Raw genomic sequence first — 57,671 nt, forward strand, 5'->3', positions numbered from 1 at the left:
ACTCGCTGACTTACACACTGTTCTTCCCGGTTCCGTTAAATGACATCGTTGGGCGGTGCGATTAGGACCGGGACAAACGTGATCTAAGCGCTCTCCTGACCAGCGTCATGCTGACGTCGAAATGCTAATCAGCATGCAAAAATGCCGGGGGTCGGGCAAAGATCAGTTCAATCATAAGGGGAGCCTCGACTGTCGTGCATGAACAGAAGATTACCATTTGATCATTAATGCATTTGCGATGGCCTGCAACGCCTGGATAGCGGTCAAGCCATCGCAGCTGCAGGGCTTTCGGTCTCTGCAGGCAGGCGCCGATAGGCTTGCGGATGCTGATGCGCTTGATCCGCGCTGTGTGGTCGCAAGGCCGCTAGTTGCGCGTGTCCACGACCACTTCACTGAGCTGCAATATCGGAGCCAGGTCGGTATAGTTCGGGATGTCACCCAGAATCTCGGCGGCGTGCGGCCCGAATCCAGCCTGAAAGTCTTCAGCCGTGTCACAGAAAATATGACACATGCCGATATAGGTTGGGGGATCATCCGGCGTGCCGCCGGCGAGGCCCCGCTCTATCGTGTAAAACCGGCAACGGTCGCCCATGCGCTCCTTGACCAGGGGCAAATGCTTGTCACGGTAGTAATCGTGGTCAAAGCGCGCCCCGGGGGCGTTGGGATACATCACACTGACTTTAATCATTACAGCGTCTCCTCTGTTGATGGATTAATTATTTTTTGTATCTTAGCGCATAACGCCAGGCATTTTGGGGATTGTAAGAGCCCAGATGGCTTTGTTGTTTGATGCGGATCAAGGCAACAAACGCTGGTCATGCGCGTTAATGCAGGCCGACAAACTGTTCTGCTGCTTGTTGTGTCAGCTTGCGCAGCAGTCGTTCTGCCTGTTGTTCTGTGGCGCCTTCATGTCGCAGATTCCGGATGAAAACGGACAGCGAGGCATCGACCAGTTTGAGTCGTTCATGGGCGTCGGGCGCGAACTCCAGCCCGGACAGATGTTGAACGTTACCATTATCAAGACGCCGCCATCCGTTGGCTGCAAATTTGGGCAGAGTACTCATGAGCGGCTTCCTTGTATATGAAGAGGGGCACGCCTCTGTGACAGGCGGCAGACAGTTCATTGTACCCAGTTAACCGGATTGGGACAGGCGGCAGACATAAAAGAAAGCAACAAGACGCCAACAGCCGAACGTGACCAGACACTGGCAGATTTATGGTGATCATCATAAATTATGATTAGACCTGATCTGCCAATGCTTATATTGTTACGAATTCATGACAACACATAATATCAAGGAGACAATCATGAAATTGCGACAGGGCAGTCTGCTGGCCGTTTTGATGGCCGCGTCGGTTACGACATATGCCGGGACGGTTACCGTCATTACTTCGTTTCCGAAGGAGCTGACACAAGCGTATAAATCCGCATTCGAAAAAGCAAATCCTGACATCAAGCTTGAGATTCTCAATAAAAATACCGTTTCAGGGATCGCCTATGTTCGTGAAACAGCCGAGGGCCGGCGTCCCGAGGTGTTCTGGGCCAGCGCCCCGGATGCGTTTGAAGTGCTTGGCGCGGCAGGGTTGCTGGAAAAAGCATCGGACGTTGCCAATCCCGAGATCCCGGACAAAATAGGCAGCTTTCCCATCAATGATCCCAGCGGATTGTTCTATGGTCAGGCGTTGGCTGGTTACGGCATTATGTACAACACCCGGTTGTTGAAAGTCAAGAAGCTGACCCCGCCGGCGAGTTGGGATGATCTGCTCAAGCCCGAGTGGTTTGGCAATGTCGGCATGACATCGCCATCGCGTTCCGGCACCCAGCACCTGACTGTGGAAACCATTCTTCAGGGCGAGGGATGGGATAAAGGCTGGAATACGATCCTCAGGATGGCCGGCAATAGCAAAACACTGACTGACCGGTCCTTTGGCGTGCCTGATGGCGTGAACAACGGGCAGTTTGGCGCCGGGCCGGTGATTGACTTCTTTGGTCTTTCAAGCAAATTTTCGAAATTTCCGGTGGAGTTTGTCTATCCTGACGAGACGGCCATTGTGCCGGCCAATATTGCGCTGATCAAAGCGGCGAAAAATACCGAAGAAGGAAAAAAATTCATTCGTTTTGCACTCTCGGAAGAAGGACAGGCTCTGCTATTGAAACCGGAAATCTCCCGTTTACCCGTATTGCCCTATGCCAAGATGAGTGATATTCCAGACGGCTATCCCGATCCACAGGTACTGGCCGAAAAAAGTAAGGTCCATTTTGATACCGAGCTCTCCCAGCAGCGGTACTTTGTCGTGCAGTCTTTGTTCGATCAAACCATCACGTTCCGACATAAGGAACTGCAGAATGCGACCAAGGCGATTCTGGATGCGCAGAGCAAGTTGGCAGATAAACCCAGCGACAAGGGACAGGCCTTGCTGGATGAAGCCAAAAAACTGGCGTGGGCTCCTTTGATCAGCGATAAGCAGGCCGTGTCCGATTCAGTACAGAAAATCTTCCAGGGTGACAAGAAAGATTCCAGTGTGAGCCAGGCTTTATCCAAACTGCAGGGTCAGTGGAACAGTGAAGCCGAAGCCAACTATCGCAAGGCGACAGAGCTGGCCAGGCAGGCTGCCTCATCGTAAGACGCATGCTGGATTTGAACAATGAGCCATCCGGAATGCTTTCGGATGGCTGGCGGACGATGGATTTATGTCGACACATAATATGAAATTTCCCCCGGGTCTGACGCTGGTGGCGCTGGGCGTGCTCGGGTTCCTGTTGCTGTTTCTGGCCGTTCCGGTAGGAAATGTCTTTTATACGGCATTCTCCAATGCCGATGGCAGCTTCACAATGGGTCATTTTGGCTCATTCTTTCAGCAGCCTTTATTGAAAGAATCCTTCTTCAATAGTCTGTATGTTTCGGTTATGTCAGTGGTTTTTGCTTCGCTGATTGCTATTCCATTGGCGTATCTGACCGTACGCTTTCGGTTTCGTGGGGCATTGATCATCCAGACATTGGGTGTGTTGCCACTTATCATGCCGCCGTTTGTCGGTGCGGTAGCGCTGCAACTTCTGTTTGGAACGTCGGGTACCGTCAATTTGCTGTTGCAGGACTGGTTTGACGTCTCAATCCCCATCATGGATGGGCTCAATGGCGTGATTTTCGTTGAGTCCCTGCATTACTTCCCCTTCATTCTTCTGAATCTGACCGTGGCGATGCGCAATATCGACGGCGCCATGGAAGAGGCTGCGCTCAATCTGGGTTCTCGTGGCTGGCGACTGTTCCGGCGGATTATTTTCCCGCTGGCATTGCCCGGCTATGTGGCTGGCGCCTCGCTGGTATTTGTCAAGGTTTTTGACGATCTGGGCACGCCGCTGGTGCTCGGTATTACCAATATGCTGGCGCCACAGGCATATCTGCGCATCACCCAGGTGGGTATTGACGATCCGCTGGGATACGTGATCAGCGTCCTGATGATTGTTTTTTCCATCCTCGCCTTGTGGTTGTCGGCTGGTGTCCTGCGCAATAAAGATTATTCCACCCTTCAAAAGGGCGGCAGCTCGATCCAGCAGCGCAAACTGGGACGTTGGGAAAGTGTGCTGGCCTATGCCTGGATTGCACTTGTGCTATTGCTGGTGCTGTCGCCGCACATTGGTGTCCTGTTGCTTTCGTTTGCCACGGTATGGAGTTATGCGCCTTTACCTGACGGCTACACGCTGAGTCACTACGCAGAGGTCTTCAGCAATTCGAATGACATGATGGTCAATACCCTGCTGTACTGCGGCCTGGCGGCGGGGATTGATGTCATTCTCGGAACCGCGATTGCTTATCTGATTTTCAGAACACGCATCCCAGCCCGGCGCTGGCTGGACTGGCTGGCATCCGCTGCGCTCGCCGTTCCTGGCATTGTGCTGGCCATTGGTTATTTGCGCACCTTTCGTGGCGTGGAGCTTCCTGGCACCGATACGGTACTGACATCGACCTGGATTGTCATTATGCTGGCCTATTCGGTACGACGGTTGCCATATGCGCTGCGGGCCTGCGTGGCTGCCTTGCAGCAGATCAACGTGTCACTTGAAGAAGCTGCCGCGTCGGTCGGCGCAAGGCGGCACCGCATCATTCGTCGGGTCGTGGTGCCGCTGATGGCCGGAGGAATGCTGGCGGGCTTTGTGACCAGTTTTATTACTGCGGCGGTAGAATTGTCGGCAACCATCATGCTGGTCAGTCGCGATAGCGATGCGCCAATGAGCTATGGCATTTATCTGTTTATGCAGAGTGCATCCGGCAGAGGCCCCGGCGCAGCGCTGGGTGTACTTGCCATCGTGGTTGTCGCCATAGGCACCTATGCCTCGCATTTAATTGTAGAGCGTGCCTCGCGGCGTACGCGTTCGCTACATGCAATCGAACAGGAATGAAAAGATGAAGAAAGTCAGTGTTGAATGCCGGGATATCCGCTTGTCCTATGGCAATACGGAAGTACTCAAAAATATCAACATATTGATCGAACCTGGTGAGTTCTTCGCCTTGCTCGGACCTTCAGGCTCGGGCAAATCAACTTTGCTCAGGCTGATCGCCGGGTTCAATCAGCACAATGCCGGCCAGCTTCTGGTTGACGGAAAGGACATTAGTACGATTCCTCCGCACAGGCGCAATATCGGCATGGTGTTCCAGAGCTATGCGCTATGGCCGCACATGACGGTGTGGGATAACGTCGCTTTCGGTCTGGTTGAGCGTAAACTGCCAAAAGCCGAAATCCGCGAACGGGTTGAAGCTGCGCTGGCGCTGGTAAGCCTGTCCACGTTTGCAAGACGCAGGCCCAATGAATTGTCCGGGGGGCAACAGCAGCGAGTAGCCCTGGCGCGGACTATTGTGATTGAGCCACAGGTGTTGCTTCTGGACGAACCGTTGTCCAATCTGGATAAGAAACTGCGGGTACAAATGCGGCGCGAGTTGCTCTCCCTGCAGCGACGGTTGGGTATTACCACAATTTTTGTGACACATGACCAGGAGGAGGCCATGACAACCGCCGACAGAATGGCGGTGCTGGACAAAGGGGTTGTTCAACAGACAGGTAGTCCGGCGACACTGTTCGATTTTCCGGCTAACCGGTTTGTTGCCAACTTCGTGGGAACGATGAATGTGCTCGAAGGGGCCGTGCGGGCGCGCAATTACTCCGGTGTGACCCTGAGTGTCGAAGGGGTTGGCGACCTGGCGATTCCTGTCCATGACGATATCCCGGAAGGAGATCGCCTTGCTGCCAGCTTCCGGCCGCATTCAGTGCGGATTGATGCCGCCGGCGGCAATGCCGATGCACATTATCTCTGGCTGCCAGGCGTTGTTGAGGAGCGCGAGTTTCTGGGGGAGTTTGTCCGCTATGCCGTGCGGGTAGGAGAGCAGCGCGTGACCGCTGACCAGTCGCATTTTGCCGGACTAAGCCAGTTTCAGATCGGCACACCCGTAGCGCTAGGGCTGGAACCGTCCCAGATTCGTCTGCTGTCAGCCTGAGAACAATGGAGATATATCAGATTCGCGCGTTTGTGACGGTTGCCCGCCTGGGCAACCTGACCCGTGCGGCCGAGGCATTGTTCCTGACGCAGCCTGCGGTTTCCGGTCAGATCAAGGCGCTGGAGCAGGATTTGGGCGTGGCGTTGTTTGAACGCACGTCCGGCAAGCTGGTGCTTTCCAAGGCCGGGAGCCGTTTGTTTCCGACCGCTGAGCAATTGCTCAATACCAGCGTGCAACTCAAATCCCAGGCGCAACAGTTCCAGGGAGAGCTGCAAGGCGAAATGGTACTGGGCATTCCCGGAGAGCAGGCACAGTTTCTCAGGCTTGGTGAATTGGTGTCTGCGGTTGTGGGTTCGCTGCCGCTGATTGAACTCAAAACGGTCATTCAACCATCGGAAGAACTGATAGAGCAAATCCGGTCAGGCAAGCTGATGATGGCGATGGTCATCGCGACGCACCCCTTGCCGGATCTTTTCTGGATGGCGCTCAGGACGGTACGCTATCGTATTGTGATGCCCAATGAGATGGCCGAGGATCTCAGGCATGCGGGATGGAAAGAGTTGGCCCAGTTGCCTTGGCTGGATGGCAGTCCCGGCTCGCATACCCATCTGATGTTGCGTGCGCTGTTTGAGCGATATGGCCTGGCGCCCAGGATTGTGATGCAGAACGCGGACATGGCCAATGCAGACGTATTGGTGCGTGCCGGTGCGGGCTGCGCGTTGATCCGGGAGGATATTGCCATCGCCGGAGCGGGGCGCCGCGAATTTACCGTCTGGGGGCACACCCAGCTTGATGCCACGCTTGGATTTGTTGCATCACAGAACAATATTGTCGATCCGATTGTTGTAGCGCTGATTTCACTGATCCGGACTGTATGGACCGGAACGTCAGGGATGCAACCCGCCGCAGCCAAGGAGTAACCCCATGGCAATCAAGTCGGCGTTCCTGCTGGTACGGGCTTGATTTCCGTATCCGGCAACAGTGCGGCGACAATACCCAGTAGTGGCAGATAGGCGCAAACGCTATACACATAGGAAATGCTTGTGGTGTCGGCCAGATGTCCCAACGCTGCTGCACCGACGCCGCCCATGCCAAACGCGAAGCCGAAGAACAGACCGGCAATCATGCCGGTTTTACCGGGCACCAGTTCCTGGGCATAGACGACAATGGCGGAAAACGCCGATGCCAGGATCAGACCGATAACGACAATGAGGATGCCGGTCCAGAACAGATTGGCGTGCGGCAGCAACAGGGTAAAGGGGGCGACACCCAGAATGGACGCCCAAATGACCCGCTTGCGGCCGATGCGATCGCCGATCGGCCCACCTGCGATGGTGCCGACAGCGACGGCAGCAAGAAAAATGAATAAATAAAGCTGGGACGTACGTATCGACAGGGAAAATTTCTCCATCAGATAAAACGTCAGGTAGCTGCTCATGGAAGCCATGTAGAAATATTTTGAGAAAATCAGCACGCCCAGGACAGCCAGAGCCGCGATGATTTTATTGCGCGGCAGTACAATCGCGTTAGCCGAGCGTTTGGTGCGCAGGACAAGCAGACCCCGGTTGCGCTCATACCAGCGTCCGATCTGCAGCAGCACCACCATGGCCAATAGGGCGGCCAGTGAAAACCAGGCAACACTACCCTGACCACGAGGCAGGATGATCAGCGCAGCAAACAGGGGCCCCAGGGCGGAGCCAACATTACCGCCTACCTGAAACAAAGATTGCGCCAGTCCATGTTGCCCGCCCGAGGCCATGCGGGCAATGCGCGAGGATTCCGGATGAAATATCGATGATCCGGTTCCCACCAGAACGGCGGCCAGCAGCAGAAACGGAAAGGAAGGAGCGACCGACAACAGTAACAGGCCCAGCAGTGTTGAGCCCATGCCTATCGTCAGCGAATAGGGCTGCGGGTGTTTATCGGTGTAATGGCCGATAAGCGGCTGCAATAGTGACGCCGTGATCTGATAGACCAGCGTGATCAGGCCGATTTGAGCAAAACTGAGGCTGAAGTCGTCCTTGAGCATCGGATAAATGGCCAGCAGGATCGACTGGATCATGTCGTTCATCATATGGGCGACACTGATCGCGCCAAGCACCTTGAAGGCAGTGCTGTTTTCTGGCTGGGAGGGGCGTATGGCGGTGGATTCTATCGACATTGCATTCAACATATATATGACATTCGCAATCGATAAGTGTAGCCGTGCTAGAATTATTGAAAGTGCCAATTTTCGTCGAGAAAGTGACAGTGAGCGCCCAACTTCGCAGAAGTATCAACGCAGAAGATTACCAGGACATTGCCCCTGCAGTGGCAGCCATGTCCAAGGAGTTTGCCCTTGGCACGAGAACGGCCGTTCATTCGCATCGGCGTGCGCAATTGCTTTTTGCCTCGCGTGGGGTGATCCGCGTAAGCACCGACAAAGGTTACTGGCTGCTCCCGCCGCTGCGTGCCTTGTGGGTCCCGCCCAATGTCCCGCACACCACTATGGCTGTGTCCCATGTGGATATGCGTACCCTTTATGTTGACGCGAACGCCGCACGTGCGTTGTGGGCCGATTGCCAGGTCATCGAGGTCAGCAATCTTATGCGCGAGTTGATTCTGAGCCTGACCGCGGAGCCGGTCATTTATTCGCAGAACGAACGGGGCGGCCGAATTGCCGCGCTGATTCTGTCGGAACTGCCGTCAGCGCAAACGGTGGCTACCCGGATTCCGTGGCCCAGGGACCGTCGGCTGATATCGATCTGTACCGCTATCATGGATCAGCCCGGGCTGAATCGCCCGCTTGGGGCATGGGCTGATGCGGTCGGCGCCAGCGAGCGTACGCTGATACGATTATTTCAGTCGGAATTGGGAATGAATTACCGCCAGTGGCTGCAGCAGGTCAGGCTGGCCGACGCCGTATGCAGGCTATCGATGGGGCAGTCTATTGCGACAATTGCACGGGAGCTGGGCTATCACAGTCCAAGCGCGTTCAGTGCCATGTTCCGTCGGGCGCTTGGCATCCCGCCCAATATCTATCTGCAAACCGCCCGGGCGTAACTGGTGCGGTCGTCCGCTATCACAGTCGTTATTGCGGGGGAGTGGGGCAGCGTTGTGATTCCAGTTCATCCAGCGATTGTTCGCGCAGCGTCTGTGGAAATGCCTCGGTCATGGTTTGCAGAGCGCTGAAAATGCGCTCCCAGCCTTCTTCCGTTCTTATAGGGACGCCCAGGAAGCGGCTTTCGGTCTTGGCGCGTAGCATCAAATAAAGCACACCGGCAAGCATGATGCTCACGGTCGCAGGCATATCAATTTGCGGCGCTAGGCCATCGACGCGATCGATGAAAGCACGGGCCGCCTTTTCCCGTCGCTGGGCAAGCTTTGACGTGACCTCATTGAGTTCCACCAGTTCCCAGCGGCGAACTTCGCGCAAGGTGTCGTTGCCGGCCAGCGCATCCACCTGGGCCCGCAACATGGACAGCACAAGCTGTTGAGGCGTCTGGGCACTGGATTCGTCGTTTCCCAGCATGCCGCTATGGCCGGTCCAGAAATCCTGCTCCTGCATCCATGTCAAGAGCAGTCCGTCCAGGCCGTTGAAGTAGCGATAAATCAGTTCTTTGCTCACACCTGCGCGGCGCGCGATGGCGTTGACCCCAATGCCTCCCATGCCGGCTTCGCGGATTTGCGCTTCCAGAGCCTGGAGAATCTGCTGTTCTGTTTGCTGACGACGGGACATAAAAATCCAGAGTGTATGAAAACTGCATCAGTGATGCCGATAACCCATTCTACAAGAGAAAAACAGTACCGGCCGGCAGTTTGATTGGGCTATACTAAAAAGTGACTTTATGGTCACATTTTGCATGTTCTCATGCGGCCCATCCGGCCCCATCCGAAAAATCCCGAACAACCTATTTCATGGCCCGGATAGGGTTGATATCCCTGTTTTTATATTTGTCCCAACTGAAATTGAAAGAGTACACCTGTTATGGAAAATAATCGTTTCGTCTCTACCGACGAAATCCGCACCCGATTTTCAACGGCCATGTCCGATATGTACGGCCTGGAAGTGCCGCTTTATCGCGATCTGCTTGAGCTGGTCGCCGACGTGAATGCGCAGACGCTTGGGGCCGATCCGCAATTGCAGACGCAATTGAATGAGTCGGGTGAAATCCAGCGCCTGAACCTGGAGCGACATGGCGCGATTCGTCTGGGCACGGCCGCCGAGCTGGCTGGCATTCGACGGGTTTTTTCCGTCATGGGGCTGTACCCCGTTGGTTATTACGATCTGTCGGTGGCCGGAGTGCCGGTTCATGCGACAGCTTTTCGGCCTCTGAGTGACGCGTCGCTGGCTGCCAATCCATTTCGTGTATTCACGTCTTTGCTGCGCCTGGAGTTGATTGATGATGAAGCCCTGCGCGCCAAGGCCGCCGAGATTTTACAGAAGCGTTCCATTTTTGGTCCTCGTGTGCTGCAGCTTACAGAACAGTTTGAAACTGAAGGTGGGTTAAACACGACTGACGCTGACGAGTTCGTAAGAGAAGCGACTGATATCTTCCGCTGGCACAGCGAGGCAACGGTCAGTATTGAAACCTACAATCAGCTGTTGGCCGCTCACCGGTTGATTGCAGATGTGGTTTGCTTCAAGGGTCCGCATATCAATCACCTGACGCCACGCACGCTGGAGATTGACGCGGCTCAAAAGGAAATGGTCCGTCGTAATATTCCGGCCAAAGAATCGATAGAGGGGCCGCCAGGCCGTCGTCACCCGATCCTGTTGCGCCAGACCAGCTTTAAGGCGCTGCAGGAAAATGTGACGTTTGGTTCCGGGGCGCAGAAGGCGGTTGGCGCCCATACGGCGCGCTTTGGCGAAATTGAACAGCGAGGACTGGCGCTGACGCCTAAGGGACGCGAGCTGTATGACCAGTTGCTGTTGCGTGCTCGGCAGTCAGGGCAGCAGGGAGGCGACACGTATGAGCAGCGGCTGGAAAGCGCGTTCAGCGAGTTTCCTGATGACCTGCCGACGATCCGCAAAAACGGTCTGGGCTATTTCCGCTACAGTCTGACACAAAAAGGACTTACCGCCGCACAAGCCCTGGCGGGCACCACCGGTGATATCAATGCCTTGATCGACGGTGGCCTTGTGCATGCCGAACCCATTATTTACGAAGATTTTCTGCCCGTCAGTGCCGCCGGTATTTTCCAGTCCAATCTGGGCGGCGATGATCAGAAGAGCTACAAGGCCAGTGCGGCCCGTGCGGCATTTGAAGAAGCGCTGGGTGCCGCAGTCAACGATGAATTTGCCTTGTACGAACAAGCCCAGCAGCGGTCGCTGGATGCCATTGCGCGGCACTTGCAAAAATAAGCGGGACAGTTCGCCGGTCATGATGTTCTGACCGCCCGCCCGGCCAGGCAGCGCTGCGTGACCGTTGCCTGGCCGGGCTGCGAGACATCCGGCGGCTTCAACCCGGCGGCCCCGTGCTGATATGGTTCCCCTCGATGGACCTCGCTTGTACGCAATTGACAATAAAATAAGGATGAACAAGAATACATCTTATTAGCAGTTATGCTACAATTTTCTGTTGTCAAATCAATCATTTCGTTACCATCGGGCAGCCTGCCCTGGGCGCCGCTGACGTACTCGTGTCAGTTGCAGCATTAATGCAGGTAGCGCGTACCCTGCTGGCGCGGGTTTTATACGGTATATCTGTGCCGTGTTGCAGCACCGCCATGCGCTGTTGGGATTAACCTTTTACAGTTAGAAGCTGAAGCGGAGTCATTTTTCATGCAATTTTGGAAGTCTCAAGTTCGTCGCGGGTTGTTAGGAGGCGTCATGGCGCTGGCTGCCGTTGTGTCGTCACAGTCGCACGCTTTTCCGTTAACCGTTGATCATGCGAGCGGGAAAACCGCCATTGAAGCCGAGCCAAAGAAAACCGTCGTCTTTGATCTGGCGTCGCTCGATACCATGCATGCGCTGGGTGTGGAGGCTTCTGCCGTGCCAGAGGCCAAGTATGTCAATCAGCTGGCTGCCTATGCAGAAAAATCGGTGCCCAAGGTCGGCTCGCTGTTTGAGCCCAATTACGAAGCCGTCAATGCCCTGACTCCAGACCTCATTATCGTCGGTGGACGTTCGGCCCCCAAGTACGCCGACCTGAGCAAACTGGCGCCGACCATTGATATGACCGTGGACACCAAAGATCTGCTGGGCAGCGTCAAAAAGAACACGTTGAAACTGGCCGAGGTATTCAATAAACAGGACATGGCGACCGAACAGCTTGCCAAACTGGACAAGTCCATTGCGGCGCTTAAAGAAAAGGCCGGTAAGGCCGGTTCGGGACTGATTATTCTGACCACAGGCGGCAAAATCAGTGCCTACGGTCCGGGTTCCCGCTTTGGCATTCTGCATGACGCCTTCGGCTTTGCCGCTGCGGCCCCGAATCTGTCTACCTCCAATCACGGACAGGCGGTGTCCTTTGAATTCATTCATAAGACCGATCCACAGTGGCTTTTTGTGATTGACCGGGATGGCGCGATCGGCCGTGAAGGCGTAGCCGCCAGCAAGTTGCTCGATAACGAGCTGATTCATAAAACCACCGCATGGAAAAAGAAGCAGATCGTATATCTGAACGCCATGGATTGGTACTTGCTGGGTAGCGCCGGCCTGACTGCCATGCAACAGAATGTGGACCAACTGTCTAAAGCGCTGGACGGCCAGCAGTAGCATGGGACAGTCGCAGGCGGCCGCGTCATTGATCGTTGACGCCATTGTGGGTCTTTTATGAGCGGTTACGCCCAGGAGCGCAGAAGCGACAGGCGGGTCGGGCCGGTATTGACCGGCATACTGCTATTGCTTTTGTGCTCTTTGTTTCTGCTCAGCCTGTTTCTGGGCGCGGGCGACATGTCGGTTACCGCATTGCTGCGCTTCGATAGCGAAGCCTGGCAATTGCTGCTGATCAGCCGCTTGCCGCGCGCGATCGCATTGGTGCTGGCTGGCACATCACTGGCCGTCGCAGGCCTGATCATGCAAATGCTGGTGCGCAACCGGTTTGTTGAACCGTCCACAGCCGGGACCGTTGAGTCTGCCACAATGGGCATTCTGGCGGTCACCTTGCTGGCGCCAGGTATACCTGTATTGGGCAAAATGCTGGTGGCATCGCTGTTTGCGCTGGCGGGCACCTGCCTGTTTTTGCTGATCCTGCGACGCATCCCCCTGCGTTCGGCCTTTCTGGTCCCGGTCGTGGGGCTGGTCCTGGGCGGGGTCATACAGTCCGTCACCACGTTCTTTGCTTATCAGCATGATCTGCTGCAGGCGCTGCATACGTGGACAATGGGCGATTTTTCCGGCGTTCTGCGCGGTCGATATGAACTGTTATGGGTGGCTTTCGCGCTCTCCTGCACAGCCTATTTTGCTGCCGATCGCTTTACGGTGCTGGGCATGGGCGATCAGTTCACGACCAATCTCGGGCTCAATTATAAGCGCCTGATGTTCGTGGGCATGGTGATCGTTTCTGCCATCAGTGCTGTCGTCGTGGTAACGGCAGGCGGTATTCCATTCCTGGGCCTGCTGGTCCCCAATGTGGTCAGTCTGCTATTTGGCGACAATATGCGTCGCTCGCTGCCCTGGGTGGCCTTTCTGGGCGCCTTGTTCGTGCTGGCCTGCGATATTGTCGGCCGCCTGATTATTTATCCGCATGAAATTCCTATCGGTACTGTGGTGGGCGTGGTCGGCAGTGGTTTGTTCCTGTATCTTCTTCTGAACCGGCGGTCGCGTTTTGGTTAAGCTGACACCTGCTTCCCGACTTTATATCCTTGGCTTTCTGGCGCTGCTGTCGGTGCTTGCCTTCATGACCCTGGGGGCCAACGGACACTGGGATTTCGTGCTGTCGTTTCGCGCCGGAAAGCTGGCCGCGATGTTACTGGTGGCGTTTGCCGTTGCAGTATCGTCCGTGCTGTTTCAGACGATCACGCATAACCGTATCCTGACGCCTTCCATCATGGGATTCGATGCCCTGTACACCCTGATCCAGGCTATCGTGATTTTCTGGTTCGGCCTGACCACGGGCAGCCAGTGGGGCATGACGGGCAAGTTCGTGTTCGAAGTTTGCGTCATGACTGTCTTTGCATGCCTGCTGTTCCAGTGGATTTTCTCTGGGGCATCGCATAGCCTGCATCTGCTCCTGCTGGTGGGGATCGTATTCGGATTGCTATTTCGCAGCCTGTCGGGACTGATGGTCAGGATGATTGATCCTAACGAGTTTCTGTTCCTGCAGGACAAAATGTTCGCCAGCTTCAATTCTATCCGCACCAATCTGTTGCTGGCATCGACCGTTATGGTAGGGCTGGCCGCAGTGATCGGCTGGCGATTGCGCCAGGCCTATGATGTGCTTTCGCTCGGACGCGAGGTGGCGATCAACCTGGGGATCCATTACCGCAAAACGCTTTGGCTCACGCTTGTGCTGATCGCCGTCATGGTGTCGGTATCAACGGCGCTGGTGGGCCCCGTGACGTTCTTCGGATTGTTGGTCAGCAATCTGGCATACATGATTATGCAGACCGACAGGCATAAATATACGGTACCGGCTGCGGTGCTGCTGGGAATTATTGCATTGGTAGGCGGCCAGACCGTGCTGGAGCATGGCCTGGCCTTAAATACCACCGTCAGCGTGGTGATTGAGTTTGCCGGAGGACTGATGTTTATCGCGCTGATCGTGCGCAAGGGACAACGATGATAAAGGTCAATGGTGTCACCAAAGACTACGCAACGCTGCGCGTGGTCGATGATGTTTCAATTGAAATTGCGCAAGGGGGCGTCACTTCCATTGTCGGTCCCAATGGCGCAGGTAAATCCACATTGCTGGGAATGATCAGTCGTCTTCTGCCGATGTCTGCCGGTACCGTTCAGGTGGGCGGGCTGGATATCACGCGAACCGATACGGCCGAACTGGCCCGGCATCTGTCCATTCTGCGCCAGGACAATCATCTTCCCTTGCGGCTGACCGTACAGGATGTGGTGGCGTTTGGCAGATATCCGCATACGCATGGACGTCTGACGGTACAGGATCGCAGTCACATTGAACGGGCTATTGCTTATCTGAATCTTCAGGGACTGGAGCAACGCTTTCTTGACGAGCTCTCCGGCGGGCAGCGTCAGCGCGCCTTTATTGCAATGGTGTTATGCCAGGATACTGAATACGTATTGCTGGATGAGCCGTTGAACAGTCTGGACATGAAAAACGCCGTGGATATCATGAAGGTGGTGCGGCGAGCTGCCGACGAACTGCGCAAGACGGTCGTTCTGGTGCTGCACGATATCAACTTTGCGTCCTGCTATTCAGATATGATTATCGGCATGCGCAACGGCAGGGTGCTGCACCAGGGACCACCGCAAGCGTTTATCCAGCCGCCGGTACTGAAGGACTTGTACGGGCTGGATGTGGTGGTGCATGAGTGGCAGAACAACCGGATCTGCGTGCATTACACCTGATACCGCGCCCGGCTGCGCAAGCCTGCGCGCCAAGGCCGTAGCGGGGCCACAAAAAAGCGATTCGCGGCCCGCGTCGTCACGGCAGTCAAAGATAGCCGCTATCGGCTCAAGAGACCGAATCAGGACGTGGCAGGTCCTCTGCAGCGTTACTCTCCTCTTCGTCCGGTACGCGTTGCTCCAGCTCATTGCCCAGTACATCTTCAGAGCCGCCACGGCGCGGCGCCAGCGGGCGCGGCGTATGCCCGGCCGCCGGTGCCTTGCCTTTCGGCGGTGTTTCGCGGTCGGCCTGACGCCCCAGATCGACTTTCGCCGGGGGCGCGTTGCCATCCTTGTCCTGACCAAAATAAATCACGGTATGCGGATAAGGCAGCTCGATATTGGCCGCATTGAAGTGTTTTTTGACTAGGCGGTTATAACCGCGTTGCACTGCCCATTGCATGCCAGGCGTGGTTTTGATCAACACCCGGATGGTGACGCCGCGCTCATTAATCGCAGTCACACCAGGAATCGTGATTTCTTCCAGAATTTCGGGCGACAGGATTTCATCGTGCATCAATTCGGCAAAGGCGGCGCGCAGATGCTCGATGGCGTCGTCCACATTTTCCCTGTGTGCGACGGTGTATTCGCCCATGTGATAGGAGAAATCACGCATGTGGTTAGCTACAACGTCGACCGACGAGAACGGAATCAGGTGATAGCCGCCGTCCATGGTACGGATGCCTACTGAGCGGATGGTCATTTTCTCCACGGTGCCGAAAACGCCTCCGGCCTCGACCACGTCATTAACGTTCATGCCGTTTTCCAGCTGAATGAAAATGCCCGTGATAATGTCCTGCACCAGCTTTTGCGCGCCAAACCCAATCGCCAGGCCGACCACACCAGCGCCAGCAATCAGCGGGCCGATATTAATGCCGATTTGCGAGAGCAGTATCAGGATCGTCATCGTGACGATCACAATCAGGGCCGCATTGCGAAACAGCGACAGCAGCGTTTTTTCGCGCGCGCTTGGCGCCCGGTTGCCGGTGCCGCTGAGCCTGCTTTCGATGATGCTCGCAATAACCGTCCATGCCAGCGCCGCAACAAGCAGGATAATAGCCACATGTACTGCGACGCTTATGGTTGCGCGACCGGGCTCGGACATGACCCAGGCAGAAAGGTCAAAAGCATGCCACGCATCCAGTACAAACAGCAGTACGATGACAAGCGTGATCAGGCGTAGTCCTTTAACGGTCGCCGGCACATACGAGTTGATCCGTGCTTCCAGTAGCGGCAACCTGCTGCGCATCTCGTCAGATAACCGAATCGGATGGCTCAGGACGGCGGTCAGGATGGCCGAGATCAGCAACCCCGCGACAATTGCCACAATGCTCTGGATTGTGGCCCGAGCCATGAACGGCAGGGCATCGACCGGGTCAACCTGACTGACGACAAGCAGGACGGTGAAATAAATTATGGCCAGAATATGCCAGACACGGGCGAGCAGACGCAACAAGGTTGCAAAAAAACCGGTGGACGTCTGATTGGCGCGTTTCACAACACGTTCACGTATCAGCAATCGATTATTCCACACGACCCGCACGGCGTAGATATACATACCAAGCATAATGAGCAGGCCGACCAGATTACCCAGCGCGGGGGTAAACAGCGCGGTAATGACCGGCACCACAACCAGCAGGCCGTACCCAATGATGCCGATCAGACTGCAAAGCCAGCCGTTCCAATATACAGCGACCTCGTCGTCCATGACAAACAGTCGCAATTGCGGGAAACGTGTCGCAAATACCATGCGAACCAGCGACTTGGCGATTTCGACAGCGATAAATGCATTGACAAAGAGTGATTCGAAAGTGCCCACTGCTGCACCGGGGCCCGCTACCGCCAGTGCAACACTATAGCCGACAACAGCCGCCAGCACGATGGCAACTACATCGACAATGAGCGCCGCGATGACGGCTGCAATTTTACGCAATGTTGCCGGGCGCGCAAGGCGCGATCGCCTTTCTACGGCAGGGGGCTGCCCCGCCCAGCGGTTGATAATCGCAAAGGCACGCGCCGCCAGTAAACGCAATAAGATAAAGGCGATAATCGTCGCGCCAATGACCATGGCAAAATTGAGCAACGCTGACTTCCAGCCTGCCATGTCGGCACCTGTACTTTCGCCGCGCGCCACGGCGCTGATCGCTGCTGCGGCGTCGCCCATGTCATTGAGTAGCTTGGTCAGGAAAAACTGGGTACTGTCGGCGACCCGCCGGGGCAAGGAGTTGTCGGGGGTGTCGACTGCAGATGCGTCTTGCGCGGCGCTTGCGGTATTTGCAGATGGCGCTTGTGCCCGCAGTTGCTCAATAAGTTGATTACGAGTCTTTTCGTTTTCCAGCAAGTCGGCCAGCTGTGCCGATGAGGCCGGCGTCGCGTCGGTTTCGGTAGCAGGCAGGATTTGGGCACTGGCGGTATTGGCAAACAGCAGTACTGCGGCGAACAAAAAAAGGGGGAGTAGCAAACTGAAGAAGAACGTGGGCAATCGTCCAATGGCACTCGCATCCCTTGGCCTGTATTTCTGCGACCCTGTCGCGAACCGTTCAAACACTACGCTACCTCCTTGTTCGATAAGTGAGTCACGGGCAGGCAGCGACAACACTTCTGATGACAATTGCTATATGTAGCGTGTCATTTATTGATTAGCACGTTGCAAGATGCAATGCTCGTTGGTTGTGGCAGACCTGCCCGGATACCATACGGTAACACGATTGTTATATTGAATGAAAGTGGCGCATGACTAGCGTCCGCCCGCCAGATCAATAAATGATCCGGTGACATATGACGCGTCTTCGGAAAGCAGCCAGGCAATGGCTGAAGCGACCTCTTCGGGCTGGCCGCCACGCAACATGGGGATCTGGCTGCTGATGCGATCCACCCGGCCGGGTTCGCCTGCGTCAGCATGAATATCGGTATAGATAAAGCCGGGTCGAACACAGTTGACACGGATCCCCCGGGGAGCCAGTTCCAGCGATAGGTCACGGGTAAATACATCCACGGCACCTTTGGAGGCTGCATAATCCACGTATTCGCCAGGGGAACCGGTGCGCGAGGCTACCGACGAGACGTTGACAATCGCGCCGCCCGATGCCATGCGCTTGACGGCTTCTCTGCTGCATAAGAAATAGCTGGTCACATTGGTGGTGAGCATCTTATTGATACGCTCGGCATCCATCTCGGTCACTTGCATTTGCTTGAACAACACACCGACATTATTCACCAGATGAGTGACCGGGCCGAGCAGTTCGTCCATTTCTGCAAACAGCCTCATAACCTGCGTTTCTTCGGATACGTCTGCACCAATGGCGATGCACGGTACTTGAAATTGCGCCTTGATATCTGCGACCAGCGCTTCGGCGGCTTGCTCGTTACGATGATAATTAATGCAAATGCGATAGCCTCTGGCCGCGAGGTATTTTGCGGTCGCAGCTCCGATGCCGCGACTTGCACCGGTGATCAAAGCGGTTTTGTCCATCCCGTTCTCCTGTTTCACATGTGTCATGAGCTCATGATAGTACAGGGCGGCACGGTCAGCAGTAAAGCGGCTGTGAACCCACCGGTGACACGGAAAATTACAATGGCTCGGCCGGCTGCATGGCAATAATCCATTCCAGGCCAAAACGATCTTTGAGTATGCCAAAGCACGGAGAGAAAAAGGTTTCTCCCAGTGGCATGGTTACGCTGCCGCCATCGGCCAGCGCGGTGAACATTTGCGTTGCCTCTTCTTTGTTGACCGGAATAACAGACAAGGCGAAGCCACCCCGGGTGCTGTCGGTACCGCAGCCATCGGAGGCCATGACCAGACTGCTGCCGATCCGAAAACTGGCATGCATGATCTTTTCGTCAAAATCGGGGGGAACGGCACCTGGTGGTGGTGGCTCTGGACTTTCGCTGAAACGCATCATCGTATCGAGCTGGGCGCCGATCGCATTCTTGTAAAAGTTCAAGGCTTCTTCGCAGCGGCCGCCGAAAAAAAGATAAGGAACGATAGAGGTCTGGTTCATCATGTTTTCTCGTGTGATGTGGCTCGTCTGACTATAAACCGGCGCCACCGTGATTTTGAAAGAGGGCTGTGTGAAAAAAGGGTTTCTATTGCAGTTGTCTATTGCAGTTGATTATTGCTTTCATCAAATACATTGGTCTATTTCGTTCATTCATTATGTTCATCTATTGTGTACTTTATTTGCACTCAATTGCGACGATATCTCATGAGTTTTCGAACCGATCAGCCGCTGGCCGAGGCGGCGGCCTGCTGCAATTGGTCAATATCCAGCCTTTTCATCGTCAACAAGGCCTCCATGACAGCCTGGGCGCGGACCGGATCGGTTAGCAGTGCAGGCAGGATAGCCGGCACGATCTGCCAGGATAAGCCGTAGCGATCTTTGAGCCAGCCGCACTGCTGGGCAGTCGGATCTCCCCCTTCGTTTAATGCTGTCCAGTAACTGTCCAACTCTTGCTGTGACTCGCAATGGACCTGCAGCGAGATGGACTCATTGAACTTGAATAGCGGGCCGCCGTTGAGTGCAGTGAAGGGTAAGCCGGCAAGCTCAAATGCGACAGTGAGCACGCTACCTTCGGGTTTGCCGCTGATTTCGGCCATTTTCGTGCCAAGATAGTGGGTAATCTGGGTAATTCGCGAGTCAGGAAAAATGCCGGTATAAAATTGGGCCGCAGCTTCGGCCTGGTCATCAAACCAAAGGCAAGGTGAAATTTTCGAAGTAATTTTCATGTTTCATCCCTATTGTCCACAGCACGATGGCGACTGAAATAAGAAGGACCAGGAAAAGGTCGCCGCCCGATTCCGCCAGTTGATGCACAAAGGCAGTATGCGCAAGAACATATCGCCGGTAAATAGGCAGATGCGTCATTCTGCAAGGGCAGATACGGCAGTGCCTCCAGGCTACGGCAGCCGGAAAATGCGCCGGGTATTGCCTGCGGGCGTCACTTGAACCGATACCAGGCGAGCGCCCCGTTTTTACTGACCTCGCGGATTGGCGCGCGCCAAGTATCGGTACACCGTGCTGCGGTGCAATCCCAGCTCTCTGGCAGTTTTGCTGATGTTGCCGCGGTTCCTGGACAGCGCCTGGTTTATGCGCTGCATCTGTAAATCTCTCAGGCTGATCTCGGGCAAGGCGTTGTGCGAAGGCGTTGCGGGCGTGCCTGAGAATGACGAGCCGTCGGCGCGCTTGCCGCCTCCCGTTGCCTGCGTTCGGGCCGGCGGCAGGTCTGTGTGCGCCTTCGCAGCCGGATCCGTGCATGCTGCAAATGGCAGAGGCGATTGTTCCAGAAGGTGGCAAGGCAAAGATTGCGGATGGATAATGCTGCCGGCGGGCAAAAATGCGGCCAGTGTCTTGAGCACAGATCGCAGTTGCCTGTAATTGCCGGGCCAATGATAGGAGCAAAGAATATCCAGCGCATGGTCGTCAAAGATCAGGCTGGGTATGTTTTCATGGCGCCTGAGTTCTGCGCAGATAAAAGTTCGCAGATCGGCACGCTGGCGCAGCGCTGGCAATTGGACCAGATGATCCTGAATCCGGTAATAAAGATCCTGGCGAAAATGCTCCTCCCGGGTCAGCGCATCAGGTTGTTTATTGGTTGCGCTGACCAGACCGAACTGGACCGGCCACGCCTTATCGGAACCCAGCGGTTGCACGACACGTTCCTGCAGCACCCGTAGCAAGCGCGATTGCAATTGCAATGGCATATCGCCAATCTCATCAAGGAAAAGTACGCCGCCATTGGCTTGGCGCAGACGCCCGTGCGAGCCGTTGCGCTGTGCACCGGTAAACGCGCCAGGCTCGTAGCCGAAAAGTTCGGCTTCAATGAGACTCTCAGGCAGAGCGGCGCAATTGATGGCGACAAACGGACCGTCCCGCCAGCGGCTATGGGCATGCAGGTGACGGGCAAACACTTCCTTGCCGGTGCCCGTCTCACCCAGTAGCAGGATACCCAGATCGGCGTCGATTGCCTGGGTGCTGCGGCGCAACTGTTGCTCCAGTGCGGGTTCCAGTACAGGCAGGGCATGCGCGGGCACCGGGACGCCACGATTCTTCGCGGGTGCTGTTTTCGCAGCAGGCGCACCGGGAGGGTCATTATGCAGAGGCGGCCAGGTGCTACGGGTCGCTATGCCAATGGATTCAAAGTGCAGGGTGGCATACAGGCAGGTTCCGTCGGCACAATAGCTGGCCTCGGGCTGCGCGTGCAGTCGTTTCCAGGCAGGTAGCCATTCGTCCACGGGCGCATCCAGCAGAGCTGCCAGCGGAACCTGCAACAGATCGGCCGCTGCGTCATTGGCGCCCACAATGATCTGGTCTGCGACCAGCAGTGTGCCGCATTGCAGAGGGTCTATTGGCGCGCGTTGCCGTTGAAATTGTAATCGTGCAATATGTCTGCCTGCCAAATCCAGGAGCCGATTGCCGATCTGGCGGGCGGCGATTCGGACCAGATCGCCGGTGTAGTCTGGCAGTGTATGGGCATCGCCGGAAATATCCAGTACGCCCAGGATCTCACCACGTGGCGAGCGGATCGGCGCGGCATGACAACTCAGGATCCGGTTGCGGGGAAGAAAGTGTTCCTGGCCATGTACCTGAATAAAGGCGTTCTCGATCAGCGCGGTGCCGATCGCATTAGTGCCCCGATGGTCTTCGGCCCAGCTGGCCCCCGGACGCAGGGTGACCTGATCGGCTTTGTGAAGAAACGCGTTGTTGCCCGTGGCGTGCAGGATGACGCCGCTGGCATCCGAGAGCAGAACAATGCCCTGTGCCTGCGCCGCGATGCCGCTGGCAGTGGCGATGTGCGGTGCAGCCGTCTCCAGCAGGCTGGCATATTGGTCCAGGCGGGAATTGAGTTCCGCCCGGTCCAGCAGAATGGGTTCATGTGCCAGCGTATCCACCTGTTTTTCACAACGTTCCCACGAGCGCTGGATCAGCGTATTGGGCTGTGCGGTACCGGCAGAGTTCAGCGAGTGATGCAACATCGTAGCCTCCTGATGTGTTGCAAAAACAGGCAGTTGTCGCGTATGTTGCGCGCCTGCTGTTGCTATGGGCGACACTTTCTTGCTTTGTTGTGCGTGCCACGCGCAATGCGTCAAACTATTCTACTGCAAAACCCGGTTTTGCTTGCTGCGGACCAACTGGCATGAACTTTGCTTAGGAATTCCCAAGCACGAGGCTTTCAGGCCCGAGCCATTTCAAAAAATGATTATTCAGGAGATAAGACATGAATCTGTCCGATTTGAAGCAGTTTGGCATTGATACCGAGTACCCGTTTAAAACAAAGTACGGTAACTATATTGGCGGCAAGTGGGTCGAGCCGGCGTCGGGCGAATACTTTCAGAATATTTCTCCGGTGAACGGCCAGGTGTTTTGCGAAGTGCCGCGTTCCAGCGCCGATGATATCGAGCAGGCGGTGGACGCAGCGCATGCTGCAAGAGGCGCCTGGGCTCAGACTTCACCGACCGAAAGATCGAATCTGCTGCTGAAGATGGCAGATCGCATGGAGCAAAATCTGAAAACACTGGCCGTGGCCGAGACCATTGATAATGGCAAGCCGCTGCGAGAAACCATGGCGGCCGATCTGCCATTGGCCGTTGACCACTTGCGCTATTTTGCCGGGTGCATCCGGGCGCAGGAGGGCGGGATTTCCGAAATTGATAGCACAACGGTGGCTTATCATTTTAATGAGCCATTGGGCGTGGTCGGGCAAATTATTCCATGGAACTTCCCGATCCTGATGGCGATATGGAAACTGGCGCCGGCGCTGGCTGCTGGTTGCTGCATCGTTCTCAAGCCGGCAGAGCAGACACCGGCTTCGATACTCGTATTGACCGAAATCATCGGTGACTTGTTCCCTGCTGGTGTGATCAATATTGTGAACGGCTATGGCAAAGAGGCCGGCAATGCGCTGGCCACCAACAAGCGTATCGCTAAAATTGCATTCACCGGTTCCACCGCCACAGGCAAACATATTTTGCATGCGGCTGCCGATAATCTGATTCCATCCACCGTTGAGCTGGGTGGTAAAAGCCCGAATGTGTTTTTTGCCGATGTCATGGATCAGTCGGACGACTATCTGGACAAGGCGCTTGAAGGCCTTTCCATGTTCGCGCTCAACCAGGGCGAAGTGTGCACATGCCCTTCGCGCATTCTGATTCAGGATTCTATTTACGATCAGCTGATTGAAAAAGCGGTCAAGCGAGTTCAACGCATCAAGACCGGCAACCCGCTGGATATGAATACCATGGTAGGTGCGCAGGCCTCGCAGGCACAGATGGACAAGATCATGGGTTACATCGATATCGGTCGGCAGGAAGGGGCGGCATGCCTGACCGGTGGCGAGCGCAGTCGCGTACAAAGCCTGGAAGACGGATATTACGTGATGCCTACCATGCTTTCGGGCAAGAACGACATGCGGATCTTCCAGGAGGAAATTTTCGGGCCGGTCGCCTCGGTGACTACATTCCGCGATGAAGAAGAAGCGCTGGCGATTGCCAATGACACCTACTACGGCCTGGGCGCGGGCGTATGGACCCGCGACGGTTCACGCGCTTATCGCATGGGTCGGGGCATTGAAGCGGGTCGGGTCTGGACCAATTGCTATCACTTATATCCGGCCCATGCTGCATTTGGTGGATATAAACAATCCGGTATCGGTCGGGAGACTCACAAAATGGCATTGTCCAATTACCAGCAGACAAAATGCCTGCTGGTAAGCTACAGTCCAAAGGCCCTGGGCTTTTTCTGATGCTTCGTGTCCGGACCGTTTCGCGGTTCGAGCAATAGTGACCGGTACAGGCCACGCACACGCGGACCTGTACCGGTCATCGATTCTGCGCGCCACCTCCCGCCCCTGTCGAGATACTAATTTGCAAAGCAGCGCGTTATGGAAAACGGCGCTACGGCCAAATTCGAAATCGCGGTATTAATCACGACCGTCATAACATTGCTATACTGAAGACAATAACGCAAGTCTGGTTTGCCTGCATCGGGCCGATACTGCGCCGGTGACGGGTTTCACAATGGTGGTTTTTTGTTTGGCAACGAACGGTAAGGATAGCTGCGATGATTACACTTGAAATTAATGGTTCGAAGCATGAGGTTGATCTGCCGGGCGAGACGCCCATTCTTTGGGCGCTGCGGGATACCCTTGGATTTACCGGTACGAAATTTGGCTGTGGCATGTCGCTTTGCGGCGCCTGTACGATCCATCTTGACGGCGAGCCGATACGATCCTGTGTGACGCCGATCACCGCTGCTGTCGGCAAACGTATCGTAACGATAGAAGCTCTGGAAAATGATGAGATGGGCAAGGCGGTGCAGCACGCCTGGGTTCAAATGGGCGTGCCCCAATGTGGGTTCTGTCAAACCGGCCAGGTGATGTCTGCCACCGCATTGCTCAAGAAGACGCCCACGCCGACGGACGCCGAGATTGATGCGGCCATGAGTGGTAATCTTTGCCGCTGTGGTACATACACACGCATCCGCAGTGCCATCAAAAACGTCGCACAGTCCGGAGACGTAAAATGAACGCTCGTGATAATGCATTTGCCATTGCTGCTGCCGATACGCAAATCAGCAATATCAGTCGCCGCAAGATGCTCAAGGGCTTGGCCCTGGGTGGATTCGTACTGGCTGTTGGCGTGCCGTTACGCACGTTTGCCGAAGGCGAAGAACAGAAGGGTCCCAAGAAATATGGCGCAGATGCCATGCCGCATGGCGCTGTCGATAGCCCGCTGGTGTTCGTAGCGATAGCTGCTGACGGCGCTGTCACCATTCTTTGCCACCGGGCCGAAATGGGACAGGGCGTCAGAACCAGCCTGCCTATGGTTGTTGCCGACGAGATGGAAGCAGATTGGGAACGGGTGACAGTCAGGCAGGCCTGGGCGGAAGAAGCGCGCTTTGGCAATCAGGATACCGACGGCTCACGCAGTGTACGGCACTTCTTTATGCCGATGCGACGCGTGGGCGCAGCCGCAAGGGCAATGCTTGTTGCTGCGGCGGCCAGCCAGTGGGATGTACCCGAATCTGAAGTGCAGGCAAAGAACCATGAGCTGATCCACACGCCAACGGGAAAAAAGCTGGGTTTCGGTGAAGTCGCGCAGAAAGCGGCGCAGCTTGAAGTGCCTTCGACAGACAAACTGAAACTGAAGCAGGCAGACCAATTTCGCTATATTGGCAAAGGGCGAACGCCGCTGGCCGATGGCATGGATATTGTCACGGGGCGCGCGCAATACGGTCAGGATATCCGGTTTGACGATATGTTATATGCTGTGGTGGCGCGTCCACCGGTCTTCGGCGGCAAGCTGGTCAACGTAGACGATGCTGCAGCGCTGAAGGTGCCGGGCGTGGTCAAAGTGGTTACCCTGGCCGGTTCACCTCCGCCGGCAATGTTCAATCCGCTCGGCGGGGTCGCGGTCATTGCCACCAACACCTGGGCTGCGATCGCCGGGCGCAAGGCGTTGAAAATAGAGTGGGAAGGCGGGCCGAACGCATCCTATGATTCGGCTGAGTACCGCAAGCAGCTTGAAGCATCGGTACGCAAGCCGACAGAGAAGGCCGTGCGCAATGATGGTGATACGATGGCGGCGCTCGATAGCGCAGACAAACGCATTGACGCCGAGTATTATGTGCCGCATCTTGCCCAGGCTCCAATGGAGACGCCCGTTGCGACCGTTCGGATTGTCGATGGCAAATGTGAAGCCTGGGCCAGCGTTCAGGCGCCTCAGGCAACACATGACATGCTGACTAAATGGCTTGAGCTTGCGCCGGGAAACGTCAAGGTCAATCAGACTCTGCTGGGTGGCGGTTTTGGTCGCAAGTCCAAGCCGGATTTTGTGGTTGAAGCCGGGCTGCTGTCCAAGGCAATGGATGGCAAGCCGGTGAAGGTCACCTGGACGCGCGAAGATGACATTCAGCATTCCTATTACCATACCGTATCGGTTGAACATCTGGAAGCGGGCCTGGACGCGCAAGGCAAGGTGACCGCGTGGCTGCATCGAACCGCGGCGCCGTCCATCGGCTCTACATTTGCCGACACCGGGCAGCAGTCGGCCGGGGAACTTGGAATGGGGGCGGCCAACGTGCCGTTTGCCATACCCAACGTGCGGGTCGAGAATCCGGAAGCGCAGGCGCATACCCGCATCGGCTGGTTCCGTTCGGTTTCCAATATTCCGCGCGCATTTGCCATCCAGTCTTTCGTGTCAGAAATGGCTGCTGAACTGGACAAGGATCACAGGGACTTCCTGCTGGATCTGATCGGACCTACCAGGAAAATCGATCCGGCTGATCTTTCTGACGCATGGAACCATGATGAGTCGCCCGAAAAATATCCCGTGGATACGGGTCGCCTGCGCCATGTGATTGAAGTGGTCACGAACGAAGCGGGCTGGGGTAAGTCGGCCGACAAAGGGCGGGCCATGGGACTTGCGGCGCACTACAGCTTTGTTACCTATGTGGCAACGGTGGTTCATGTTGAGGTTTCCGACCAGGGCCAGATATCGATTCCACGCATCGACGTAGCGGTCGATTGTGGCCCGCAAGTCAATCCTGAGCGTATCCGTTCCCAGATTGAAGGCGCGACCGTCATGGGAGTAAGCCTGGCGACGCTGGGAGAAATCAGCTTCAAAAACGGCGCTGCGGAGCAAAGTAATTTTCATGATTACCGTATCACATCCATGATGAGCGCGCCTCGCGAGATACATGTTCATCTGGTGGGCAACGATGATTATGACGCACCGCTTGGCGGGGTAGGCGAACCGGGCACACCACCGGTGTCGGCTGCCTTGTGTAATGCCATTTTCGCAGCAACGGGCAAGCGCATCCGCAGTCTGCCCATTGGTAATCAGTTGCAGCAGAAAACGTAAGCGGCAGGCAAGATATGCGGCGGCTCAGGAGGGAGTGTAAGTTGCCTTCTTACCGCCTTTTGATCTATGCCGACCTCTTATCGAGTTGAGAACTCAATGGAGTGAGACAAATGCGAGAGGCTTCAGGCCTCCCGTTTCCTATTGCTTTGCAAACAGGCGACTGTGTTTGTCATATTGCTGCAACTGTTCTTCAGTATCAATGTCGATGAGGCAACCGGGGTCCTCAACGGGGAGCAGTGTCATCGCATCGGGATTACGACGAATGATACTGCGTGCGCCTTCGTCGCCTGCTACAGCTAGCAGCTCATATTCGAACTCGCAGGAAAAACCCACGGGATGGCCTTGCCTGCCGTTAAATTGGGGCCTGACGATCCGCTCACCCTGATGCAGGCAGGCTGCGATTGCCTGTACCGTGTCCGCACGAATAAAAGGCATATCGGCCAGCGCAACGATCCAGCCAATTTGCGCCGGGCTGTGGCGCACGGCGCAACGCAGTGAGGCGCTCATCCCGTCACTGGCATCGGCGCAGTGAATCACGTTTACGGACAGGCCCTGCAGCGCATCGCGCAGCGCCTGCTCGTGAGGTCCACACACAACTGAGATATTTGGGATATGCTGCAATAGCGTATGACAAACGGCATAGACCATGGGCGTGCCATCAGCCAGCGATGCGAGAGGTTTATAGCGCTGGCCGGTACGATCGAAACGGCTTCCCTGGCCGGCAGCCAGAACCAGGGCGACAATATCGGGGGCGCCGGGCAGGTTGTCGTGCTCAGGCATCATGGCGCTCAGGCCGCATATTCCGACGGATTAGACTTGGCATGGGAAACGTCAAAACTATCTGGCAACATCAGACCGTTTTTAACGGCAATCACTTCGGCCATGACGCTGACCGCGATCTCGGCGGGCGATTTGCTGCCGATGTATACCCCGATCGGCCCGCGCAGTCGAGCCAGTTGTTCCGGCGTCAAGTCGAAGTGTTCGGCCAGCCTCTGACGGCGACTCTGATTGTTGCGCCGGGAGCCGATGGCGCCTACGTAAAACGCATTTGACCCCAGCGCTTCCAGCAATGCCAGGTCATCCAGTTTGGGATCATGCGTGAGCGCAATAATGCAACTGCGCCGGTCCGGCCGAAATGCGGTCACAACATCGTCGGGCATATCGGCCAATACTGTGGCACCCGGCACCGACCAGCCGTTACGATACTCTATGCGTGGATCGCAGACAGTGACGGCAAAGCCGCTGAACAAGGCCATGGTGGCCACATATTCGGTCAGTTGCCCGGCGCCGATCAGCAGCATGCGAAATTCCGGCCCGAACGTATTTTTCAGAACGCTATCGTCAATGCTCAGTGGCGATGGCTGCTGGATTGGCCGCTGCGCCACGGTGCCGGTATCAAGGCTGACGGTGCGTTGCATTAACTGGCCTTGTTCCAGCGCTGTGACCAGTTCCTGCAGTGAAGCGGCATCAGGATTGAACTCCAGCAGGATTTCCAGCGTGCCGCCGCAAGGCAGGCCAAAGCGATAGGCTTCCTCGGCCGTCACACCGTATCGAACAAGACAGGGTGGCGCGCCATTGATAAGCACGGTTTTTTCGCTGCCGCCGGTATAGCGATAAATCAGGTCGTCTTCGATACAACCGCCGGAAACAGATCCGACTACGGCGCCATCTTCGCACAGGGCCATGACTGATCCAAGAGGCCGCGGCGACGATCCCCAGGTGCGAATCACTGTGGCCAGCAAGGCCTTTTTCCCTTCCCGGCGCCACGCACAAAGTTTGCGAAGTACAAGGACATCAAGATTTTCCATTACCAATGCCTGTTCTGTTTATCTGCCATGTTGGCGTGTTGATGACAATTGTCATGACATCTGATTGTAATGCAATCGGCAGAGCTAAGCACCGTGGCTGCAACAATAGCGCTGTGCATCAGCGACGGTGCAGCAACAGAAGCGCGGACCTTCCGCCGCCGAATTGAACGCATTTGCGACAGAATTGAGCGTCCTTGCCGCAGCTTTAAGCGTTCTTATCACCGGACTAAATGTTCTTGTCATCCGGCTAAACGCTCCTGCAAAATTAAACGCTCTGGTCACCGAATTCAGATTTAATGTCGTGAGCCATCCGCACTGCGCCATAAAAATCAGGCAGTGCCGGGCTGTGGCTTGCGTAGTGGCGCCCTGAGGGCGCCGATTTTACCATGCCGTTGTCATTTGAGGCAAAGCGCAATTCATCGGTTGTACCGGCTCAAATAAAAGCATATCATTTGATCTATATCATTGACTAATCAACCAAAGCATGGTCTGAGCGATGATCTTATCCGAATTCTTCCCAACAAGAGAAAAGCAATGAAAACTAAACTGACACACACTGCTGCTGCAGTCGCGTGTGCGGCTGCCTTCGGCTTTGCTGGCCTGGCAAATGCAAATGCAAACACGGCAGCGGCAGAATCACAAGCCGCGGACACGACAGCCGGGGCGACTTCACCGACACTGATCGCCAAAGGGGCCAGCGACACAATGACGCCGTTTCTTGTGGATGCCGATGGGTTTACTTTGTATACGCTGAGCGAAGAAGGTAAAGACAAATGTGATGAAGCCTGTATGAAACACTGGACGCCAGTGGTTTCTGAGGGTCGTCCGCTAGGCCGCGACATTTTGCCCGGCCTGCTGGATACCGAGAAAAACGACAAGGGTGCGTCTCAGGTCAATTACGGCGGGCTCGCCCTGTATCGTTTTGACGGCGACAAGAAACCGGGCGATATGAACGGGCAGGGATTTTCAGACGTGGGCGTAATGGTTACCGTGCTGGGCACGGTCGAAAAGCCTGAAGCGGCCGGTGAGAACGTTGAAGCGACGCCAGAACTGATGGCCGCCGGCGCAAAAGTCTATAGCGGTACGTGCGCCGCATGCCACGGTGCGGAAGGTCAGGGCGCGTTCGGCACGAAGCTGGCCGGATTCGACCGGCTGGCCAACGCACCTGCGCTGCTCAGTACGATCATCCATGGCCTAAACAGTATGCCGGCTCTGGGCGGTCAGTTCAATGATGAACAGGTTGCTGCCGTTGCCACTTACGTTCGCAACAGCTGGGGTAACAGCTATGGCGGTGTTTCAGCGGAGCAGGCCAAAGCGGCACGCTGAACGATAGGTTTGATCCAATGTCGCGATGTCTCTGTCATGAACCGCGACCCGTAACGAATATTGAAGAATAGGACACAAAATGAAAATCCATAGGCTTTTGGCTGTCTCTGCCGCTGTGATGTTTGCCTGCGCGGCTCAGGCACAAGTGAATATCGAAGATTACAAACCCATTTCCAATGAGCAGATTCTGAAACCGGCAGACGGGGACTGGCCGAGCTGGCGCCGTACGATTGATAACCAGGGTTATAGCCCGCTTGACCAGGTCAATAAAAAGAACGTGAAGCAACTGGATCTGGCCTGGGCATGGTCAATGCCTGTCGGCGGCTTGCAGGAAACGGCTCCGCTAGTGCATGACGGCATCATGTTTCTCGGCATGAATCGTAGCCATGTGCAGGCACTGGATGCCACAACGGGCGATCTGATCTGGGAATACACCCAGCCGCTGCCCAAATTTACGGGTGGCTATCATGATGCCCAGGCCAATCGTCAGCGCAACTCATTGGCACTATACGAAGACAAGGTCTACCTGACCACGCCGGACGCCAAACTGGTCGCACTGGAAGCCAAAACCGGCAAGAAGCTGTGGGAAGTCCAGGTTAACGAATGGGAAAAAGGCTACAGCTTTACGGCTGGTCCAATGGTCGTTGACGGCAAAGTCTTTACCGGAACCTCCGGTTGCAGTATTACCGGCACGGCAGGTGGTTGCTATATTACGGCCCATGATGCCGAAACAGGCAAAGAACTGTGGCGTCTGAACACCATTGGCGATCCTGCTGTCGACGACAGTTGGGGGGGCCTGGCCAAGGAAAACCGCTGGGGCGGCTCGCCCTGGATCACAGGCTCTTACGATCCAAAACGCAAAATGCTGTTCTGGGGTGTAGGTATGCCGATTCCATATCCATCCATTCTGCGAGGCAGTGGCGACGGCGATGCACTTTACACCAGCTCCACGCTGGCCATCGACGCGGAAACCGGCAAAGTCAAATGGCATTATCAGCATATGCCCAATGACGACTGGGATCTGGACAGTCCGTTTGAGCGCGTGCTTGTAGAAAGCCAGATCGCGCCATCCAAGGATGAAGTGACCTACATGAGCAAGGATGTGGAATCAGGCAAGAAATATGATGTGATTGCGTCTGTTCCCGGCAAGTACGGCACCGCCTTTGTGCTGGATCGCGATACCGGCAAGCTGCTGTGGGCTCGCGACACGGTATATCAGAACGTGATCAAGGGATTCACCGAAGACGGCAAGGTCATTACCAATACCGATTTGAAAGCCAAATCCATCGACGAAACGGTCAAGGTCTGCGGCGGGCGCGACCTGGGTAAATTGTGGATGACAGCGGCCTACAGCCCGCTGACCAACGCCCTGTACGTTCCGGTCAGCTCTTCCTGCAAGGAGCTCACACCCAAGCCGATAGAGCTGCGTACCGGCGAATCTGTCGGCGCTCAGGCTTCAGGTGCTGTTTCGTTTGCGCCTGGTGAAGATAGCGTGGGCCGCGTGTATGCGGTTGATGTGAAAACCGGCAAGTTCCTGTGGGTCAAAAAGCAGAAACCGATTTTCAGTTCTGGTGTATTGACTACCGGTGGCGGTCTGCTCTTTACCGGCGACAGTATGCGTGAGTTTGCGGCTTATGATCAGAACAGCGGGGATAAGCTGTGGTCAATCCGCCTGAATACCTCGATCGGCGGCTTCCCCATGACCTACAGCGTCGATGGCAAGCAGTACATTGCCGTTGTAACCGGCCCGAACGCTCAGACACCGCCAGCGGCGATTCTGAGTCCAGAGCTGAAAAACGTTGTTGATTCCGGTCATTCGGTATTTGTGTTTGCACTTGACGATGTAAAGGCCGAGAACAGCAAGAAATAAGGTTGCGAACGACGTTGCGTGACGGTGTTCTGCTTTCACGCAAGTTCGTGTAACCAGAGACAAACAGCGTTTTGTCGCTAGCCGATGTTGTTAAAAAAGGGTGAGCCTTCAGGGGCTCATCCTTTTTTGTGGCGGTTGGCCCGTCGTACAAGCGATGAAGAGGGGGTTACGTGCAGGCCAATGCGGCAATACTGTTCCGCAGGCAAATCCATAAGGCATTCAAAGGCTTGCCGACAGTTTCCTTAGAAAGTTCTCGCAGTCATTCAATTGTGAAAACTCCACGAATTCGTCGGGTTTGTGTGCCTGCTCGATCAGCCCCGGGCCACAAACGATGGTAGGAATGCCCAATTGCTGGAACAGTCCGGCTTCGGTGCCGTAGGCGACCTTGCGTGTTTCATGGTCTTGCGTCAGTGCCCGAACCAGCTCGGTAATGGCTGCTTGTTCAGAGGCTTCAAGCGGTGGGGCGCTGGCGTCAGCACTGATATCGATGCGCGCCTCGGGAAATTCTTTTTGCATGCGTGGTAGCAACTCGTTGCTTACATACTCTTGAATTTTGGCCTGAATTTGCTCGCCGGGCATGCCAGGCAAATTACGAAATTCATAATTGAACTCACATTCGCCAGGGATCGTATTGACGGCAATGCCGCCCTGGATCATATTGGTGGTGATGGTCGAATACGCCACGTCGTAGTGCTTGTCATAAGGGCCGGTATCACGATAGTGATCGGCAAGGTCGCGAATGTGGCAGATTAGCCGGGCCGCATGTTCGATAGCATTGCAGCCGACGGGCGTGAGCGACGAGTGTGCCGCCTTGCCGTGAATGCGGCAGGTAAACAGATTAATTCCCTTGTGTGCAACCACAACCCGCATGCCCGTAGGCTCGCCGACCACACACCCATCTATTTTCTGATTGCGTTTTTGCAGTTCCTTGAGCATGAACGGTGCGCCCGCACAACCGACTTCTTCGTCGTAGGAAAAGGCCAGGTGGATGGGTTTGCTACGCTTTTGCTGCAGGAATTCGGGTACCAGGGCCATTGCAGTCGCAATAAATCCTTTCATATCGCAGGTGCCGCGACCATAGAAGCGATCTTGCGAGGGCAACAGCACAAACGGATCACTGTTCCAGTCCTGCCCGTCCACCGGCACCACGTCGGTGTGTCCCGATAGCGCGACGCCGCCCTGCGTTTGTCCGTCAGATGCCGGCAGGGTGGCAAACAGATTGGCCTTGGCGCCCTTGTCATCGGTGGTAAGCCAGCTATCGACGCCTTGGGCGGACAGGGCATCGCGAATGGTTTCGATTAAACCCATATTGGAGTTGCGACTGGTAGTGTCTATGCCGACCAGAGTGGCAAGCCATTCTTCTTTGGTGATCGTGGTTGTCATGCGATATTGTCCTTGATGCAGGTTAAGGTGTATGGAAAAACCACAGAATCGGCGTTTTTCCACATTAACCATTCTTGCGCGCTTGTGCTGGGTGTCATTACAAAGTATTTTAATTTCTATTCTAACCGGTAAAGGACTTCTTCATGCAACCCACCAAGGTTTCGGTGCGCAACCTGACTGCTGCGGTTATCGGCAATGCGCTGGAATGGTACGATTTTCTTGTCTTCGCTTTCATGACGCCGATTATCGCCAGGCTTTTCTTTCCTGTGGACCCATCTGCCAAAAGCGGCGACCTTAACGATATTCTCATGACCACAGCCATTTTTGGTGTGGGTTTTTTCATGAGGCCGGTCGGTGGGGTGATCCTTGGCATGTACGGCGACAGAAAAGGCCGGAAGGCCGCGATGGTGCTGGTGACCTCGCTGATGGCCATATCAATGGCGATCATTACCTTTTCCCCAACTTACCAGACTGCTGGCATTCTGGCCCCGATTCTGATTCTGATCGCGCGCCTGGTCCAGGGTTTTTCTGCCGGCGGCGAATTTGGTACGGCAACGGCATTGCTGATTGAAATGGCGCCGCCGGGCAAACGCGGCTTCTACGGTTCATGGCAAATGACCGGTCAGATGATCGGTCTGCTCATTGGCGCGGCCGCCGGCACCCTGATGACCGTGTATTTCACCCAGGAGGAAATTGAAGCCTGGGCCTGGCGCATTCCGTTTTTTGTGGGGCTCATTATCATTCCGGTGGCAGTTTATATCCGGCAACGACTGGACGAAACCGAAGTGTTTCGCAATGCCAAGAAACAGGAGGCTGCTGATGGCCGCCGTATCACGATTGGCGAACTGCTGGTCAATGCCTGGCGCGAAACCGTGCTTGGTATCGGGCTTGTGGCTGCGGCTACCGTGACTGTCTACATCACGTTTACCTATCTGGTAACGTTCGCAACAAAGATACTGAATTTGCCATTGCAGGAAACGTTTGAAGTGCAGATGCTGGGGGCGTTGTGGGTGGTTATTCTGACGCCTTTGATGGGCATCCTGTCAGATCGCATTGGTCGCAGCAAGCTGTTGATTGGCTCACTGGCACTGTATTTCGTGATTTTGTTTCCCATCTATTCCTGGCTTACGGCAGCGCCAACCATTTCCAAACTGATCGTGGTGCAACTGGCTACCGGCTTGTGTGCGGCTGCATTTTTCGCGGTGTTCAGCACAGTGATGGCCGTATTGTTTCCCACCCGAGTGCGCTCGCTGGGCCTGTCCATCTCGTATAACCTGGCGGTCATGCTCATTGGCGGGTTCGCGCAGTTCATCGTTACCTGGCTGATCCAGCAGACAGGCTCGCCCATGGCTCCAACCTATTATGTGATGTTCGGGGTTGGTCTGGGTCTTGTTGCCGCGATTATACTGGGCAAACGCGCTGACGGCGAGGTGACGCACTGATCACAATTGCCTGCCAATAGCTGGCAAGATGAATGACAAAGGCCACATGGTAGCGATCATGTGGCCTTGTCATTTCAGGTGTGGCACGTTACATCGTTGAGATTACTATTTTTATAGTCAAGCTTACCGTCTGCGCGGAGCCGGCCGCGTGCGGCGCACGGCATCGCAAAAGCAGGCGCTACGCCATGGCCGCAAGGGACGTGTTGCAGCCACGGCATGCTCTCAAATGACCAGGTCGGTCCGCACCGGCTTCCATACCTGAATCTGCCGGGGCTGGTCCAGCAGCTCAGGCAGGGTGTCCCAGAATGCCTTGCGGTAAGGCCTGTGCATCTGCACATTCAACACATCTTCCCGATCCAGCCAGGTTTCATAAAGCATATAAGTTGCGTCTGCGCACGGATCCTGATGCAGTACTGCATTGACGAATGTGTCCTCATCACGCATGGCATCAAGCACCGGTTCCAGCAACCCAAGAAACTGCGCTTGCACGCCTGTTTTCAGATGGAAAATAATGACATAAGTCTCTTCTGTCGGTTGGCTTCTGGACGAGACGAGCGTACGGTGATTTGTTTTTTTGTGTAAATCAGCACTTGATGCAGACAGGTTGGTCATGCGATATTCCTAATATTTTTATCGTGCAATGACAATTGTCATTGAGCGGACAGTGTGCCGTGATTGGCACGGTAGCTTTCACTTTGCTGCAAAACGCGCCTTGTGTCCATTACCCGCAAGGTAATGGTTTCTTGTTAAGGAACACGTTATGCTTTGTCGAACTGGCCGCTTTGGCCTGTGCGGTGCCCCATTTGGCGCGGGATCACTGAGCGGAGAAGTACCCGTTGGAGAGCCAGTGCTCGGCGCTCCACGTGGTGAAGACCGACTTGGCGTCGAACAGCGTAGCGCAGGCCCATTTGGGCCAAACCCGCTTACCGGCCTGGAATCTATCGACACGCTGGCACCGGCCACTTACACCTGCGAATATCATGACACATACGACCGTTGGAGAACTCATACGCGACTGGCGGCTGCGACGGCGCTATAGTCAATTGGCCCTGGCCTGTCTGGCCAATATTTCTGCCAGACATCTGAGCTTCATGGAGACGGGCAGGGCCAAGCCTAGCCGGCAGATGCTTCTGTTGCTCTCGGAATATCTTGAAATCCCGTTGCGCCAACGTAATGAAATGCTGCTTTGCGCCGGATATGCCCCACATTATGCCGAACATGCGATGGACGACGCGCCACTGCAACAAGCGCACAGTGCGATCAAAACGCTGCTGAGTGCGCATGAGCCTTTTCCCGCCATGGCGGTCGATGGACATTGGAATCTGGTGCACGCCAATCATAGCTTGTCGTTATTGCTTGGCGGCGTTGCCCCCGAGTTGTTGGAGCCGCCCGTTAATGTCCTTCGGCTGGGCTTGCATCCGCTGGGGCTGGCATCGCGCATTCTCAATTTCGGTCAGTGGCGTGCCCATTTGCTGCAGCGCTTGCGACGGCAGTATGAACAGACGGCGGATCCGTGGTTGCTTGCGCTGTACGACGAATTGGTCGCCTATCCCACCCCGGACGGCGTGTCAGACCTCTCGCCAGTCGATCATGTCATCGCGGTGCCTTTGCAATTGGAGACAAGCCAAGGTGTGTTGTCTTTGCTTAGCGCCTCCATGACCTTCGGCACCCCGCTGGAGGTGGCGCTGTCGGAGCTGGTGATGGAAATATTTCTGCCGGCCAATCCCGATTCTGTCGTGATCCTGCGCAATCTGGCTTTGCCTGCAGAAGAAGTGGTTGACCTTAATGTAGGTTGAGGTTTTACACTGCCATCGTCATTTATTCTTTTACCCGGAGTGATTAGATGAAGACCCCGCTCACAGATTACAAAATCGATCTGAATGCGTATTTCGACAGAATCGATTACACAGGACCCACAGACCCAACGCTGGAAACGCTTGCGGCGCTCCAGTTGCAACACCAGAAATCCATTCCATTTGAAAATCTTGATCCATTTCTGAACCGGCCGGTCCTGATCGACCTGCCCAGTCTTGAACAAAAACTCGTATTTGGTCAACGCGGGGGATACTGCTACGAGCAGAATTTGCTGTTCTCTCATGTGCTGCATCGCCTGGGCTTTGTCGTATCCAATCTGGTGGCGCGCGTGTTGTGGGATGTAGATGACGATACCGTGACTGCCCGCTCCCACATGCTGTTGCATATCCGGCTGGATCATCGTCCCTATATTGTTGACGTGGGGTTTGGCGGCAATTCAATACCCACGCCCATGGTGATGAATCGGGAGAGCGTACAGCAAACCCGTCATGGCACTTATCGCTGTCAGCTCATTGATGGAGAATACTGGCTACAGGTGCATACCCGCACAGGCTGGCGCAACATGTACCGGTTTGATTTGACCCGCCAGCTTCCCGTGGATTATATCGCGCCGAACTACTACACATCGACGCATGAGGATTCGCATTTTCGTTATTCGATTTTTGCGGCCAGAATTTTCGCCAACGGACGCTATACGCTGCGTGACAATCTGCTGACCACGCGTTATGAGGATGGACAAACCGAGCAGACCGTGCTGAAAAATGCGCAAGCGGCGCAAGCCGTTTTGTACGACGTATTCGGTATTCGCGTGCCCGATACGGCGGCGTTCGAACAAAGATGGGAGCAACTAGCCCACGGGTGGGAAGTGAGCGCCGGGTCCGCTGTCAGACAGCCGGTCCAGGTGGTTGCGCAAGGGGCATGAGGCGATAGACAGGCAACCACACCCGATGCATTCAGTCAGCTGGTCGCGCAGACTGGTCAGTGTCAGGATGCGTTCGGTCAGATCATCATGCCAGACCTGGGACATGCGCTCCCAGTCGGCGGCGCTCGGCGTTCTGCCGCTGGGCAGCGTGGCGAATGCCTCGGCCACTTGCGTCAATGGAATGCCCACCCGCTGCGCAACTTTGAGGATGGCCACCCGTCGCAGCACTTCGCGTTTGTAGCGGCGCTGGTTGCCGCTATTTCTTACGCTGGCGATCAGCCCTTTGCGTTCGTAAAAGTGCAACGCAGATATCGCCACACCGCTGCGCCGTGCGACCTCGCCGACCGACAGCAGTTTCCCATGTTCTTCGATTGTGATCTTTGGCATGCCCGCTCCCGGACCTCAAGTAAAGTTTGGGTATTATATCTGTGATTGGCCCCTTCGGGATCGTGCCGCGCGGGGGTGAACCCATCAGCGTTGCGCTGGTGTGACCGTACGGCACGACGATCTGAAGCCCCTGTTTCTTTCAGGGTCTATAGGTTTCAAAAACATGATCCACATCAAGAAGTGGGCGGATGCCAGTGGCAACAATGCCCAGAATGCTGCAAAATAGCAGTTGTAATTAGAACAAAGCGATTGAGAATATGGCCGATCCGGTGACCGCGCAATTTGCGGAAATCATCAGTAATATGACGTTTGAAAAGGTGCGGGCTTCGGTCCTGGAACAGATTCGCTGGCGTGTGCTCGATGTCCTGGCGGTGGCGCTGACGATGAATATTAATTCAGCGGACGGCGAGCCAGGGCAGCAGGCGTGGGGAGCCGTCTTGTCAGATGCGCCGCAGGTCGATCACAATGCCCTGCGATATTTGCAGGTTCATCCCGTTTTGTCGGCACTGGCCAATGGCGCCATGCTTGATTTGCAGCCGCACAGGCCGCAAGCGCACGGGGGGGCCGCCTCGCTTGATGCGGCGATCATTCCCGCTGCGTGGGCGCAGGTAGAGGCTTGTCAGGGTAGCGGACAGTTGCTCATGAACGCGCTGGCCGCTGGTTACACGGCAACAGAATTGTTAAGTGGCCTTGAACGCAGCAATGGCAATCACGAATGGGACGCGGGCGTCTCCAGTGGAACGGTGGGCGCAGCGGCGGCCGTAGCCAGGGCCCGTAATCTGCCAGCGCCTGCGGTGCTCAATGCAGTCGGCTTCGCTGCCACACAGGCCGCACAGTTGGCGGGAAATGCGACCACAGCCTCGCGCGTAACGGCAGGCCCAGGTTTTTATCGCCCAAGCCGTGATGCCGCAGATCTGCCCGGCCCAGGCCGAGCGGCAATGGATGGAGTGTTGTGTGCCCAAATGGCCGCGCTTGGCGCTCGCTGTCCGAATGCGATGATTGATCAATTGCAGGCGGCCATAGGTACTGTCAACTGTCTCTCGGTCATGACTGATGCCTGGTCCGCCGATACCCAGCGGCTTGCGGCAAAGGTAAAGAAGGAAGCCATAGAGACTTTCCGAAAGCGGGTCTCGGCGGTGATCAGCCCCAGTGAAACCCAGATGTTTATCAATGTGGTACAACGTCTGGAGCACGTAGCGCCGGGCGAACTGATGTTGCATCTGATTAGCCGGATCCGTTCGCGTCTGGATTCCTGAGTTCGCGACACACCCGCATATCATGATATACTAAATGTATACGTTTCATATAATGCGTTCCGTAACGGGACCACTGTATAGTGGCGTGGCCTTGGTGGTCGCGCCATTTTTATTTTCAATAGCGGACAAATCATGGGTATTGTAAAAATTTCCGATCAGATGCATGAAAACCTGCGTCTTGCCAGTACGGCGCTAAGCCGTTCCATCAACGCCCAGGCCGAGCACTGGATGCGCATCGGTATGCTGGCTGAAATGTATCCCGATCTGGACCACAGCGATCTTTGTCGTTTGCTGGTGCAGGCAGGGCAGTCTGGTTCACTGGATCTGGGCGCTATCTCTACGATGAACACCACGTCGATTCGCGCCGGCGCACGCTCAGGAGCACGCCAATGAGCGGCCGCGTTTCCATCAAAAGTGAGCAGGACATCGCCAAGGCACGTATTGCCGGCGGGCTTGCCGCCGATGTGCTGCACATGATTGCTCCCCATGTCAAACCGGGCGTTACCACCGATGATCTGGACCGTTTGTGCAACGATTATATTGTGAACGTTCAGAACACCATCCCGGCCAACGTCGGTTATCACGGTTTTCCCAAAACCATTTGTACCTCGGTCAACCATGTTATCTGTCATGGTATTCCGTCAGATAAAGTATTGCGCAATGGCGATATCATCAATATTGACGTCGCCATTATCAAGGACGGCTGGTACGGAGACACCAGTCGCATGTATTTTGTAGGCGAACCCGGTCCGCTGGCCAGGCGCCTTGTTCATACGACCTATGAGGCCATGGTGGCCGGGATCCGCCAGGTACGTCCTGGTGCAACTCTGGGCGACGTAGGATATGCCATTCAGAATGTCGCCCATCGCGAAGGCTTCAGTATTGTGCGCGAATACTGCGGTCACGGTATCGGCCAGATTTATCACGACGATCCGCAGGTGCTGCACTATGGCCGTCGGGGCGAAGGGCTCAGGCTGCAGGAAGGCATGATGTTCACCATTGAACCCATGATCAATTCAGGCAAACGGCACTCGCGGCAGCTTGCCGACGGCTGGACCGTGGTGACTAAAGACCATTCGCTGTCGGCGCAGTGGGAGCATATGGTCGTGGTCACGGCCAACGGGTTTGAAGTGCTCACACCCTGGCCGGAAGATGTAGAGGGATACGAGGCCATTCGTTGAGTGTCTGTCGCGCAAAAAGACAAGCCCCCGTCGATCGTTGCCGTTTCGGGCAGACGACGGGGGGCAATACACCTCCAAGAGATAGGATTTGGCTTTCGTAGGTGTATGTCTATATATTAATTGATCCATTTATCTTGCCAAATAGCAGCGCCGGGCCTTTTTGTAACGAAAAGGAACCTTGGCAAGAGAAGACTTCAATAAACGTAGTCAGCATCCCTCCGAGGTCTACGCACTGTCGTCAGACCCGCGTCTCTGGTCCTGGCAGGGCAACCGACACAACAATTAGAATAAAGACGCTGTGCCAGACGATGCCTAACGTGGCCGCTTTGCCGCGTTATAAAGTCAATTGAAGTGGATTAGGCGAACTTGCAAACGGTATAAAAAGAAATGCGCTGACCTGTTCTGTCCAAAACTGAAGCTTGGCTGGTATCTTCGATCAGGTAAGTCACGAATATTTCAGTTGTGGTAAATAGTGCCCGCCCGTCATAACGCATATTTCTGTGTCACGCCGCCTAAAAGTATCGGTACAGAATTCGTAACATTTGCGTTCGATATCCGTAATTGTTTGCAGTAGTATGAATTAACGCTGATGGCCGGATCGGGCCGCACAACAGAATGTCGCCAACTCTGGACAGGCGCAGCAGACAGCCAAAAAATGATAATACAGACTGCTTGTTTATAACTCTCTTATTGGTTACGCGCATCGCGGTGTAGCCCTGCTTGGTTTCACGTAGCAAAGTCAAGGAGATAACATGATAGAAACTGAAATTACCAACGAACGTCATCGAGTATCCTGGGGAAGCATCTTTGGGGGCATGGTTGCCACTTTGGCGATCTCTGCCCTGCTATCGTTGTTGGGGGCCGGCCTCGGGCTCAGCTCGATAGATATTGCCAACACAGACGTAGCGGACGGTATTGGAACCGGCACGCTGGTATATACAGCGGTATCAGTCCTGCTCAGTTTCGCAGCCGGCGGTTATATCGCTGGGCGCCTGACCAGCATAGAAGGCGCCGTACATGGTTTCCTGGCATGGGCAATATCGGTATTGGTTGCGTTTATATTAAGTGGAATGCTGATCAGTTCAACTCTCAGTACGGTGTCCAGTGCAGTCGGCACGGTCGCATCGGCCACCGGCAGCGTGGTTTCGGGCACTGCATCAGCCGTCGGCAAGGGAGTCTCAGAAGCGTCTTCAATGGTGAAAGATTCATTCGAAGAGCTCGATGTGGATATGGGCACGCAAGCGCAACGTGCGTCTTCCGACGTACAGAACGTACTTGTTCAAAGCCGCATACCGGAGCTACAGCCCGGGTATCTGGAAGACCAGTTGAAAGCCGTCAGGAATGATGTGGCCCAGGCTGGCAAAAAAGCGATTGCCAATCCCGACGACATTGACGCAATCACCAAGCAATTGATGGACAAGGTCAAAGCCAGGGGCGAAGCACTAAGCCAGAAAATTGATAAAGAGGAGCTTTCAACCGCATTTGTCAATGTCAATGGCATGAGCCGGCCAGAAGCTGATCAGGCTGCGGACGAGGTCATCCAGACTCGGGATGAAGCAGTCAAATCATTCCAGGAAGGATTGGATGCGTTGAACAAAAACGTTGAACAAATGAAGGTCAAACTTGAAGAGGCAAAACAACAAGCGCTTGAACAGGCTGAAAGGGCCAAGGAAGCCGCCGCAAAAGCAGCGATCTGGTCATTCGTCTCTTTGGTTATCGCAGCAATCATTTCCTCCATTCTCGGACATATCGGCGCAATCAACACCCGTCGTCGTCATGCCGTTGTCGTTGACCGCGAAATACGCTAAAACGATAGCGAGAAAATAACGTAGCAAAGAAGTGTCATGTGCTTATGCATCGGTTCGGTGACCGACTGCATAAGCACATTTGTGTTGGTATGGGCACAACGGCAAATGTCACGCTTTTTCATAAAGGTCAATAACGTAATCTATTGACTTATAAACGGTCGTGTTCTAGTATAGATTGCATCAAGACAGGCGCGTGCGTTTGTTCGCTATGGCAGTCGTCATACAAACTGCGGCATCCAGGAAGGGAATATGAGTTCACAGGACAAAACGAAAATCTGCGTCATTGGCGCCGGCGCTATCGGCGGGTATCTGGGAGTGAGACTGGCCAATAGCGGCGCTCTGGTAAGCGTGCTGGCCCGGGGCCAGACTTTGCAATCCATAAAAGAGCGTGGCTGGATACTGGAGGATGGACAGCAGCGGATGGTGGCCAAGGTTAACGCGGCATCAGACGCCGCAGAACTCGGTCCGCAAGATATCGTTATTATCAGCGTCAAGGCCCATGCGCTGGCCGACATTGCCGCCATGGTGCCTGCTCTGTGCCATGCACAGACAATGATCATTCCGGCCGTTAACGGGATTCCATGGTGGTTTACGCAAGGCCTGGACAATGCTGATTTGCCTGGGCAATTGGACGCCCTGGATCCGCAAGGTTTAATCGCCCACGCTGTGGATACGCAACGGATCATCGGCTGCGTGGTGTATCCGTCCTGCTATAGCCCCGAACCCGGCGTGTCGCATCATAGCTCGGGTAACCGGCTGGTGTTCGGCGAAATTAGTCGTCATGCGCAAGCAGCAGATCCGGCAAGAGTGGATCATGTAGTCAGTCTGTTTAGCGCAGCAGGCCTGGCGGCAGAGAAAACACCGGACATTCGTACTGCTGTCTGGGAAAAGCTATTGGGCAACGCCTGTTTCAATCCGGTAAGCATGCTTACCGGCTCGTCAACCGATTTGATGATCGACGACGCGGATATTAACCGTCTGTTTGTCGCCCTGATGACCGAAGTCATCGCGGTGGGCGCGGCAATGAACATACGCGTAAGCGTGACACCACAGCAGCGTCTGGCGGTGACGCGCAAGCTTGGCGGCGTCAAGACCTCGATGTTGCAGGATGCAGAAGCGGGACGTCCGGTCGAAATAGATGCCATCCTGGGAGCGTTTGTTGAACTGGCTGCCGGGCTGGGGATAGCGACACCAACGGCAGACACTATCTATGCACTGGCACGTATGCGGGCCCGAACCTTCGGATTGCTTAAACATTAAGAGACATAATGGCCATTACATTTGAAACGATAAAACAGGTGACCGCGCAGCTTTATGAGCGGTCACTCAAGCAAATCCCGGACGACACCCGCCAGGCGCTGGTGCAGGCGGGCTTTCGCGAAACCAATGAGACCGGTCGCCGAACGCTGCAAATTATGGTCCAAAGTGCAGATGCGGCTCGCAGTAACCAGTCACTGGTCTGTTCCGACTCCGGCGTGCCGGTTTATTTTATACAGATCGGCACGCAGGCGCGATTTGCGGGGAATGTGAAACAGGCCATTGAAGAAGGGTTCGCGGATCTGGTGGCCACGACCAATCCGCCATTGTTGCCGCATGTGACCAATCCCCTAACGCTTGAGCGCGGCTACCAGGGCAAGGGCATGCCTATTACCACGTTCGATCTGGTGGACGGCGCCGACTTTATCGACATTACCTGTTCTCCCAAAGCGTTGGGCTCGGGGCGCTGGGCGGCACTGGAAATATTCAGTTTTCCCGATCTGGCGACCATAGAAAACTTCGTCATGGAAACGGTTGTGAAGGCCGGGTCGCAACCCTGTCCGCCAGTGGTCATTGGCGTTGGCATTGGCGGCTCGTTCGATTATGCGGCCAAGATGGCCAAGGAAGCGACGCTGCGAAAAATAGGCACAGTCAATACAGAACCCATTCTGGTCGACATGGAAGCCCGGTTGCTGGAGCGCATTAACAAAACCGGATTCGGTCCCATGGGTACGGGCGGTGATAGCACGTCCATGGCGGTGCATATCAACTACTGCGCCGGCCATGGTTTTACGCCGGTCGCGGTCTGCTTTAACTGCTGGATCAATCGCCGAACGCGGGCGCGTTGTTATAACGACGGTCGTATCGAAATGATGGAGTAAACAGAGATGGCCATTACCACGCATCGCATGACGTTCCCGCTGACTGCCGAAGATGCCCGTACACTGCAAGCGGGCGACCAGGTCATTATTGATGGTGAGATCATCATTACTGCCGGTCTGCCCACACACGCGCGTTTTCTGGATTGCCTGGATGGCAAGGATTCTTTTCCGATGGATCTGCATGGCGCCTCCCTGTTCCACCTGGGTAGTTATAGCCAGGAAACCGCCGGGAAATTTGAGATTCTGTATATCAATCCGACCACAAGCACCCGGTTCAATCCGCATATGCCCCGGCTGATTCGCGAACTGCAACTACACGCGACCGGAGGCAAGGGCGGCCTGGATCAGGCCAGCGCCCGTGCCATGCAAGAGGCTGGCTGCGTTTATCTGTCTTTTCTGGGGGGCGGCTGTACATTACTGAGCCAAGCTATCCAGGAAGTGCTGGAGGTGGGCTGGACCGACATGCTCACCCACTATCGCGTGGTGCGCCTGAAGGTAAAAGGCCTGGGGCCGGTAACTGTGGGTATCGACGCACATGGCAACAACCTGTATGCGCAGATTCACGAAGCGGCGCAGCAACAACTTAGCAAAGGGGCTTAGTACTATCGGCAATCGCATGTATTTCGGGCAGGCTAAAATAACAATAATAAACAGGCCCGCAAGCATGATGCGACAGGAGGACGATAATGAAAAAAGACCGGATCCAGACCAAGCGTGTCTACGACGAACCGCAAGATAACGATGGTTATCGGGTGCTGGTAGATCGGCTATGGCCGCGAGGAATAAAAAAAGAAGATCTGAAACATGATCTTTGGCTCAAGGACGTCGCGCCCAGCGCGCCGTTGCGTAAATGGTTTCACGAGAACAAGGACCAGTGGACGGAATTTACCAAACGCTACTGCGCTGAACTGGACGAGGAACCAGATGCCGTGCAGCAACTGATAGACAGATTGCGCCAGCGGCGCGTGACCCTTCTGTATGCGGCAAAAGACGAGCAGCACAACAATGCAAATGTGTTACGGAACTACTTGCTTGCTTATGTGAAATAAGCTCAAAACACTCCCAATAACGCCGTCTATGACGGTGGCTATTGGGAGTGTTTATCGAAGCGGTTTACAGAGACTGTTTTATAGAAGCTGTTTGGCAATGCGTTGATGCCAGGCAGAACTATCAGCCGCGTTGGTTCATCTGCTATTGCTCCTTGCGTGCATCATCCGGCAACGCATAGGCAATAATGTAGTCGCCCCGGTCAGGAGACTGCCTGGCTCCGCCTGCGTTAATCAGAATATACTGCTTGCCGGTCTTTGGAGACACGTAAGACATGGGCCCGGACTGGCTCCCGACGGGCAGACGGGATTTCCAGATTTCCTTGCCGGTGGCCGAATCATAGGCGCGCAGGTAAAAGTCTTGCGTACCCGCAAAAAATAGCAATCCGGCCTGGGTCGCCAGCGATGGGCCCAGTGTGGGCATGCCCACAGGAATAGGCATGCCCATGCGGATGCCCAGTGGCCCGGTGTCCTGCACTGTCCCGACGGGCACCTGCCAAACGATCTTGCGGGTTTTCAGATCAATGGCGGTCATGGTGCCGAAAGGCGGCTTCTGGCAGGGAACCCCCAACTGGGACAGGAAGCGTTCACGCATGGCGCCGTAGGGCGTCCCATCCTGGGGAACAACACCCATCTCGATACCGCTGGCACCAGCTGCTACTTGGTCGCGCGGGATCATGTAATTGGCCAGACCCAGCCGCATGTCATTGACAAACATATAGTTGGTGGTCGGATCCACCGAGACGCCGCCCCAGTTCATGCCGCCCAGAGAACCCGGAAACTGCAGTGCACGATCTTCGCCGGGTGGCGTGTATACGCCCTCGTGACGCATGCCCTTGAACTGGATCCGGCACAGCAATTGATCAAACGCCGTGGCGCCCCACATATCGGATTCTTTTAAGGTCTGGTTACCGATGGAGGGCATGCCCACCGAGAAGGGCTGGGTTGCGGAATAACGCTCGCCTTCGAGATTGCCTTGGGGCACCGGTTTTTCCTGAACTTGCGCCAATGGCTGGCCGCTTACGCGGTCCAGCATGAAGATTTCGCCCTGTTTGGTCACTTGCACCAGCGCAAAGTGCGTACCGCCCTTGCCGTCGGGAATGTCATAAAGCAGCGGTTGTGCCGGCAGGTCGAAATCCCATAAGTCGTGGTGGGTGGTCTGGAAATGCCAGCGGACCTTGCCGGTTTTGACATCGAGCGCGACAATCGAAGAACTGTATTTATCATCCAGTTCGGTGCGCTGGCCCGCGTAAAAATCCGGTGTGGCGTTGCCGGTAGGCAAATAGGCCAGGCCCAACTTGGGATCATAGGACATGGCGGACCACACGTTCGGTGTGCCACGGGTATAGGTCTGTCCTTCCGGTGGTGCGCCGGTGATTTCAGGATTGCCCGGGTCCCAGGCCCATTCGAGGTTGCCCGAAATGACGTTGAAGGCACGCACCACGCCCGGTGGCTCGTCCACGGCAAAGTTGTCGGCCACGCGTCCGCCTACAATTACCAGGTTGCCAGCGACCAGTGGTGGAGACGTTTGTTGATAGTAGCCCTCTTTGACTTCGCCCATGCCCACCTTCAGGTCCACCGTGCCCATATTGCCAAATTCCGTGCAGGGTTGGCCATTATCGGCATTGATTGCAATCAGACGAGCATCGGTGGTGGGCAAAAACAGACGTCGCGCGCAGCTGACCGCGTTGGCGGGCTGGCTATCCGGCGTCGTGCCGTCCGGACCAGTGCCATCCGGTGCAGCGGTCCCCTGATCCTTGGCCAGTTCCGCGCTTTGTGCGCTGGCCTGCGCGATCGTGTCAACGCTGGCGGTAGCGTCGAAATAACCCAGGCCACGGCAACGCTGCCAATTAGGCGCTGTGGCTTTTGAATCGTAGCGCCATTTTTCCTTGCCGGTATCGACATCCAGTGCCAGCACCTTGCTGTAGGGGGTACACACATACAGGGTATCGCCGATCTGCAACGGTGTATTCTGGTCTTCGGCGCCCGATCCGGTACTTTGCGGGATATCGCCCGTGTGGGCTGTCCATGCCACTTCCAGCTTGCCGATATTGTTCTTGTTGATCTGATCTGTGGCGACAAAACGTGTACCACTCGTGGTGTTGCCCCAGTGCTCCCAGTTTGTGGACTTGTCATCGGTATTGACTTTGGTGACCGTGGCAACGGTATCTGCCTGGATAACCGATTTGGGAAAGAAGAAGAGGGCGAAGGTCGCGACAATGCCGATGGTCAACGCAATGCTGGCCCATCGCGTAACACGGCAGGGCGATTTGCCCTGCGCGCGGCGAAGTGTCGGGACGACCAGTGTGACCAGCAAGGCCAGCACGGCGAAGGCAAAGATACGCGCCACCAGTGGCCAGAACTCCCAGCCGGCCTCCCACACCGCCCAGACGATGGTGGCAATAAACGCGATCGCATAAAGCCAGGCGCCGACAAGATTGCGTTTCATAATCAGATAGCCTGACAGCAGCAACGCCAATCCCATGAGGATGTAATACACGCTGCCGCCCAGCACTGCAAGCCAGGCACCCGCGCCGGCCATAAAGACGCCACACAGAATTATGAGTACACCCACCAGTGTCAGGCCGATACCGGCAATGCCGGATACGGGTTTGCGATCATCCATTGTATTCCCCTCTTGAAACAGACAACTTAACAACAATTATTCTGGGGCCGCGAGGTTGCCGGTCGCGTCATGTAACGCAAGTCCGTGACCAACGCCGCAGTTGGCGCGCATGACCCGACCGGCAGTGCGATGCCGTTTGCAGCGGGCGCCGATAAGTCATTCTAACGCTAAAATTGATAACTGACACTCAGACCTGCGGTCCAGTTTCTGCCGGGCGCAGGCTCGTAATAACGGTTGTTTGCATCGTTGATGATGACAGATCCGGCATAACGTGCTTTGAAAACGTTATCGAGTCGCGCGAAAGCATTCAGTGTCCAGTGATCCTGTTTCCAGGTGTAGCCCGTGTGCAGGCCGGTTACGACAGCAGACGCCGTAGACTCGCTGTTTTGATCGTTCACGTACACTTTGCCCAGGTAGTCGACATCAATGCCGCCGTTCCATCCCTGTTCCGGTTGCCACGCCAGCGACGCCGATGCCGTGTTGCGGGCAATACCCGGAATCAGGTTGCCTGCGCCAATTTCCGGGTTGCTGTCCGAGCAGGGTCCCGAGCAGAAGTCGTCGCGATAACGTGCGTGCAGGTAGGTATAAGACAGGCGCGTGTACAGATCGCGGTAAAGCTGAGCATTCCAGGCCAGTTCGACCCCGTCGCGCAAGGTGCGTCCCGCATTCTGATAGGTGGTTCGTCCGCCCGAGGCGCCGGCGTTGACAATCTCATCCTTGGTATAAGTGCGAAAAACGGCGGCAGTCAGTTCTCCGTTGCCGACGTTAGCCTTCAGCCCTGCCTCCAGCGTGGTATTGATTGACGGCTTCAGGCCAAAGTTAAGGCCAGGCTCGTCATCGCTGCGGTAGGATAATTCGTTGAAAGTGGGCGTCTCAAAGCCGCGGCCTGCTGTGACATAGAATGACAGGTCTGGCGTTGCCTGAAAATTCAACGCAACTACAGGCAGCAATTTGCTGTAGTTGGCGGTTCCACTATCGTCTGCGTTGCCTGGCGTGATATAGCGGTCAGACGACTTAAAGTGGACGTTGCTGTAGCGCAGGCCGGCATCCAGTGTCCATTGCTCGGCAAAGTTCCACGATGCCTGTATGTAGGGATCCAGGTTCCAGACATTGTTGATTTCGTTGCGACGCAGATTGCCTTGAACGCCAAGCTGATCGCCAATGAAGTTTTCGTAGCCCTTGCGCGCTTCGCGCATCGTATCCCAGGCCACGCCTGCCACCAGGGTGAGAGGCCTGTCGGCCAGGGAAACACGGGACGTCAGTCGGATGTCCGCGCCCCCGTATTGCCTTTTAAGCCAGATCACGCCGCCTGAATGCGATGGCGCCCGTTGAGGGGCGATCGGAATGGACAGAAACTGTCGGGTTTCACGCTGGCCGTAATAGCCCATGACGCGCAGATCGGTCCGGTCCGATAGCGCCTGCTCATAGACCAGCCCGCCCTGAGTCTGCTTGGTGGTTTTGCGTACGTTATAGGTTTTGGCGTTGGGAGACGAAGAGCGCGGATCGTTATCGAATTCTTCACGTGTCAGCCCCTGCGGATCCTGCGCCGATACATCGACATGATTGAGCAGCAGGCTCAGGTGGCCGGTGTCGCCCACGCGCATGCCGAGTTTGGCGTTGACCTGGTTTTTCTCGGCCCTGCTGTGCTCTCGATAGCCGTCTGTGCTGAAGTGATTGGTGCTAAGCACATAGTCAATGGCGCCGGGTCCGTCGCCGCGCGACCCTGCGGCTTTCATGCCATAACGCTGTTGCCCGTCGCTGCCGGCGGCAAAAGACGGGGTCAGGGTGAGCGGCCCGTCACCGGTTTCGGTCTCGGTCAGCAGCACACCGCCTGACGAGTTGCCATAGAGCGTGGAAAATGGGCCTCGCAACACCTCGGCCGATGCAATGGAGGACAGGTCAATATTTGAGGTCTGTCCCTGTCCATCAGGCATGGTGGCCGGAATGCCATCTACATAAAGGCGAATGCCGCGTACGCCAAATGCCGAGCGAGCGCCGAAGCCGCGAATACCCACTTGCAAGTCCTGCGCATAGTTTTGCCTGTTGCGCACCGTGAGCCCCGGTATCCCGCGCAAGCCTTCGGAAAGATTGACCTGCAACTGGTTCGAGCGGATTTGCGCGCCATCAATGACGCTGACCGAAGCCGGGATTTCGCTTGTGGGGCGGTCCATACGGGTGCTGACAGCCATAATGGGTGACAACTGGGTGACGGGCGCGTCAGCGGACGACTCCGGTTCAGCGGTGACCGCTTCTGCGGGCGCGGTTACCGGCTGGGCCACGGCGGCGCATGTGCCGGCGAACAGCGAAAAAAGACATCCGGCGAGAACCGCTGGCTTCAAGGGTGGCGAACTCATAGTCAAACTCACGCAGAATAAAGGGTCAGAATGAAGGCCTGGCAAACAGCGTCTTTATGCCGCGCCGCGATGCGCCGCAAGCCGGATAGCAATAAAGAAGCCGGCGCAAGCCCGGTATGTCCGTTTATGACGCGGACGTAAATATTGTTACGTTCTATGATAACCCGATAGCGACCGGGAAAGATAAACCTGATTCAAATAGTTGCCCATTGAGCAACAGCCGTGGATGTCTGGCACGAATCACTCGTGTTGTCTCGATTGCATTGGCATTTGCCCAATCCACTATAAAATACCGTCATTGAATCAAGAGGTGGATTGTGCCCAGAAAAGCGTCAAGATTATCGGTTGCGGACGAAAACCCGTCGTCGGGAGGCGTTGCGGCGGTCGATCGCGCTTTGTCACTGTTAACCGCGTTTCGCAAGAACGATGGGTATCTGTCACTGGTTGAGCTTGCCGACCGCACACGCATGTACAAGAGTACGATCCTGCGGCTGCTGGCTTCACTGGAGCATTATGGGATGGTGCACAGGTCCGATGACGGACGCTATGGGCTGGGTGAGGGCGTGGTTCGGTTATACGGCGTCTATAATTCCGCGTTTTCCCAGGCTGACGTCATCATGCCTGTATTGCGTGCACTGGTCGAGAAAACCCAGGAAAGCGCCTCCTATCATGTGATCAGCGGGAACAGTCGCTTGTGTCTGCATCGCGTCAATTCTCCCTTGCCTATCAGCTATCGGACCAGCGAGGGCGATGTTTTGCCCCTGGATAAAGGGTCGGGCGCGCGCGTGTTGCAGGCTTTTACTGGCGCCAAGGGAAAGCTGTATGACCAGATCCGTCAGGATGGCGTCATTGTGCTGGATGGAGACCGGATGCCGGACCTGGCCGGCGTGTCGGCTGCGGTATTTAATGCGCATCACGAATTTGTCGGCGCGCTCACGCTGACCATGCCGTCATCTCGTTTGAAGCCGTCATTTAAAGAGGACGTGCGACATGCTGCTTTGGCATTAAGCCGCAAGTTCGGTTATATCAAAGACTGACACTTCCGATATTGCCCACTTTCTTGTTATTCCATGCAAATCGACCCATCAGGGTCGATTTTGCTTTTGCCCGGTCCGCTTTGCCCGATCCGGTTTTTTACTTCAAATGTCATTTCAATCACGATTGCAATCGGGCCGTTGTGAGTTGCTTGTTGACGCGTGTCCGATTTTTGACTTACTATTCTATTTATCAGAATTATATTCTATAAGATAGAACAGGAGCCAACATGAATCAGACGCCTCCCAAGCAGGTGCTCATCAGTGAAGTGGGTATGCGCGATGGCCTGCAAAGTGTCAAAAGCATTATGCCGACCGAGTACAAATTCAAATTAATCGATGCGCTTTACGAAGCGGGCATACGCGAAATCGAAGTGTGCTCTTTCGTTCCAGCCAGGCTTTTGCCACAAATGGCTGATGCGCAGGAAGTGGTTCGTTACGCGCTTCGCTATCCTGATCTGACGGTCATGGCGCTGGTGCCGAACCGGCGCGGCGCACAAAACGCGCTGCAAGCCGGCGCGCACAAGCTGACGCTGCCGGTGTCGGCCAGCGAGGCGCACTCCCTGGCCAATGTGAGAAAGACGCGGCAGGAAATGGTGCAGGAAGTGCGGGAAATTGTGGCGCTGCGCAATGAGATAGCGCCCGGCGTAAAAATTGAGGCTGGTATATCGACCGCTTTTGGCTGCACCATCCAGGGAACGGTCAGCGAAGACGATGTGGTGCAGTTGGCTGTACAAGTGGTTGCCGCTGGCGCTGATGAAACCGGATTGTCCGATACGACCGGCTATGCCAATCCGGCCCAGGTGCGGCGACTGTTCAAGCGCGTTTTTGCGGAAATTGGTGACAAATGCGGGGCAGCGCATATGCACAATACACGCGGCCTTGGCATGGCAAACAATCTGGCTGCCTATGATGTCGGCGTGCGCACGTTTGATTCCTCGCTGGGCGGGCTGGGCGGTTGTCCGTATGCGCCCGGTGCGTCGGGTAACGTGGTCACCGAAGATCTGGTTTTCATGTTCGAAGCCATGGGCATTGAGACCGGCGTCAATATTCAGAAACTGATTGCAGCACGCGACCCGCTCAAAGCGGGTGTGCCGCAAGAAGCCGTGTACGGCATGGTGGCCGAGGCCGGCGTGCCTTTAACTTTTGAACAACAAGCGTGATATGACGGAAAAAGCATTGCCCTATGCAGGGCTAAAGGTGATTGAGTTTACACACATGGTAATGGGTCCGACTTGCGGACTGATTCTGGCAGACCTGGGGGCCGAGGTCATCAAGATCGAGCCGCTAAAAGGCGATAACACGCGTCATTTGCTCGGGTCCGGGGCAGGATTTTTTACCGCTTTCAATCGCAATAAAAAAAGTCTGGCCGTTGATTTGAAATCGGAGCAGGGGCTGGCGTTGGTCAAGGACCTGATCGGTTCGGCCGATGTGGTCAGCGAAAATTTCAAGCCCGGTACCATGAATAAACTGGGCCTGGATTATGAATCACTGTCGAAACAGAATCCCGGCCTGGTGTATGTCAGTCACAAGGGATTTTTACCTGGGCCTTATGAGCATCGTACGGCGCTGGATGAAGTGGTGCAAATGATGGGAGGCCTGGCCTACATGACGGGCAGAAAGGGCGACCCGATACGGGCAGGAACCAGCGTTAATGACATCATGGGTGGCATGTTTGGTGCCATCGGCGTGATGGCCGCGCTCAAGGCACGGGATCACACGGGCAGGGGCCAGCAGGTGCAAAGCGCGCTGTTCGAAAATAATATTTTTCTGGTTGCCCAGCACATGATGCAGTATGTGGTAACCGGCAAGGCCGCCGATCCCATGCCCAGCCGCATCTCGGCCTGGGCGATTTATGACGTCTTCAATGTCAGGGATGGCCAACAGATATTTCTGGCCGTGGTCAGCGATACGCAATGGCGGATCTTTTGCGACGCCTTTGAGTTGAGACAGTTGCAGGACAATCCTGAGTTGGAAACCAACAACCAGCGTGTACAGGCGCGGTCGTGGCTGCTGCCGCTGCTGCAGCAGCACTTGGCGAGGTATTCAAAGGACGAGCTGGCATCCATATTTGAAGCCAATGGATTGCCGTTTGCGCCCATTGCGCGGCCAGAAGAGCTGCTGCAGGATGCCCATCTTCTGGAGACCGGGGGCCTTGCTCCCATGCAGATGCCTGATGGCAGGCAAATCAACGTGCCGCTGCTGCCCATTTGCATGGATGGCGAACGGCTGGGTGTTCGGCTGAACCCGCCGCAGCTTGGCGAGCATACCCTGAGCATTCTGCGGGACGCAGGGTTGAACGACACGCAAATTAATACGTTGCTGGCAAACAATGTCATTGCGACGCAATAAGGAGGTAATTATGAAAAAAATGGTAATTGCGATTACAGCCGGTGTGCTTGCCCATTTGTCGGTAAGTTCTGCGGTACTGGCGCAGGATAGTTATCCGCAGCGTGCCGTGACCATTACCGTGCCGTATTCGCCGGGAGGAACGACAGACTATGTGGCGCGTATGCTGGCCAAACAAATGTCTGAAATATCTAAGCAGTCGTTCGTTGTGGAAAACAAGCCGGGCGCCAGCGGCACCATCGCAACGTCAGCGGTGATGCGCAGCAAACCAGATGGCTATTCGCTGTTGATGAATGACACGACATATGCCATGTTGCCTGCAGTGTTCAAAAAATTGTCCTGGGACCCGGTCAAGGATATCGCGCCCATTGCCAACGTAGCCTCTACACCCGTCATTTTGATCGTGCCGGCCAAATCACCGTTTAACTCCGTGTCCGATCTGGTTGGCGCAGCCAAAGAAAAGCCGGAGTCGCTCACGTTTGGCTCTGGTGGCAACGGTAGCTCAACGCATCTTGCTGGCGAAGTATTTCAGCACCAGGCCGGCATCAAGCTGCTGCATGTGCCATACAAGGGCGCTGGCGAAGCGCTGATGGCGCTGGTCGGCGGGACCGTGGATGTCGAGATTAGTGCAACGCCTACAGCTATTCCGCAAATCAATAGCGGCAAAGTCAAAGCATTGGCCATCAGCAGTCCGCAGCGCCTGCCGCAGTTGCCCGATGTTCCGACTTTTGCAGAGGCTGGCCTGCCGCAGTATACGGTGCAGAACTGGTTTGGCCTGGTGGCCCGTGCCGGTACGCAGCCAGAAGTCGTCAATACACTGAATCGCCTTGTGAAGCAGTCGGTAGCAGATCATTCCCTGCAGTCGTCATTTGAAACACTGGGGGCGCAACCGGTAGGCAATAGCCCCCAGGATTTCGCAAAGCAGATTGCAAATGAAATTGAAAGCTGGAGCCGTACCGCCGAGCGTGCCGGTCTGGAAAAACAATAGGACACGCCATGTTTTATTTGAGCGAAGAACCTCAACGATGTGATGCGCAGGTATGGAGTGCCATGTCCGACCACTTACGGATGCGCGATACCGACTCTGACTGGGCACGGGCCAACAAGGGCGGCGCGCAATTGCATTCATTTATCGAAGGCCCTGCAATGGATGGACAGGGAAATCTATATGTGACTGATATCCCTTACGGGCGCATTTTTCGCGTGTCGGCGCAAAAGGAATGGGAGCTGATTGTCCAGTATGACGGCGAACCCAATGGGCTGAAGGTATTGCGTGATGGTTCGCTGCTTATTGCCGATTACCGGCGCGGGCTGCTGCGATGGGATCCGGTAGCCAAAGTGATCGAGCCGCTATTGGCACGGCGCAATGCCCAGTCTTTCAAGGGCCTGAACGATTTATATGTCACACGTGATGAATCCCTCGTGTATTTCACCGACCAGGGGCAAACTGGCCTGCATGACCCGACGGGTAGTGTTTATCGCTATTGTCTGAAAACCGGCAGACTCGATTGCCTCATGAACAATGTTCCCAGTCCTAACGGGTTGGTGGTCGATGAGGAAAAATCGGTATTGTTTGTCGCGGTTACCCGAGACAACGCCGTATGGCGTGCACCTCTGCTTGCCGATGGATCAGTATCGAAAGCGGGGCGTTTTTGCGCTCTGTTTGGCACTAGCGGTCCGGACGGCGTAGCTCTGGATCACCGTGGCAGGTTATACGTAGCGCACGCTTCGCTGGGCTGTGTTTTTGTATTTGAAACGAACGGCGAATGCTGCCGCATCATACGCTCGGTTGCCGGCAGCACGGTGACCAATCTGTGCTTCACCAATGAGCGTTGTGAAACTTTACTAATTACCGAATCGGCTACAGGTACTGTGCTTGAAGCACCAGTGACTTTGGCAGAAGACAATTTTCAATAACCCGAAAACACGGGAATGGAGACAACGATGTTCAAGAAATCAGTGATGGCCAGCGTGGCCGGCGGTTTGCTGCTGGGCGCAGTCGTAACGACCGGACCGGCGCATGCCCAGGACTGGCCGCAACGACCGGTGCGCATGGTGGTGCCGTACACCCCAGGTGGCGGGACCGATAGTATTACCCGGATTATTACCGAGAAAATCACCCAGACGGATAAGGACATTCAGTTTGTCGTCGAAAACAAGCCGGGTGCCGGTGGCAATATCGGAATGACACAGGTAGCCAGGTCCAAGCCGGACGGCTTGACGCTGGGCATGGGGCAAACATCGAATCTGGCCATTAACCCGATTATCATGAACGACATGAAGTTCGATGCCACCAAAGATTTCACGCCGGTGGCGGTGGTGGCAGAATTGCCAACGGTGCTGGTAGTCAAGGCCGATTCTCCGTACCAGTCCTTGGCTGACGTGGTGGCGGCCGCCAAGGCCAGCCCCGGGCAGCTTAAGCAGGCCCTTGCAACACTGGGTACCGTGGGCCATTTGGCAGGGGAAATGCTGTCGTACAAAGCGGACATCAAAGTGCTGAATGTGCCGTACAAAGGCGCTTCGCCTGCGCTGACAGAGCTGATCGGCGGCCAGACTGACTATATGTTCGCAACACCCGTGTCGGTGCTCAAAATGGTTGAGAATAACGATCTTCGTGCGCTGGCGGTTACGTCCAGCAAACGTATTGCCGCCATGCCTGATGTACCCACGGTTGCAGAACAGGGCTATGAGGGCTTTAATGCGGTCGACTGGAAGATCATTGTCGGACCGGCAGATTTACCCGAGCACGCGGTACAACGCTTGAGCAAGGCGTTTATTGAGGTCAGCAAGGATCCGGAATTTATCAAACGGATGGAAGCGGACGGTAATACAATTGTGGGCGGCAACGCCCAGGATGCTCAGGCCTATCTGCAGAAAGAGCAGATGGAATGGAGCACACTGCTCAAGGCAATGCAATTTCAACTGAAATAACGCCGTCGATATATTTCAGTTGAGCAATAGGCTGAAACAGTTCGGCTCGTGCGCCTGCTTTTCATCAGTCGCGCGAGGGTATCCTAATCAGTCCGTTGCAGTGGGCATTGTACGGTCACACCCTGTGGTATCCTGTTTCTACGAACGCCGTGCACAACTGTCCGCTTGTTGGCGTTGCACGTTCTTCACAACACGCCCTCTCTTTCCTCTTCATAGCCGTATTCCATTTCAGCAGATGACAGAAAGGAACGATGCCTGCGTGCAGGTGTCAGACTAAGAGTACTGCTATCGAGTGGCTTCCTTAGACGTTACTGTTCTTCTACTCGGACGCACCAAGGAATCCCTATGAAGTATTCTCGAAAATTTGAAATCGCTTTTCTGCACCCCCGTTACTGGCTCACATGGTTTGGGCTGGGCGTGCTTTTCCTGTTGGTTCAGTTGCCATACCCGATGCTGCATCGGCTGGGTATTTGGATGGGCCGCTGTTCCATGCGCTTTCTGAAGCGCCGGGTTGGCATTACCCGCCGCAATCTTGAACTTTGCTTTCCGACGATGAATGAATCGCTGCGTGAGCAAAAGGTGCGGGCCAATTTTGAGTCGCTCGGCATGGGACTGCTGGAAACCGGCATGGCCTGGTTCTGGTCGGATGGGCGGGTAAAACGCTGGTTTGATGTTTCCGGACTGGATCATCTGAAGCGGGCGCAAGGGAATGGGCGCGGTGCGCTGATGATCGGCGTGCACCTGATGTCGCTGGAGCTCGGTGGCCGCGCGATGGGGCTGTGCCAGCCGATGATGGCAACCTATCGACCGCATAATAACAAGGCAATGGAATGGGCGCAGACCGAAGGCCGCATGCGTTCGAATAAGGCAATGATTGATCGCAAGGATTTGCGTGGATTGGTGCGTGCACTCAAACAGGGAGAAGCTGTGTGGCTGGCCCCTGATCAGGATTACGGGCGTAGCGGCAGCGTCTTTGCCCCCCTGTTTGCCGTTGACCAGGTGGCCACGACCAGCGCTCCTTATATGCTGGCACGGCTGGCAAAACCGGCGCTGGTGCCCGTGGTGTTGATCCGCCGCCCGAATGCGGGTGGCTACGATTTGCTTATCCAGCCCGAACTTAAAGACTATCCCGTAGAGGATGAAATTGCCG

49 protein-coding genes (1 of these 49 only partly in view) are annotated in these 57,671 nt (G+C 55.5%); 33 read left to right on the plus strand and 16 right to left on the minus strand.

Annotated features, from left to right (window positions below):
* Positions 1 to 364: 364 nt before the first annotated feature.
* Together CAP48_RS02980 and CAP48_RS02985 are read right to left on the minus strand one after the other, a co-directional pair.
* Positions 365 to 688: an EthD family reductase gene (locus tag CAP48_RS02980; protein ID WP_100694504.1), complete on the minus strand. Its 324-nt coding sequence runs from the start codon at positions 686 to 688 to the stop codon at positions 365 to 367.
* Positions 689 to 824: 136 nt separating this feature from the next.
* A complete protein-coding gene (locus CAP48_RS02985; protein WP_100694505.1) occupies positions 825 to 1,064 on the minus strand; it encodes a hypothetical protein in 240 nt (79 codons plus the stop codon).
* A gap of 244 nt (positions 1,065 to 1,308) precedes the next feature.
* Between CAP48_RS02985 and CAP48_RS02990 the strand changes: the two genes are divergently transcribed.
* The 4 genes from CAP48_RS02990 to CAP48_RS03005 all read left to right on the plus strand — a co-directional run bounded on the left by CAP48_RS02990 (position 1,309) and on the right by CAP48_RS03005 (position 6,409).
* Entirely contained in the window at positions 1,309 to 2,625 is a 1,317-nt protein-coding gene (locus CAP48_RS02990; RefSeq protein WP_100694506.1) for an ABC transporter substrate-binding protein, read from the plus strand.
* A gap of 82 nt (positions 2,626 to 2,707) precedes the next feature.
* Positions 2,708 to 4,399 carry an iron ABC transporter permease gene (locus CAP48_RS02995; RefSeq protein WP_100694717.1) on the plus strand — a complete coding sequence of 564 codons (1,692 nt, stop codon included), beginning with the start codon at positions 2,708 to 2,710 and terminating at the stop codon, positions 4,397 to 4,399.
* A 4-nt stretch (positions 4,400 to 4,403) separates the two neighbouring features.
* Positions 4,404 to 5,489 carry an ABC transporter ATP-binding protein gene (locus CAP48_RS03000; protein WP_100694507.1) on the plus strand — a complete coding sequence of 362 codons (1,086 nt, stop codon included), beginning with the start codon at positions 4,404 to 4,406 and terminating at the stop codon, positions 5,487 to 5,489.
* Between the two features lie 5 nt (positions 5,490 to 5,494).
* Entirely contained in the window at positions 5,495 to 6,409 is a 915-nt protein-coding gene (locus CAP48_RS03005) for a LysR family transcriptional regulator (RefSeq protein ID WP_100694508.1), read from the plus strand.
* Between the two features lie 11 nt (positions 6,410 to 6,420).
* Here the strand turns inward: CAP48_RS03005 and CAP48_RS03010 are convergent, their stop codons facing one another.
* Complete coding sequence (locus CAP48_RS03010) at positions 6,421 to 7,650, minus strand: MFS transporter (RefSeq protein ID WP_242444300.1); 1,230 nt, start codon at positions 7,648 to 7,650, stop codon at positions 6,421 to 6,423.
* Positions 7,651 to 7,739: 89 nt separating this feature from the next.
* Here CAP48_RS03010 and CAP48_RS03015 point away from each other — a divergent pair, with 89 nt between their 5' ends.
* Positions 7,740 to 8,531, plus strand: a complete 792-nt coding sequence (locus CAP48_RS03015; RefSeq protein ID WP_242444301.1) for a helix-turn-helix domain-containing protein — start codon at positions 7,740 to 7,742, stop codon at positions 8,529 to 8,531.
* Between the two features lie 28 nt (positions 8,532 to 8,559).
* Here the strand turns inward: CAP48_RS03015 and CAP48_RS03020 are convergent, their stop codons facing one another.
* On the minus strand, positions 8,560 to 9,207 hold the full coding sequence (locus CAP48_RS03020; protein WP_100694510.1) for a TetR/AcrR family transcriptional regulator: 648 nt from the start codon (positions 9,205 to 9,207) through the stop codon (positions 8,560 to 8,562).
* Between the two features lie 249 nt (positions 9,208 to 9,456).
* Between CAP48_RS03020 and CAP48_RS03025 the strand changes: the two genes are divergently transcribed.
* From CAP48_RS03025 to CAP48_RS03045, 5 genes are all read left to right on the plus strand, one after another.
* Positions 9,457 to 10,833 (plus strand): VOC family protein, encoded by a 1,377-nt coding sequence (locus CAP48_RS03025; protein WP_100694511.1) that lies wholly within the window; start codon positions 9,457 to 9,459, stop codon positions 10,831 to 10,833.
* A 420-nt stretch (positions 10,834 to 11,253) separates the two neighbouring features.
* Positions 11,254 to 12,189, plus strand: coding sequence for a siderophore ABC transporter substrate-binding protein (locus CAP48_RS03030; RefSeq protein WP_192871269.1), 936 nt, complete (start codon positions 11,254 to 11,256; stop codon positions 12,187 to 12,189).
* Between the two features lie 57 nt (positions 12,190 to 12,246).
* Positions 12,247 to 13,248 carry an ABC transporter permease gene (locus tag CAP48_RS03035; RefSeq protein WP_100694513.1) on the plus strand — a complete coding sequence of 334 codons (1,002 nt, stop codon included), beginning with the start codon at positions 12,247 to 12,249 and terminating at the stop codon, positions 13,246 to 13,248.
* Positions 13,241 to 14,197 (plus strand): iron chelate uptake ABC transporter family permease subunit, encoded by a 957-nt coding sequence (locus CAP48_RS03040; protein WP_100694514.1) that lies wholly within the window; start codon positions 13,241 to 13,243, stop codon positions 14,195 to 14,197. The genes CAP48_RS03035 and CAP48_RS03040 overlap by 8 nt, the downstream gene beginning before the upstream one ends.
* The gene (locus tag CAP48_RS03045; RefSeq protein WP_100694515.1) at positions 14,194 to 14,952 is read left to right on the plus strand and encodes an ABC transporter ATP-binding protein; all 759 of its coding nucleotides are present in this window, start codon (positions 14,194 to 14,196) and stop codon (positions 14,950 to 14,952) included. Before CAP48_RS03040 ends, CAP48_RS03045 begins: the two co-directional genes overlap by 4 nt.
* Before the next feature lie 106 nt (positions 14,953 to 15,058).
* On the opposite strand, the gene CAP48_RS03050 is transcribed toward CAP48_RS03045, so the two are convergent.
* The 5 genes from CAP48_RS03050 to CAP48_RS03070 form a co-directional block, all read right to left on the minus strand.
* On the minus strand, positions 15,059 to 17,536 hold the full coding sequence (locus tag CAP48_RS03050) for a mechanosensitive ion channel domain-containing protein (protein ID WP_242444302.1): 2,478 nt from the start codon (positions 17,534 to 17,536) through the stop codon (positions 15,059 to 15,061).
* Between the two features lie 189 nt (positions 17,537 to 17,725).
* Positions 17,726 to 18,460 carry an SDR family oxidoreductase gene (locus CAP48_RS03055; protein WP_100694516.1) on the minus strand — a complete coding sequence of 245 codons (735 nt, stop codon included), beginning with the start codon at positions 18,458 to 18,460 and terminating at the stop codon, positions 17,726 to 17,728.
* Positions 18,461 to 18,557: 97 nt separating this feature from the next.
* On the minus strand, positions 18,558 to 18,992 hold the full coding sequence (locus CAP48_RS03060; RefSeq protein WP_242444303.1) for a VOC family protein: 435 nt from the start codon (positions 18,990 to 18,992) through the stop codon (positions 18,558 to 18,560).
* 218 nt (positions 18,993 to 19,210) lie between these two features.
* Complete coding sequence (locus CAP48_RS03065; protein ID WP_100694517.1) at positions 19,211 to 19,714, minus strand: VOC family protein; 504 nt, start codon at positions 19,712 to 19,714, stop codon at positions 19,211 to 19,213.
* Positions 19,715 to 19,960: 246 nt separating this feature from the next.
* Positions 19,961 to 21,961, minus strand: a complete 2,001-nt coding sequence (locus CAP48_RS03070; RefSeq protein ID WP_100694518.1) for a sigma-54-dependent Fis family transcriptional regulator — start codon at positions 21,959 to 21,961, stop codon at positions 19,961 to 19,963.
* Between the two features lie 242 nt (positions 21,962 to 22,203).
* On the opposite strand from CAP48_RS03070, the gene CAP48_RS03075 reads away from it, so the two are divergent.
* From CAP48_RS03075 to CAP48_RS03085, 3 genes are all read left to right on the plus strand, one after another.
* Positions 22,204 to 23,727, plus strand: coding sequence for an aldehyde dehydrogenase family protein (locus tag CAP48_RS03075; RefSeq protein WP_100694519.1), 1,524 nt, complete (start codon positions 22,204 to 22,206; stop codon positions 23,725 to 23,727).
* A gap of 317 nt (positions 23,728 to 24,044) precedes the next feature.
* Positions 24,045 to 24,509 carry a (2Fe-2S)-binding protein gene (locus tag CAP48_RS03080; protein ID WP_100694520.1) on the plus strand — a complete coding sequence of 155 codons (465 nt, stop codon included), beginning with the start codon at positions 24,045 to 24,047 and terminating at the stop codon, positions 24,507 to 24,509.
* Positions 24,506 to 26,845, plus strand: coding sequence for a xanthine dehydrogenase family protein molybdopterin-binding subunit (locus tag CAP48_RS03085; RefSeq protein ID WP_100694521.1), 2,340 nt, complete (start codon positions 24,506 to 24,508; stop codon positions 26,843 to 26,845). The genes CAP48_RS03080 and CAP48_RS03085 overlap by 4 nt, the downstream gene beginning before the upstream one ends.
* A 138-nt stretch (positions 26,846 to 26,983) precedes the next feature.
* Here CAP48_RS03085 and CAP48_RS03090 read toward each other — a convergent pair whose 3' ends face one another.
* Entirely contained in the window at positions 26,984 to 27,628 is a 645-nt protein-coding gene (locus tag CAP48_RS03090) for an NTP transferase domain-containing protein (protein WP_100694522.1), read from the minus strand.
* 5 nt (positions 27,629 to 27,633) lie between these two features.
* Positions 27,634 to 28,653, minus strand: coding sequence for an XdhC family protein (locus CAP48_RS03095; RefSeq protein WP_100694523.1), 1,020 nt, complete (start codon positions 28,651 to 28,653; stop codon positions 27,634 to 27,636).
* Between the two features lie 534 nt (positions 28,654 to 29,187).
* On the opposite strand from CAP48_RS03095, the gene CAP48_RS03100 reads away from it, so the two are divergent.
* The gene (locus CAP48_RS03100; RefSeq protein ID WP_100694524.1) at positions 29,188 to 29,979 is read left to right on the plus strand and encodes a c-type cytochrome; all 792 of its coding nucleotides are present in this window, start codon (positions 29,188 to 29,190) and stop codon (positions 29,977 to 29,979) included.
* Positions 29,980 to 30,058: 79 nt separating this feature from the next.
* Entirely contained in the window at positions 30,059 to 31,849 is a 1,791-nt protein-coding gene (locus tag CAP48_RS03105) for a PQQ-binding-like beta-propeller repeat protein (protein WP_100694525.1), read from the plus strand.
* Positions 31,850 to 32,068: 219 nt separating this feature from the next.
* Here CAP48_RS03105 and argE read toward each other — a convergent pair whose 3' ends face one another.
* A complete protein-coding gene (gene argE / locus CAP48_RS03110) occupies positions 32,069 to 33,232 on the minus strand; it encodes an acetylornithine deacetylase (protein ID WP_100694526.1) in 1,164 nt (387 codons plus the stop codon).
* 143 nt (positions 33,233 to 33,375) lie between these two features.
* Between argE and CAP48_RS03115 the strand changes: the two genes are divergently transcribed.
* Positions 33,376 to 34,674: an MFS transporter gene (locus CAP48_RS03115; RefSeq protein ID WP_100694527.1), complete on the plus strand. Its 1,299-nt coding sequence runs from the start codon at positions 33,376 to 33,378 to the stop codon at positions 34,672 to 34,674.
* A gap of 222 nt (positions 34,675 to 34,896) precedes the next feature.
* Here CAP48_RS03115 and CAP48_RS03120 read toward each other — a convergent pair whose 3' ends face one another.
* Positions 34,897 to 35,286, minus strand: coding sequence for a putative quinol monooxygenase (locus CAP48_RS03120; protein ID WP_197707225.1), 390 nt, complete (start codon positions 35,284 to 35,286; stop codon positions 34,897 to 34,899).
* Between the two features lie 368 nt (positions 35,287 to 35,654).
* Here CAP48_RS03120 and CAP48_RS03125 point away from each other — a divergent pair, with 368 nt between their 5' ends.
* On the plus strand, positions 35,655 to 36,470 hold the full coding sequence (locus tag CAP48_RS03125) for a helix-turn-helix domain-containing protein (RefSeq protein ID WP_100694528.1): 816 nt from the start codon (positions 35,655 to 35,657) through the stop codon (positions 36,468 to 36,470).
* Positions 36,471 to 36,517: 47 nt separating this feature from the next.
* Positions 36,518 to 37,411, plus strand: a complete 894-nt coding sequence (locus tag CAP48_RS03130) for an arylamine N-acetyltransferase (protein ID WP_100694529.1) — start codon at positions 36,518 to 36,520, stop codon at positions 37,409 to 37,411.
* On the opposite strand, the gene soxR is transcribed toward CAP48_RS03130, so the two are convergent.
* Complete coding sequence (soxR, locus tag CAP48_RS03135) at positions 37,337 to 37,798, minus strand: redox-sensitive transcriptional activator SoxR (protein ID WP_100694530.1); 462 nt, start codon at positions 37,796 to 37,798, stop codon at positions 37,337 to 37,339. The genes CAP48_RS03130 and soxR overlap by 75 nt on opposite strands.
* A 257-nt stretch (positions 37,799 to 38,055) precedes the next feature.
* On the opposite strand from soxR, the gene CAP48_RS03140 reads away from it, so the two are divergent.
* From CAP48_RS03140 to CAP48_RS03175, 8 genes are all read left to right on the plus strand, one after another.
* Entirely contained in the window at positions 38,056 to 39,054 is a 999-nt protein-coding gene (locus tag CAP48_RS03140; protein WP_100694531.1) for an MmgE/PrpD family protein, read from the plus strand.
* A 132-nt stretch (positions 39,055 to 39,186) separates the two neighbouring features.
* Complete coding sequence (locus CAP48_RS03145; RefSeq protein ID WP_100694532.1) at positions 39,187 to 39,447, plus strand: ParD-like family protein; 261 nt, start codon at positions 39,187 to 39,189, stop codon at positions 39,445 to 39,447.
* Positions 39,444 to 40,235 (plus strand): type I methionyl aminopeptidase, encoded by a 792-nt coding sequence (map, locus tag CAP48_RS03150; RefSeq protein WP_100694533.1) that lies wholly within the window; start codon positions 39,444 to 39,446, stop codon positions 40,233 to 40,235. Before CAP48_RS03145 ends, map begins: the two co-directional genes overlap by 4 nt.
* A gap of 752 nt (positions 40,236 to 40,987) precedes the next feature.
* Positions 40,988 to 42,043, plus strand: coding sequence for a CAP-Gly protein (locus CAP48_RS03155; protein WP_100694534.1), 1,056 nt, complete (start codon positions 40,988 to 40,990; stop codon positions 42,041 to 42,043).
* Between the two features lie 249 nt (positions 42,044 to 42,292).
* Positions 42,293 to 43,303, plus strand: coding sequence for a ketopantoate reductase family protein (locus CAP48_RS03160; protein ID WP_100694535.1), 1,011 nt, complete (start codon positions 42,293 to 42,295; stop codon positions 43,301 to 43,303).
* Between the two features lie 8 nt (positions 43,304 to 43,311).
* Complete coding sequence (locus CAP48_RS03165) at positions 43,312 to 44,181, plus strand: fumarate hydratase (RefSeq protein ID WP_100694536.1); 870 nt, start codon at positions 43,312 to 43,314, stop codon at positions 44,179 to 44,181.
* Positions 44,182 to 44,187: 6 nt separating this feature from the next.
* Complete coding sequence (locus tag CAP48_RS03170; RefSeq protein WP_100694537.1) at positions 44,188 to 44,781, plus strand: fumarate hydratase C-terminal domain-containing protein; 594 nt, start codon at positions 44,188 to 44,190, stop codon at positions 44,779 to 44,781.
* A gap of 86 nt (positions 44,782 to 44,867) precedes the next feature.
* Positions 44,868 to 45,230, plus strand: coding sequence for a DUF488 domain-containing protein (locus CAP48_RS03175; protein ID WP_100694538.1), 363 nt, complete (start codon positions 44,868 to 44,870; stop codon positions 45,228 to 45,230).
* Positions 45,231 to 45,372: 142 nt separating this feature from the next.
* On the opposite strand, the gene CAP48_RS03180 is transcribed toward CAP48_RS03175, so the two are convergent.
* Together CAP48_RS03180 and CAP48_RS03185 are read right to left on the minus strand one after the other, a co-directional pair.
* Positions 45,373 to 47,853, minus strand: a complete 2,481-nt coding sequence (locus CAP48_RS03180; RefSeq protein WP_100694539.1) for a glucose/quinate/shikimate family membrane-bound PQQ-dependent dehydrogenase — start codon at positions 47,851 to 47,853, stop codon at positions 45,373 to 45,375.
* Positions 47,854 to 48,020: 167 nt separating this feature from the next.
* Positions 48,021 to 50,192 carry a TonB-dependent receptor domain-containing protein gene (locus CAP48_RS03185; protein ID WP_369806319.1) on the minus strand — a complete coding sequence of 724 codons (2,172 nt, stop codon included), beginning with the start codon at positions 50,190 to 50,192 and terminating at the stop codon, positions 48,021 to 48,023.
* Between the two features lie 332 nt (positions 50,193 to 50,524).
* Between CAP48_RS03185 and CAP48_RS03190 the strand changes: the two genes are divergently transcribed.
* The 7 genes from CAP48_RS03190 to lpxP form a co-directional block, all read left to right on the plus strand.
* Positions 50,525 to 51,244: an IclR family transcriptional regulator gene (locus CAP48_RS03190; RefSeq protein ID WP_100694541.1), complete on the plus strand. Its 720-nt coding sequence runs from the start codon at positions 50,525 to 50,527 to the stop codon at positions 51,242 to 51,244.
* Positions 51,245 to 51,471: 227 nt separating this feature from the next.
* On the plus strand, positions 51,472 to 52,404 hold the full coding sequence (locus CAP48_RS03195; RefSeq protein ID WP_100694542.1) for a hydroxymethylglutaryl-CoA lyase: 933 nt from the start codon (positions 51,472 to 51,474) through the stop codon (positions 52,402 to 52,404).
* A 1-nt stretch (position 52,405) separates the two neighbouring features.
* Complete coding sequence (locus CAP48_RS03200) at positions 52,406 to 53,593, plus strand: CaiB/BaiF CoA-transferase family protein (RefSeq protein WP_100694543.1); 1,188 nt, start codon at positions 52,406 to 52,408, stop codon at positions 53,591 to 53,593.
* Positions 53,594 to 53,603: 10 nt separating this feature from the next.
* A complete protein-coding gene (locus tag CAP48_RS03205) occupies positions 53,604 to 54,578 on the plus strand; it encodes a tripartite tricarboxylate transporter substrate binding protein (RefSeq protein ID WP_242444304.1) in 975 nt (324 codons plus the stop codon).
* An 8-nt stretch (positions 54,579 to 54,586) separates the two neighbouring features.
* Positions 54,587 to 55,507, plus strand: coding sequence for an SMP-30/gluconolactonase/LRE family protein (locus tag CAP48_RS03210; protein ID WP_100694544.1), 921 nt, complete (start codon positions 54,587 to 54,589; stop codon positions 55,505 to 55,507).
* 27 nt (positions 55,508 to 55,534) lie between these two features.
* Positions 55,535 to 56,521 (plus strand): tripartite tricarboxylate transporter substrate binding protein, encoded by a 987-nt coding sequence (locus CAP48_RS03215; protein WP_100694545.1) that lies wholly within the window; start codon positions 55,535 to 55,537, stop codon positions 56,519 to 56,521.
* A 345-nt stretch (positions 56,522 to 56,866) separates the two neighbouring features.
* On the plus strand, positions 56,867 to 57,671 hold the 5' portion of the coding sequence (gene lpxP / locus CAP48_RS03220) for a kdo(2)-lipid IV(A) palmitoleoyltransferase (protein ID WP_100694546.1). 116 nt of this gene lie beyond the right edge of the window; the window shows 805 of its 921 coding nt (coding positions 1-805); the start codon lies at positions 56,867 to 56,869; its stop codon lies beyond the right edge, outside the window.

Origin of the sequence: Advenella sp. S44 (assembly GCF_002810445.1) — a bacterium.
Lineage (GTDB): Bacteria > Pseudomonadota > Gammaproteobacteria > Burkholderiales > Burkholderiaceae_B > Advenella.

What these genes read in the sequence shown, in the direction of transcription:
- CAP48_RS02980 (WP_100694504.1), bottom strand. Translation starts at nt 688, where the DNA reads ATGATTAAAGTCAGTGTGATGTATCCCAACGCCCCCGGGGCGCGCTTT.
- CAP48_RS02985 (WP_100694505.1), bottom strand. Translation starts at nt 1,064, where the DNA reads ATGAGTACTCTGCCCAAATTTGCAGCCAACGGATGGCGGCGTCTTGAT.
- CAP48_RS02990 (WP_100694506.1), top strand. Translation starts at nt 1,309, where the DNA reads ATGAAATTGCGACAGGGCAGTCTGCTGGCCGTTTTGATGGCCGCGTCG.
- CAP48_RS02995 (WP_100694717.1), top strand. Translation starts at nt 2,708, where the DNA reads ATGAAATTTCCCCCGGGTCTGACGCTGGTGGCGCTGGGCGTGCTCGGG.
- CAP48_RS03000 (WP_100694507.1), top strand. Translation starts at nt 4,404, where the DNA reads ATGAAGAAAGTCAGTGTTGAATGCCGGGATATCCGCTTGTCCTATGGC.
- CAP48_RS03005 (WP_100694508.1), top strand. Translation starts at nt 5,495, where the DNA reads ATGGAGATATATCAGATTCGCGCGTTTGTGACGGTTGCCCGCCTGGGC.
- CAP48_RS03010 (WP_242444300.1), bottom strand. Translation starts at nt 7,650, where the DNA reads ATGTCGATAGAATCCACCGCCATACGCCCCTCCCAGCCAGAAAACAGC.
- CAP48_RS03020 (WP_100694510.1), bottom strand. Translation starts at nt 9,207, where the DNA reads ATGTCCCGTCGTCAGCAAACAGAACAGCAGATTCTCCAGGCTCTGGAA.
- CAP48_RS03025 (WP_100694511.1), top strand. Translation starts at nt 9,457, where the DNA reads ATGGAAAATAATCGTTTCGTCTCTACCGACGAAATCCGCACCCGATTT.
- CAP48_RS03030 (WP_192871269.1), top strand. Translation starts at nt 11,254, where the DNA reads ATGCAATTTTGGAAGTCTCAAGTTCGTCGCGGGTTGTTAGGAGGCGTC.
- CAP48_RS03035 (WP_100694513.1), top strand. Translation starts at nt 12,247, where the DNA reads ATGAGCGGTTACGCCCAGGAGCGCAGAAGCGACAGGCGGGTCGGGCCG.
- CAP48_RS03045 (WP_100694515.1), top strand. Translation starts at nt 14,194, where the DNA reads ATGATAAAGGTCAATGGTGTCACCAAAGACTACGCAACGCTGCGCGTG.
- CAP48_RS03055 (WP_100694516.1), bottom strand. Translation starts at nt 18,460, where the DNA reads ATGGACAAAACCGCTTTGATCACCGGTGCAAGTCGCGGCATCGGAGCT.
- CAP48_RS03060 (WP_242444303.1), bottom strand. Translation starts at nt 18,992, where the DNA reads ATGATGAACCAGACCTCTATCGTTCCTTATCTTTTTTTCGGCGGCCGC.
- CAP48_RS03065 (WP_100694517.1), bottom strand. Translation starts at nt 19,714, where the DNA reads ATGAAAATTACTTCGAAAATTTCACCTTGCCTTTGGTTTGATGACCAG.
- CAP48_RS03070 (WP_100694518.1), bottom strand. Translation starts at nt 21,961, where the DNA reads ATGTTGCATCACTCGCTGAACTCTGCCGGTACCGCACAGCCCAATACG.
- CAP48_RS03075 (WP_100694519.1), top strand. Translation starts at nt 22,204, where the DNA reads ATGAATCTGTCCGATTTGAAGCAGTTTGGCATTGATACCGAGTACCCG.
- CAP48_RS03080 (WP_100694520.1), top strand. Translation starts at nt 24,045, where the DNA reads ATGATTACACTTGAAATTAATGGTTCGAAGCATGAGGTTGATCTGCCG.
- CAP48_RS03085 (WP_100694521.1), top strand. Translation starts at nt 24,506, where the DNA reads ATGAACGCTCGTGATAATGCATTTGCCATTGCTGCTGCCGATACGCAA.
- CAP48_RS03090 (WP_100694522.1), bottom strand. Translation starts at nt 27,628, where the DNA reads ATGATGCCTGAGCACGACAACCTGCCCGGCGCCCCCGATATTGTCGCC.
- CAP48_RS03095 (WP_100694523.1), bottom strand. Translation starts at nt 28,653, where the DNA reads ATGGAAAATCTTGATGTCCTTGTACTTCGCAAACTTTGTGCGTGGCGC.
- CAP48_RS03100 (WP_100694524.1), top strand. Translation starts at nt 29,188, where the DNA reads ATGAAAACTAAACTGACACACACTGCTGCTGCAGTCGCGTGTGCGGCT.
- CAP48_RS03105 (WP_100694525.1), top strand. Translation starts at nt 30,059, where the DNA reads ATGAAAATCCATAGGCTTTTGGCTGTCTCTGCCGCTGTGATGTTTGCC.
- argE (WP_100694526.1), bottom strand. Translation starts at nt 33,232, where the DNA reads ATGACAACCACGATCACCAAAGAAGAATGGCTTGCCACTCTGGTCGGC.
- CAP48_RS03115 (WP_100694527.1), top strand. Translation starts at nt 33,376, where the DNA reads ATGCAACCCACCAAGGTTTCGGTGCGCAACCTGACTGCTGCGGTTATC.
- CAP48_RS03120 (WP_197707225.1), bottom strand. Translation starts at nt 35,286, where the DNA reads ATGACCAACCTGTCTGCATCAAGTGCTGATTTACACAAAAAAACAAAT.
- CAP48_RS03125 (WP_100694528.1), top strand. Translation starts at nt 35,655, where the DNA reads ATGACACATACGACCGTTGGAGAACTCATACGCGACTGGCGGCTGCGA.
- CAP48_RS03130 (WP_100694529.1), top strand. Translation starts at nt 36,518, where the DNA reads ATGAAGACCCCGCTCACAGATTACAAAATCGATCTGAATGCGTATTTC.
- soxR (WP_100694530.1), bottom strand. Translation starts at nt 37,798, where the DNA reads ATGCCAAAGATCACAATCGAAGAACATGGGAAACTGCTGTCGGTCGGC.
- CAP48_RS03140 (WP_100694531.1), top strand. Translation starts at nt 38,056, where the DNA reads ATGGCCGATCCGGTGACCGCGCAATTTGCGGAAATCATCAGTAATATG.
- CAP48_RS03145 (WP_100694532.1), top strand. Translation starts at nt 39,187, where the DNA reads ATGGGTATTGTAAAAATTTCCGATCAGATGCATGAAAACCTGCGTCTT.
- map (WP_100694533.1), top strand. Translation starts at nt 39,444, where the DNA reads ATGAGCGGCCGCGTTTCCATCAAAAGTGAGCAGGACATCGCCAAGGCA.
- CAP48_RS03155 (WP_100694534.1), top strand. Translation starts at nt 40,988, where the DNA reads ATGATAGAAACTGAAATTACCAACGAACGTCATCGAGTATCCTGGGGA.
- CAP48_RS03160 (WP_100694535.1), top strand. Translation starts at nt 42,293, where the DNA reads ATGAGTTCACAGGACAAAACGAAAATCTGCGTCATTGGCGCCGGCGCT.
- CAP48_RS03165 (WP_100694536.1), top strand. Translation starts at nt 43,312, where the DNA reads ATGGCCATTACATTTGAAACGATAAAACAGGTGACCGCGCAGCTTTAT.
- CAP48_RS03170 (WP_100694537.1), top strand. Translation starts at nt 44,188, where the DNA reads ATGGCCATTACCACGCATCGCATGACGTTCCCGCTGACTGCCGAAGAT.
- CAP48_RS03175 (WP_100694538.1), top strand. Translation starts at nt 44,868, where the DNA reads ATGAAAAAAGACCGGATCCAGACCAAGCGTGTCTACGACGAACCGCAA.
- CAP48_RS03180 (WP_100694539.1), bottom strand. Translation starts at nt 47,853, where the DNA reads ATGGATGATCGCAAACCCGTATCCGGCATTGCCGGTATCGGCCTGACA.
- CAP48_RS03195 (WP_100694542.1), top strand. Translation starts at nt 51,472, where the DNA reads ATGAATCAGACGCCTCCCAAGCAGGTGCTCATCAGTGAAGTGGGTATG.
- CAP48_RS03200 (WP_100694543.1), top strand. Translation starts at nt 52,406, where the DNA reads ATGACGGAAAAAGCATTGCCCTATGCAGGGCTAAAGGTGATTGAGTTT.
- CAP48_RS03205 (WP_242444304.1), top strand. Translation starts at nt 53,604, where the DNA reads ATGAAAAAAATGGTAATTGCGATTACAGCCGGTGTGCTTGCCCATTTG.
- CAP48_RS03210 (WP_100694544.1), top strand. Translation starts at nt 54,587, where the DNA reads ATGTTTTATTTGAGCGAAGAACCTCAACGATGTGATGCGCAGGTATGG.
- CAP48_RS03215 (WP_100694545.1), top strand. Translation starts at nt 55,535, where the DNA reads ATGTTCAAGAAATCAGTGATGGCCAGCGTGGCCGGCGGTTTGCTGCTG.